Annotated in this window: 58 protein-coding genes, 3 tRNA genes, 1 other RNA gene and 1 pseudogene (2 of these 63 cut by a window edge); 36 read left to right on the plus strand and 27 right to left on the minus strand. The window is 64.2% G+C overall.

Annotated elements, in window-relative coordinates; translation table 11 throughout:
• Positions 1–755, plus strand: partial view of a nicotinate phosphoribosyltransferase gene (locus GRS80_RS18265; RefSeq protein ID WP_160048785.1) — the 3' portion only. The gene continues 478 nt to the left of window position 1, outside the view; the window shows 755 of its 1,233 coding nt (coding positions 479–1,233); its start codon lies off the left edge, out of view; the stop codon is at positions 753–755.
• Between the two features lie 19 nt (positions 756–774).
• Here the strand turns inward: GRS80_RS18265 and GRS80_RS18270 are convergent, their stop codons facing one another.
• Positions 775–1,422 carry a sensor domain-containing protein gene (locus tag GRS80_RS18270; RefSeq protein WP_235019782.1) on the minus strand — a complete coding sequence of 216 codons (648 nt, stop codon included), beginning with the start codon at positions 1,420–1,422 and terminating at the stop codon, positions 775–777.
• A gap of 361 nt (positions 1,423–1,783) precedes the next feature.
• Between GRS80_RS18270 and GRS80_RS18275 the strand changes: the two genes are divergently transcribed.
• Genes GRS80_RS18275 through GRS80_RS18285 form a run of 3 tightly spaced genes read left to right on the plus strand, consistent with a single transcriptional unit; the run spans position 1,784 to position 2,858 of the window.
• On the plus strand, positions 1,784–2,140 hold the full coding sequence (locus GRS80_RS18275) for a helix-turn-helix domain-containing protein (protein ID WP_160048786.1): 357 nt from the start codon (positions 1,784–1,786) through the stop codon (positions 2,138–2,140).
• A complete protein-coding gene (locus GRS80_RS18280; protein ID WP_160048787.1) occupies positions 2,137–2,583 on the plus strand; it encodes a hypothetical protein in 447 nt (148 codons plus the stop codon). The genes GRS80_RS18275 and GRS80_RS18280 overlap by 4 nt, the downstream gene beginning before the upstream one ends.
• A 2-nt stretch (positions 2,584–2,585) precedes the next feature.
• Positions 2,586–2,858 carry a hypothetical protein gene (locus GRS80_RS18285; protein ID WP_160048788.1) on the plus strand — a complete coding sequence of 91 codons (273 nt, stop codon included), beginning with the start codon at positions 2,586–2,588 and terminating at the stop codon, positions 2,856–2,858.
• Between the two features lie 2 nt (positions 2,859–2,860).
• Here the strand turns inward: GRS80_RS18285 and GRS80_RS18290 are convergent, their stop codons facing one another.
• The gene (locus tag GRS80_RS18290; protein WP_160048789.1) at positions 2,861–3,007 is read right to left on the minus strand and encodes a hypothetical protein; all 147 of its coding nucleotides are present in this window, start codon (positions 3,005–3,007) and stop codon (positions 2,861–2,863) included.
• Between the two features lie 86 nt (positions 3,008–3,093).
• Here GRS80_RS18290 and GRS80_RS18295 point away from each other — a divergent pair, with 86 nt between their 5' ends.
• Entirely contained in the window at positions 3,094–3,948 is an 855-nt protein-coding gene (locus GRS80_RS18295; RefSeq protein ID WP_160048790.1) for a sensor domain-containing protein, read from the plus strand.
• 85 nt (positions 3,949–4,033) lie between these two features.
• On the opposite strand, the gene GRS80_RS18300 is transcribed toward GRS80_RS18295, so the two are convergent.
• Positions 4,034–4,633 carry a TIGR00296 family protein gene (locus tag GRS80_RS18300; RefSeq protein WP_160048791.1) on the minus strand — a complete coding sequence of 200 codons (600 nt, stop codon included), beginning with the start codon at positions 4,631–4,633 and terminating at the stop codon, positions 4,034–4,036.
• A gap of 106 nt (positions 4,634–4,739) precedes the next feature.
• Here GRS80_RS18300 and rnpB point away from each other — a divergent pair.
• Together rnpB and GRS80_RS18310 are read left to right on the plus strand one after the other, a co-directional pair.
• Positions 4,740–5,303, plus strand: an RNA gene (gene rnpB / locus GRS80_RS18305) — RNase P RNA component.
• Positions 5,304–5,469: 166 nt separating this feature from the next.
• The gene (locus GRS80_RS18310) at positions 5,470–6,228 is read left to right on the plus strand and encodes a hypothetical protein (RefSeq protein WP_160048792.1); all 759 of its coding nucleotides are present in this window, start codon (positions 5,470–5,472) and stop codon (positions 6,226–6,228) included.
• A 306-nt stretch (positions 6,229–6,534) separates the two neighbouring features.
• Here the strand turns inward: GRS80_RS18310 and GRS80_RS18315 are convergent.
• A tRNA-Arg gene (locus GRS80_RS18315) sits at positions 6,535–6,607 on the minus strand.
• A gap of 267 nt (positions 6,608–6,874) precedes the next feature.
• Here GRS80_RS18315 and GRS80_RS18320 point away from each other — a divergent pair.
• From GRS80_RS18320 to GRS80_RS18335, 4 genes and pseudogenes are all read left to right on the plus strand, one after another.
• Positions 6,875–8,323: a single-stranded DNA binding protein gene (locus GRS80_RS18320; protein ID WP_160048793.1), complete on the plus strand. Its 1,449-nt coding sequence runs from the start codon at positions 6,875–6,877 to the stop codon at positions 8,321–8,323.
• A gap of 65 nt (positions 8,324–8,388) precedes the next feature.
• The gene (locus GRS80_RS18325) at positions 8,389–8,820 is read left to right on the plus strand and encodes a histone (RefSeq protein WP_149079703.1); all 432 of its coding nucleotides are present in this window, start codon (positions 8,389–8,391) and stop codon (positions 8,818–8,820) included.
• 1 nt (position 8,821) lies between these two features.
• Entirely contained in the window at positions 8,822–9,835 is a 1,014-nt protein-coding gene (locus tag GRS80_RS18330; RefSeq protein ID WP_160048794.1) for a histone deacetylase, read from the plus strand.
• Between the two features lie 73 nt (positions 9,836–9,908).
• Positions 9,909–10,235 (plus strand): annotated as a pseudogene (locus GRS80_RS18335) (arsenic resistance protein); the annotation flags it as partial.
• A gap of 118 nt (positions 10,236–10,353) precedes the next feature.
• Here the strand turns inward: GRS80_RS18335 and cca are convergent.
• Complete coding sequence (gene cca, locus GRS80_RS18340; protein WP_160048795.1) at positions 10,354–11,775, minus strand: CCA tRNA nucleotidyltransferase; 1,422 nt, start codon at positions 11,773–11,775, stop codon at positions 10,354–10,356.
• Between the two features lie 95 nt (positions 11,776–11,870).
• On the opposite strand from cca, the gene GRS80_RS18345 reads away from it, so the two are divergent.
• Positions 11,871–11,943: transfer RNA gene (locus GRS80_RS18345), tRNA-Asn, on the plus strand.
• A gap of 75 nt (positions 11,944–12,018) precedes the next feature.
• Here the strand turns inward: GRS80_RS18345 and GRS80_RS18350 are convergent.
• The gene (locus GRS80_RS18350) at positions 12,019–13,467 is read right to left on the minus strand and encodes a PAS domain-containing sensor histidine kinase (RefSeq protein ID WP_160048796.1); all 1,449 of its coding nucleotides are present in this window, start codon (positions 13,465–13,467) and stop codon (positions 12,019–12,021) included.
• Positions 13,468–13,816: 349 nt separating this feature from the next.
• Entirely contained in the window at positions 13,817–14,239 is a 423-nt protein-coding gene (locus tag GRS80_RS18355) for a CopG family ribbon-helix-helix protein (RefSeq protein ID WP_160048797.1), read from the minus strand.
• A gap of 104 nt (positions 14,240–14,343) precedes the next feature.
• On the opposite strand from GRS80_RS18355, the gene GRS80_RS18360 reads away from it, so the two are divergent.
• From GRS80_RS18360 to GRS80_RS18390, 7 genes are all read left to right on the plus strand, one after another.
• Positions 14,344–15,549 carry a GTP-binding protein gene (locus GRS80_RS18360; protein WP_160048798.1) on the plus strand — a complete coding sequence of 402 codons (1,206 nt, stop codon included), beginning with the start codon at positions 14,344–14,346 and terminating at the stop codon, positions 15,547–15,549.
• Complete coding sequence (locus GRS80_RS18365) at positions 15,550–16,872, plus strand: GTP-binding protein (RefSeq protein ID WP_160048799.1); 1,323 nt, start codon at positions 15,550–15,552, stop codon at positions 16,870–16,872.
• 35 nt (positions 16,873–16,907) lie between these two features.
• Complete coding sequence (locus GRS80_RS18370) at positions 16,908–17,501, plus strand: MogA/MoaB family molybdenum cofactor biosynthesis protein (RefSeq protein WP_160048800.1); 594 nt, start codon at positions 16,908–16,910, stop codon at positions 17,499–17,501.
• Positions 17,502–17,567: 66 nt separating this feature from the next.
• Entirely contained in the window at positions 17,568–17,804 is a 237-nt protein-coding gene (locus GRS80_RS18375; protein WP_160048801.1) for a hypothetical protein, read from the plus strand.
• A 130-nt stretch (positions 17,805–17,934) separates the two neighbouring features.
• Positions 17,935–18,864, plus strand: a complete 930-nt coding sequence (locus GRS80_RS18380; RefSeq protein WP_160048802.1) for a replication factor A — start codon at positions 17,935–17,937, stop codon at positions 18,862–18,864.
• Between the two features lies 1 nt (position 18,865).
• The gene (locus GRS80_RS18385; RefSeq protein ID WP_160048803.1) at positions 18,866–19,501 is read left to right on the plus strand and encodes a DNA-binding protein; all 636 of its coding nucleotides are present in this window, start codon (positions 18,866–18,868) and stop codon (positions 19,499–19,501) included.
• 214 nt (positions 19,502–19,715) lie between these two features.
• A complete protein-coding gene (locus GRS80_RS18390; RefSeq protein WP_160048804.1) occupies positions 19,716–20,201 on the plus strand; it encodes a VOC family protein in 486 nt (161 codons plus the stop codon).
• 32 nt (positions 20,202–20,233) lie between these two features.
• On the opposite strand, the gene GRS80_RS18395 is transcribed toward GRS80_RS18390, so the two are convergent.
• Positions 20,234–20,941: a phospholipase gene (locus tag GRS80_RS18395; RefSeq protein ID WP_343161649.1), complete on the minus strand. Its 708-nt coding sequence runs from the start codon at positions 20,939–20,941 to the stop codon at positions 20,234–20,236.
• Positions 20,938–22,044: a VOC family protein gene (locus tag GRS80_RS18400; RefSeq protein WP_160048805.1), complete on the minus strand. Its 1,107-nt coding sequence runs from the start codon at positions 22,042–22,044 to the stop codon at positions 20,938–20,940. Before GRS80_RS18400 ends, GRS80_RS18395 begins: the two co-directional genes overlap by 4 nt.
• A gap of 128 nt (positions 22,045–22,172) precedes the next feature.
• On the opposite strand from GRS80_RS18400, the gene GRS80_RS18405 reads away from it, so the two are divergent.
• On the plus strand, positions 22,173–22,586 hold the full coding sequence (locus GRS80_RS18405; protein WP_160048806.1) for a ribbon-helix-helix protein, CopG family: 414 nt from the start codon (positions 22,173–22,175) through the stop codon (positions 22,584–22,586).
• Positions 22,587–22,642: 56 nt separating this feature from the next.
• Here the strand turns inward: GRS80_RS18405 and GRS80_RS18410 are convergent, their stop codons facing one another.
• Entirely contained in the window at positions 22,643–23,098 is a 456-nt protein-coding gene (locus GRS80_RS18410; protein ID WP_343161650.1) for a DUF5814 domain-containing protein, read from the minus strand.
• Between the two features lie 176 nt (positions 23,099–23,274).
• On the opposite strand from GRS80_RS18410, the gene GRS80_RS18415 reads away from it, so the two are divergent.
• Positions 23,275–23,346 (plus strand) — tRNA-His (locus GRS80_RS18415).
• Positions 23,347–23,518: 172 nt separating this feature from the next.
• Here the strand turns inward: GRS80_RS18415 and GRS80_RS18420 are convergent.
• The 3 genes from GRS80_RS18420 to GRS80_RS18430 form a co-directional block, all read right to left on the minus strand.
• A complete protein-coding gene (locus tag GRS80_RS18420) occupies positions 23,519–25,030 on the minus strand; it encodes a phosphoenolpyruvate carboxykinase (ATP) (RefSeq protein ID WP_160048807.1) in 1,512 nt (503 codons plus the stop codon).
• Between the two features lie 406 nt (positions 25,031–25,436).
• A complete protein-coding gene (locus GRS80_RS18425; RefSeq protein WP_343161651.1) occupies positions 25,437–26,285 on the minus strand; it encodes an aldo/keto reductase in 849 nt (282 codons plus the stop codon).
• A gap of 39 nt (positions 26,286–26,324) precedes the next feature.
• On the minus strand, positions 26,325–27,497 hold the full coding sequence (locus GRS80_RS18430; protein WP_160048808.1) for an AI-2E family transporter: 1,173 nt from the start codon (positions 27,495–27,497) through the stop codon (positions 26,325–26,327).
• A 202-nt stretch (positions 27,498–27,699) separates the two neighbouring features.
• Here GRS80_RS18430 and GRS80_RS18435 point away from each other — a divergent pair, with 202 nt between their 5' ends.
• Positions 27,700–29,025, plus strand: a complete 1,326-nt coding sequence (locus GRS80_RS18435; RefSeq protein ID WP_160048809.1) for an ABC transporter substrate-binding protein — start codon at positions 27,700–27,702, stop codon at positions 29,023–29,025.
• A gap of 1 nt (position 29,026) precedes the next feature.
• Entirely contained in the window at positions 29,027–29,323 is a 297-nt protein-coding gene (locus GRS80_RS18440) for a hypothetical protein (protein WP_343161652.1), read from the plus strand.
• 192 nt (positions 29,324–29,515) lie between these two features.
• Here the strand turns inward: GRS80_RS18440 and GRS80_RS18445 are convergent, their stop codons facing one another.
• The 3 genes from GRS80_RS18445 to GRS80_RS18455 are packed head-to-tail and all read right to left on the minus strand — an operon-like array spanning position 29,516 to position 32,511.
• Complete coding sequence (locus GRS80_RS18445) at positions 29,516–30,481, minus strand: carbohydrate ABC transporter permease (RefSeq protein ID WP_160048810.1); 966 nt, start codon at positions 30,479–30,481, stop codon at positions 29,516–29,518.
• Position 30,482: 1 nt separating this feature from the next.
• Positions 30,483–31,436, minus strand: coding sequence for a sugar ABC transporter permease (locus tag GRS80_RS18450; RefSeq protein WP_160048811.1), 954 nt, complete (start codon positions 31,434–31,436; stop codon positions 30,483–30,485).
• A gap of 4 nt (positions 31,437–31,440) precedes the next feature.
• Entirely contained in the window at positions 31,441–32,511 is a 1,071-nt protein-coding gene (locus tag GRS80_RS18455; protein WP_160049087.1) for an ABC transporter ATP-binding protein, read from the minus strand.
• Positions 32,512–32,774: 263 nt separating this feature from the next.
• Between GRS80_RS18455 and GRS80_RS18460 the strand changes: the two genes are divergently transcribed.
• Positions 32,775–33,119 (plus strand): cupin domain-containing protein, encoded by a 345-nt coding sequence (locus GRS80_RS18460; protein WP_160048812.1) that lies wholly within the window; start codon positions 32,775–32,777, stop codon positions 33,117–33,119.
• Positions 33,120–33,161: 42 nt separating this feature from the next.
• Here the strand turns inward: GRS80_RS18460 and GRS80_RS18465 are convergent, their stop codons facing one another.
• The 3 genes from GRS80_RS18465 to GRS80_RS18475 all read right to left on the minus strand — a co-directional run bounded on the left by GRS80_RS18465 (position 33,162) and on the right by GRS80_RS18475 (position 35,932).
• Positions 33,162–33,446, minus strand: a complete 285-nt coding sequence (locus GRS80_RS18465) for a hypothetical protein (RefSeq protein WP_160049088.1) — start codon at positions 33,444–33,446, stop codon at positions 33,162–33,164.
• 156 nt (positions 33,447–33,602) lie between these two features.
• A complete protein-coding gene (locus tag GRS80_RS18470; RefSeq protein ID WP_160048813.1) occupies positions 33,603–34,628 on the minus strand; it encodes a hypothetical protein in 1,026 nt (341 codons plus the stop codon).
• 227 nt (positions 34,629–34,855) lie between these two features.
• Entirely contained in the window at positions 34,856–35,932 is a 1,077-nt protein-coding gene (locus GRS80_RS18475; protein ID WP_160048814.1) for a hypothetical protein, read from the minus strand.
• A gap of 171 nt (positions 35,933–36,103) precedes the next feature.
• Between GRS80_RS18475 and GRS80_RS18480 the strand changes: the two genes are divergently transcribed.
• The 3 genes from GRS80_RS18480 (at position 36,104) to GRS80_RS18490 (ending at position 38,950) form a co-directional block, all read left to right on the plus strand.
• The gene (locus GRS80_RS18480; RefSeq protein ID WP_160048815.1) at positions 36,104–36,601 is read left to right on the plus strand and encodes an FxLYD domain-containing protein; all 498 of its coding nucleotides are present in this window, start codon (positions 36,104–36,106) and stop codon (positions 36,599–36,601) included.
• A gap of 342 nt (positions 36,602–36,943) precedes the next feature.
• Complete coding sequence (locus tag GRS80_RS18485; protein WP_160048816.1) at positions 36,944–38,167, plus strand: RNA-guided endonuclease TnpB family protein; 1,224 nt, start codon at positions 36,944–36,946, stop codon at positions 38,165–38,167.
• 210 nt (positions 38,168–38,377) lie between these two features.
• Entirely contained in the window at positions 38,378–38,950 is a 573-nt protein-coding gene (locus GRS80_RS18490) for an HPP family protein (protein WP_160048817.1), read from the plus strand.
• 42 nt (positions 38,951–38,992) lie between these two features.
• Here GRS80_RS18490 and GRS80_RS18495 read toward each other — a convergent pair whose 3' ends face one another.
• The 4 genes from GRS80_RS18495 to upp form a co-directional block, all read right to left on the minus strand.
• Positions 38,993–39,331: a hypothetical protein gene (locus GRS80_RS18495; RefSeq protein WP_160048818.1), complete on the minus strand. Its 339-nt coding sequence runs from the start codon at positions 39,329–39,331 to the stop codon at positions 38,993–38,995.
• Between the two features lie 146 nt (positions 39,332–39,477).
• Positions 39,478–40,323 (minus strand): PspA/IM30 family protein, encoded by an 846-nt coding sequence (locus GRS80_RS18500; RefSeq protein WP_160048819.1) that lies wholly within the window; start codon positions 40,321–40,323, stop codon positions 39,478–39,480.
• 65 nt (positions 40,324–40,388) lie between these two features.
• Entirely contained in the window at positions 40,389–40,775 is a 387-nt protein-coding gene (locus tag GRS80_RS18505; RefSeq protein WP_160048820.1) for a cupin domain-containing protein, read from the minus strand.
• A 71-nt stretch (positions 40,776–40,846) separates the two neighbouring features.
• A complete protein-coding gene (gene upp, locus GRS80_RS18510; protein ID WP_160048821.1) occupies positions 40,847–41,524 on the minus strand; it encodes a uracil phosphoribosyltransferase in 678 nt (225 codons plus the stop codon).
• Between the two features lie 97 nt (positions 41,525–41,621).
• On the opposite strand from upp, the gene GRS80_RS18515 reads away from it, so the two are divergent.
• From GRS80_RS18515 to GRS80_RS18540, 6 genes are all read left to right on the plus strand, one after another.
• The gene (locus tag GRS80_RS18515) at positions 41,622–42,344 is read left to right on the plus strand and encodes a DUF5828 family protein (RefSeq protein WP_160048822.1); all 723 of its coding nucleotides are present in this window, start codon (positions 41,622–41,624) and stop codon (positions 42,342–42,344) included.
• A gap of 87 nt (positions 42,345–42,431) precedes the next feature.
• Complete coding sequence (locus tag GRS80_RS18520) at positions 42,432–43,619, plus strand: inorganic phosphate transporter (RefSeq protein WP_160048823.1); 1,188 nt, start codon at positions 42,432–42,434, stop codon at positions 43,617–43,619.
• 64 nt (positions 43,620–43,683) lie between these two features.
• Complete coding sequence (locus GRS80_RS18525; RefSeq protein ID WP_160048824.1) at positions 43,684–43,884, plus strand: hypothetical protein; 201 nt, start codon at positions 43,684–43,686, stop codon at positions 43,882–43,884.
• An 82-nt stretch (positions 43,885–43,966) separates the two neighbouring features.
• Entirely contained in the window at positions 43,967–44,644 is a 678-nt protein-coding gene (locus GRS80_RS18530) for a hypothetical protein (protein WP_160048825.1), read from the plus strand.
• Between the two features lie 60 nt (positions 44,645–44,704).
• Positions 44,705–45,076 (plus strand): phosphoribosyl-AMP cyclohydrolase, encoded by a 372-nt coding sequence (hisI, locus tag GRS80_RS18535; protein WP_160048826.1) that lies wholly within the window; start codon positions 44,705–44,707, stop codon positions 45,074–45,076.
• Between the two features lie 3 nt (positions 45,077–45,079).
• Positions 45,080–46,273, plus strand: a complete 1,194-nt coding sequence (locus GRS80_RS18540) for a hypothetical protein (RefSeq protein WP_160048827.1) — start codon at positions 45,080–45,082, stop codon at positions 46,271–46,273.
• A 204-nt stretch (positions 46,274–46,477) separates the two neighbouring features.
• Here GRS80_RS18540 and glmM read toward each other — a convergent pair whose 3' ends face one another.
• Positions 46,478–47,833 carry a phosphoglucosamine mutase gene (gene glmM / locus GRS80_RS18545; RefSeq protein ID WP_160048828.1) on the minus strand — a complete coding sequence of 452 codons (1,356 nt, stop codon included), beginning with the start codon at positions 47,831–47,833 and terminating at the stop codon, positions 46,478–46,480.
• Between the two features lie 95 nt (positions 47,834–47,928).
• On the opposite strand from glmM, the gene GRS80_RS18550 reads away from it, so the two are divergent.
• From GRS80_RS18550 to GRS80_RS18560, 3 genes are all read left to right on the plus strand, one after another.
• Positions 47,929–48,798 (plus strand): hypothetical protein, encoded by an 870-nt coding sequence (locus GRS80_RS18550; protein WP_160048829.1) that lies wholly within the window; start codon positions 47,929–47,931, stop codon positions 48,796–48,798.
• A gap of 86 nt (positions 48,799–48,884) precedes the next feature.
• Positions 48,885–49,736 carry a ribose-phosphate diphosphokinase gene (locus GRS80_RS18555; protein ID WP_160048830.1) on the plus strand — a complete coding sequence of 284 codons (852 nt, stop codon included), beginning with the start codon at positions 48,885–48,887 and terminating at the stop codon, positions 49,734–49,736.
• 147 nt (positions 49,737–49,883) lie between these two features.
• Entirely contained in the window at positions 49,884–50,414 is a 531-nt protein-coding gene (locus GRS80_RS18560) for a heme NO-binding domain-containing protein (RefSeq protein WP_160048831.1), read from the plus strand.
• Positions 50,415–50,436: 22 nt separating this feature from the next.
• Here the strand turns inward: GRS80_RS18560 and GRS80_RS18565 are convergent, their stop codons facing one another.
• From GRS80_RS18565 to ileS, 3 genes are all read right to left on the minus strand, one after another.
• Positions 50,437–52,506 carry a CARDB domain-containing protein gene (locus tag GRS80_RS18565; protein WP_160048832.1) on the minus strand — a complete coding sequence of 690 codons (2,070 nt, stop codon included), beginning with the start codon at positions 52,504–52,506 and terminating at the stop codon, positions 50,437–50,439.
• Positions 52,507–52,787: 281 nt separating this feature from the next.
• Positions 52,788–54,365: a tryptophan 7-halogenase gene (locus tag GRS80_RS18570; RefSeq protein ID WP_160048833.1), complete on the minus strand. Its 1,578-nt coding sequence runs from the start codon at positions 54,363–54,365 to the stop codon at positions 52,788–52,790.
• A gap of 344 nt (positions 54,366–54,709) precedes the next feature.
• Positions 54,710–55,319 carry the 3' end of an isoleucine--tRNA ligase gene (ileS, locus tag GRS80_RS18575; RefSeq protein ID WP_160048834.1) on the minus strand. It continues 2,642 nt past the right edge of the window, so the window shows 610 of its 3,252 coding nt (coding positions 2,643–3,252); its start codon lies beyond the right edge, outside the window; it ends in the stop codon at positions 54,710–54,712.

The raw sequence follows: 55,319 nt of genomic DNA on the forward strand, positions 1-55,319 counted from the left end.
ACGTCGCGGCGGGCGAAATTCTCGGCAGGGAGCCGGGTGGGACGATGCCCCACGCGCTCATGTTCTGTTTCGGCGAAGGGAATCAGGCAGAGGCGTGGACGGCCTTCGACGAGGCCGTCCCCGAGGACGTCCCGCGGATCGCGCTGGTCGACACCTTCTGGGACGAGAAAAGCGAGAGCCTGCTCGCCGCCGAGACGCTTGGCGAGGACCTGGACGGCGTTCGGATCGACACCACGGGTTCCCGGCGCGGCAACTTCCGACACATCGTCCGGGAGGTGCGCTGGGAACTCGACGCTCGAGATCGCGAGGACGTCGATATTTTCTGTAGTGGCGGCCTCGAGCCCGCGAGCATTCGAAACCTGCGGGACGTCGCCGACGGCTTCGGCGTCGGCAGCCACATCACCGGGGCCGACTCGGTCGACTTCAGCCTCGACATCGTCGAAATCAGCGAGGGATCGTCCGATCCCTCGAGCAGCCGGACGCAGTCCGGCGACGACGGCGAACCGATCTCCAAACGCGGCAAGCTCTCCGGCGAAAAGCAGGTGTACCGGACGCCCGACGGCGGCCACCGAATTGCCCTCGCCGACGCGGAACCACCGGACGGCGGCGAGCCGTTGCTCGAGCCCCTGATCCGCGACGGTGAGATCGTCCAGGAGTTCGACCTCGAAGAAGCGAGCGAGCGGTGTCTGGCCGACGCCGAGACGGTCGGATTCGGCGACCGGGCCGATCCGGAAAGCGACGTCACGAACGGCTGAGACGGACCGCTGTACCGGGTTACTGGAGTGACCGCTCGCTCAGGACTAGGCGGGCGTACTGGCCGAGGAGCCAGGCGGCCGCGTTGCAGATCGCAAGCGAGACGACGAGCGCGACGATGCCGGCCACCGAGAAGACGAGCGCGTCGGCGAGTGAGTCCACTTCCCAGCTCACGATCGAGAAGGCGACCTCGAGGCCGACGAGCAACTCGTCCCACGGGAGCTGGATCGAGGACGTGAGCTGGACGGGCTCGTCGAGCACGAGGCCGACCTGTGCGTTCGACTGGTCGTAGTACAGCGGCGTCGCCAGGAGTGCCATCGCGATCGAAAACAGAAGCGTCACGAGGACGAACGCACCGATACCGACGACGAACTTGCTCGTGAGGTAGACGACTGCCTCGTACGTTTCCCGACCGAGAACGAGCGCACGTACTCTCGCAGTGGTATCGCGATCCTCCAGAAACGCGTAGCCGGGCGAGTCGATATCGTCGCCCAGGAGTCGGCGGGCGAGTTCCCGCTCGAACGCTGCAAACCCGTGGCTCGCGAGGAGCGTTCCGAACAGAATCGGGATGCCGACCAGCGTGATCGAGAGTCCGACGCCGAGCGAGAGGCCGGCGACGAGAAAGACGACGTAGACCGTCCCGAGCGGGAACGAAAGCAGCAGGTACAACAGGTTGCGATAGGTCTAGGGGCGAAACGGACTCGAGGCGATCGATCGGAGAACGGTTCCGACCTGATCGACCGACGGGGACGACGTCCGGAGTCTCACGTCAGTCGGTAGCTCGCTCGGCCGACATAAATGTTCGATAAACGAACTGTGGCCGGCCGCGCTCGAGGACTCGTCGAATCGATCGGGTGGCCGAAACCCGAACGATTATCCCGTTCGCAACGTGATTTTCGTGCGACGTGTCGACACGGCAACTATCATCGCCGGAGAAGGGTTCGGCCAGGTTCGTCGACGACGATCAGTACCACCACACTCCGGGACGGCTTCCAGCGACGAGCATTCGTCCTCGACACCCTCTCCAGCGATGAGCAGCCGCGTCGACCCCGACACCGAGGAGTTACTCGCCTTACTCGACGACGAGTACGCCCGAACCATTATCCTCGAGACCTACGACGAAGCCCAGTCCGCGGAGTCGTTAAGTGCGGCCTGTGACGCCGACCCGTCGACGATCTACCGGCGCATCGACCGGCTCCAGGAGCGCGGGCTCCTGGTCGACCAACAACGACTCGATCCGAACGGCCACCACTACAAGGTGTACGTCGCCCGACTCGAGGGCGTCGCGATCGACGTCACCGACGACGGCTTCGACGTCGACGTCGACTACGCCGAGGAGGAACCGGCTGACACGTTCACCCGACTGTACGAGGAGTTCACGGGATGATCGGAACACCCACACCACTGACCGGACCGCCCGCGGCGCTCGCTCGAGCGACGGGTTCGGTGCCCGATGCGGTCGGTTCGATCACGTCGACCAGGACGCTCGAGGCCATCGCACGCCTCGGGAGTATCCCGGTCGCTCCCCTCCAGATCGAAGTCGAAGGCGGCTCGACGCTCGTCGTTCTCGCCGCGATCGCGACCTTTTTCCTCGCGTTGGTCCTCTCGGTGCTCGTCACCTACCGGTTCGTCGAGGGCTACCGGCGGACGAAGGCCCGGCCGATCCTGTTGCTCGCCGTCGGGATGTTCTTGCTCGCGCCGGCGCCGATGTTCATTCGGCTGCTCGTCGGGAACGTCGCGGCGATTCCGCTGTCCGCACAGCTGTTGACCACGACGCTCTCGGAACTGTCCGGGTTGGTCGTCATCCTGTACGTCGTCTACTCGAGATAACCATGCCACTTGAAACCATCACCGCGCTCGCGTCCGGGCTCACAGCAGTCCTCGGGCTGTTCGTCGCCCTCCTCGCCTACCGCGGGTTCCGACGGAACGACAGCCCCACAATGGGCGCGCTCTCGATCGGGATCGTCTGCATCGCGGTCGTTCCCTACCTCGTCCTCTACCTCGTCGGCCCGACAATAGATCTCACCGACGCCGAGGCCCTCCTCGCGATCACGCTCGCTCACACCCTCGGCCTGGTGGCGATCTATCGGACGTTTCACTACTGACCTCACTCGTCAGGGTTCGAACCCATCTCGGTATCGAGGAGGGACTCTCGAGTCGCCGATTCGCCGCTTTCGAGTTCCGTCTCCGGTTCTGGATCGCTTCTGGAGCCGATGGCTCCGGCCCGCTCCTTCCTCGAGACGAGGAAGTACACTCCTATATTATTCTTTCGCAGGGTTGGCGACCGGCCAACTCGATGGCTCGTTATAGGCGGATTCGGCCCGTCCGACCGAGTGTCGCATGAACTCGATCCGATCCACCTCCACAGTCGTCCAGAACGGTTCCGACGGGCCAGGCGATCGACCGATTCGCTGGTTCTTCGGCGTTCCGTTCCGCCCCCAGACGTACGCCAACCTGCTGTACGTCGCCCTCGCGTTTCCGCTGGGACTGCTCTACTTCGTCACCGTCGTCACCGGCCTCTCCCTCGGGGTCGGGCTCTCGGTCACGCTGGTCGGGATTCCGATCCTGTTTCTGACGGTGCTCGCCGTCGTCGTGCTCGCAGCCGTCGAGGCGCTGCTCGCGACGCATCTGGTCGGTATCGAGACCCCGCTGCCTGCGGCCTTCCGTGCGGACAATCCCCGAAGCCTGCATCGCGCCGAAGACGGCTACGCCGACGCGCTCGCGGCGCTGGTAACCGCGCCGACCACCTGGACCAGTTTCGTGCTGGTTTTCCTCAAGTTCGTCTACGGTGTGCTGGCGTTTACCGTACTCGTCGTCTCCGTCTCGATCGTGACCGCCATGCTCGCCGCGCCGCTGGTCTATTCGGACCCTCACGTCTCCTACGTGTTCGGCCAGTACCAGATCGAGACGCTCCCGGCCGCACTCGCCGTCGCCGCGCTGGGCGTCGTCGTCGCGTTCGTCTCGTTTCACCTCTGGAACGTCCTGGCGATGCTCGGTGGCGTCCTGAACGCGGTATTGCTCGGCGCGTTCCACGACGAACCTGGCGTCGATGGGGGCGATGTCGACGAGACTGACGCCGATAACATTGGCGTCGATAGGGAAAACGCCGACGAGACCGACATCGACGAAGCTGATGTTGACGAGGCCGACGTCGATACGAACGCCATCGACGACGAACGCGAACCGCTCGAGTGAACTCCTCGAAGAGAGATTCGTCTTCAGAATCGACTGTCGGGCCCACTCGCCCATGTACCGATTCGGTCGTCGTCACCGAGTGTCGCTACAGTTCCTCGATGCTCCCGTCGGCCTCCCGCTCGCGAAAGACCTGTCCTTCGAAGAGGGTGACGACGACGTCGTCGTCCTGCCACGCCGTCGGGGCGAGTTTCGCCTTCCGGCAGATCCGGTCGAGGTACTCGCGCTCGCTCCAGCCGTTCTCGACGGGAACGGTAGGGTAGAGCCAGCTGCCCTCGCCGCCGTCGATCGCGACCCCGTGGGTGCCGAGTTCCATGTCGGCGAGTGGATCGTCCGTGAGCACGACGTTTCTGACGGCACAGACCGAGACGGTCAGGTTCGGAAGCTCGGAGGGGCTGACCTCCGAGCCACAGGAGTCCTCGCTCGCGGCTTCGATCGCCGCGTCGACGATGACGTGGCCAAGCTGGTCATCCGAGCGGTAGCCGCCCGCACAGCCCCGCAGGCTCCCGCGACCCCGCGTGGACTCGAGACGAACGAATGCGCCCGTTCGCTCGTAGAAAGCCTCTCGCATGCTCCCCGGTTGTTCTCGTTGGCCGTGTTCGACGTAGGATTCGACGGCTTCGCGCGCGAGTTTGACGGCACGCGCCCCGTCTTCGTAGGAAAGGTCGACGCCCTGTCGCTGGGACATACACCAGTACATGGGAGTTATCGTCCTAAAACGCTTCCATTCGTTTCGGGAGCCAAACTGGGGCGACGACCGGGGGACTTATTCGGCCGAAGGCCCTACCCATCGTGGGAGAGAGAGCCCAGCTGCCGCGGCGAGTTCGCCGGCAACGGCGGAGTCGTCCACCGTGACCCATCCGTCGGGATGTATCACGCTCGCGAGGAAAGTCCCCCCACCCGTTCGGGCGGGTGACCGGACGCAAGTCCGGAGCGGGAGACCGCTGGCTCTGGAACAGAAACGACACGTCTCGGCCCGACCGATGATGCGCGCGAACCCGACCGCAAGGAAGGGGAGTTAACCCGCAGAGGGAGGGCGACTCGGAGCGCCGTTGGCGCGAGAGTCGCCAATAAGTGAACGGCGTTAGCCGTGAACCGCGTGGTCGCGAAGCGACCACGTTATGTGAGGCGGTATAAACCGCCGAGCGGGATCGTAGTCGACGATCACGGTTCGAAACCGTGGGCCGTGTTCGACACGGTCGACTGCGACCGGACGGCCGAGGATCGATGGAACGGCGAACCCTCACCGGTGCAAGTTCGCGCCGTGGTAGCCCGAACGCCCCGCGGCATCCCCGCGGACGGCGCGAACGCTCAGCCGAATGCCGGGACGAACAGAAGGGGGCTTACTCCTCTCACCCAGTTTCCGACCCTCGAGCGGCCGCTCTTTCGAACGATCAAAGCATAACGTGTTTACAGAACGTTCGTTGACCCAAGATGTATAACCAACGAAAATTAGTTGGGGAACGTGGTGAATTCCGTCGATGTGCGCCCGACTTACCCGCACATCGATCGAGAAACACACTCATGGCCCCATCACGCCGAACCATCCTTCGATCGACGACAGGCATCGCACTCACCACGACCGGACTGAGCGTCTCTGCGCTCGCGTCCGACGACGATCACGCGAGCGAGCCGGACGAATCTCACACGAGGGGCGACGCCGAAGCGAGCTGGCGATGTGACGACGTCCACGCCTCCCTCGAGTTGTTCGACGGGCGAGCGATCGCCGCGGGCCGGGTGACGACGCCGACGCCGTGTCACGAACCCGTTCTCGCGGACGTCGAAGGCAGCGACGACTCGCTATCGGTGACGATCGACTCCGAACGAGCCGACGGGAGGGGCTGTCCGGACGTCATCTCCTGTGCGGACTACGAGGAGCCATTCGCCCTCCCCGACTCGGGTCGCTACACCGGCCTCTCCGTCGTTCACGCCAGCGTTGGCGACGACGTCTCCGTACTCGAGGCCACGGTTTCGTCCCGCAAAACCGACTGCGATCCGAGATACGAGCGCACCGAGGACGAACGCACTACCGTCGAAATCGACGGAAACGCGGTCCGATTCGCCGGACGAATCGTCGCACCGACGCCGTGTCACGAGGTCGTCTTTCGCGCGGTCGACTACGACGGCGACGACGTCACCGTCGACATCGGTCTCGCCTCCACGCTCGAGGACGGACAGCTCTGCCCGCAAGCCATCACCTGTTTCGCCTACCGCGGCGTCGTTCGGCTCCTCGAGGGCGCGTCGATCGACGATGCGGCGGTCGCTCACGCGGACGCCGAGTGAGACGGATTGCTGTCCCGAACACCCGGCACACCCGCCCGACGGGTCACAGCTGGGCCGGCACTGACGGACAGGAACCCGTACGAGACGGTCCGGGCATGCGGCGCTTCCGCCGTTCCGGGCTGCGACTCGTCTGCTCAAATCTCCGTATTGGAGTTTCACCGACACCAGCCGCTCGCTTCGCTCGCGGTTTGATGTCGGCAGAAACGTCCTGACGGAGTTCCACGCGAGTGAACACGAGCGTGGAGCACGTCAGGACCGAACGCAAGAGCGAGTGCTGAACAACGTGAAGCACTCGCGATAAGTGAGCGTCCTGACGGAGATTTGAACTCCGGTCCCTGGCTCCGCAAGCCAAGAGGATAGTCCACTACCCTATCAGGACTCATCTACCCGTAGCCGGGTCAGTATTAAAGCCCTTTCGAACCCGACCCGAACGTCGATGACAGACAACACGAGAGTTTATATACGAATCCGCGGCCAGCAGGGGTATGGCCGTGGACCCGACCGTTGGCCCCTCGAGTCACCCCTGCTTGCCCCTCTCGTCTCGAGAGCCAGCCGACGAACGCGACACCGGACCCCGAGAGAGAGCTCCTCGAGCGGGACGAATGGACAACGCTTATGCGCGGGCTACGCATGCACGAGCATAAGAATGAGCGACATCGAGGGCGTCTACGAGGATCTCGAGGCCGACGTTTCTCTCGAGGAGTTTCGCGAGGCCGTCGAGGCGAAAGTCGAGCAGATGGGTGGACTCGCGGACGAGGAGACGGCGGCGATGCTCGTCGCTCACGAAGTCGGCGAAAGCGAGGTCGGCGGCATCGCCGACATCGAGCCCGGCATGGAAGAGGCGAAGTTCGTCGCCAAGGTGGTGAGTATCGGCGAAGTCCGAACGTTCGAACGGGACGGCGAGGACGAGGACGGCCGGGTGGTCAACGTCGAGGTCGCAGACGAGACCGGCTCCGTCCGGGCGGCGTTCTGGGACGACCACGCCGAAGCAGCCACCGACGAACTCGAGGAGGGACAGGTGCTCCGAATCAAGGGCCGACCCAAGGAGGGCTTTTCGGGCGTCGAAGTGAGCGTCGACGACGTCGAACCGGACGACGATACCGAGATCGAGGTGCAGGTCTCCGATACGCACACGGTCGAGAGCCTCTCGCTCGGCCTCTCGAACGTCAACCTCGTCGGGCTCGTCCTCGATACCGACAGCGTCCGAACGTTCGACCGTGACGACGGCTCCGAGGGGAAAGTCTCGAACCTCGTCGTCGGCGACTCGACTGGCCGCGTGCGCGTCACTCTCTGGGACGAGCGGGCCGATCTCGCCGAGGAGATCGACCCTGGGACGACGATCGAGGTGATCGACGGCTACGTTCGCGAACGAGATGGAAGCCTCGAGCTTCACGTCGGCAACCGGGGCGCGATCGAGGAGGTCGACGAGGACGTCGAGTACGTCCCTGAGAGTACGCCGATCGAGGACGTCGAGATCGGTCAGACGGTCGACCTCGCGGGAGTCGTCCGTTCCGCGGATCCGAAACGCACCTTCGATCGGGACGACGGCTCCGAGGGGCAGGTTCGCAACATTCGCGTTCAGGACGCGACCGACGACATCCGCGTCGCACTCTGGGGCGAGAAAGCGGACATCGATATCGGCCCCGGCGACGAGGTCGCACTCGGCGACGTCGAGATCCAGGACGGTTGGCAGGACGACCTCGAGGCGTCGGCCGGCTGGCAGTCGACGATTACGGTGCTCGACACCGATTCCGACACCGGGGCGGACACAGACGATCGAGAGAGCTCCACAAGCGAGGGGCTGTCAGCGTTTGCAGACGATGGGAGCGAGACCGGCCCCGACGACGGTGGGGAAACCCGCGTCTCGGACGACGTCGCGGAAACGCCTTCCGAGCAAGCGCAGACAGACGGAGCGGCGGACGGCGAAGAAGTCGAATTTACCGGCGTCGTCGTCCAGGCCGGGGACCCGGTCGTCCTCGACGACGGCGAGACGACGATGAGCGTCGAGACGGATACCGACGTGGGCCTCGGCGAAGAGATCACGGTACGAGGTGTCGTCTCAGACGGACGCCTCGAGGCCAGTGACGTCTTCTGAGCGGTCGAGGATCCTCATCGAACGCTAGGAAAAGCGTTAAGGGAGTTAGATTCACCTATCAAGGTATGAACGTCGAACTCCCGTTCGCGCCGGTGGATACGATCATCAGGCGGAACGCGGACGACCTCCGGGTGAGCGCCGACGCCTCCAGGGAACTCGCAACGCGGATACAGGAGCACGGAAGCGCGCTCGCAATCGACGCCGCCGAACGGGCGACTGCGGACGGACGGAAGACGCTGATGGCCTCGGACTTCGAGGTCGATACGGTCGTCGACAAGGACGACCTCGAGTTGCCGGTCGCGCCGGTCGACCGCATCGCCAGACTGGAGATCGACGACCGGTACCGGGTCTCGATGGACGCACGGATCGCACTCGCCGACATTCTCGAGGATTACGCCGACAACGTCGCCCGGGCGGCGGCGATCCTCGCGCGACACGCCGATCGGCGAACGATCATCGACGACGACATCGAGACGTACTTCTCGCTGTTCGAGTGAGATGCAATTTGGCTACAGCGACGTCTGTCTCGGGCACGATCCTGGTCCACGCCACCCCGAGACGGCCGACCGGCTGCGGGCCATCCGGGAACGACTGAAACGAAAACACGGCGTCGAGTACGTCGATGCCGAACCCTGCGATATCGACGAACTCGCAGCAGTTCACGACCGGGCGTACGTCGAGTCCGTCGAGGAGTTCTGTGCCGACGGCGGCGGCAACTGGGATCCCGACACGACGGCAAGCGAAGGGACGTGGGACGCGATCCGTCACAGTTCGGGGCTGGCCTGCTGGGCGGTCGAGGCGGCACTCGAGGGTGACGACGGCCGGAAGATGCCGTTCTCGCTGGGCCGTCCGCCGGGTCACCACGCCGTCGCCGACGACGCGATGGGGTTTTGCTTTGCGAACAACGCCGCAGTCGCCGCACAGCACGCACTCGATCACGATGTCCACGACGTCGATCGAGTTGCAATTATCGACTGGGACGTCCACCACGGCAACGGCACCCAGGACATCTTCTACGACCGCGACGACGTCTACTTCGTGTCACTTCACGAACAGGGGCTGTACCCCGGTACCGGCGATGTCGACGAGATCGGCGAGGGCGACGGACAGGGAACGACCATGAATCTCCCGATGCCCGCCGGGACGGGCGATCCCGGCTATCTCGCGGCGATCGAGGGACCGGTCTCCGCGGCGCTCGAGGCGTTCGATCCCGATCTGGTGATCGTAAGCGCGGGCTTCGACGCGCACCGGCACGATCCGATCTCGCGGATCCGGCTGTCGACGGAGGCGTACGCGTTGATGACCGATCGGTTGCGAACGCTCGCCGAGGAGCTCGACGCCGCACTGTCGTTCGTCCTCGAGGGCGGGTACGGTCTCGACGTTCTCGCAGACAGCGTCGCGATCGTCCACGAGACGTTCGACGGTCGAGAGCCGATCGAACCGGACGGAGATCCGAACGACGCCGTCGAATCGATGCTCGAAGACGTCGCAGACGCACACGAGCGAGAGTAGCCACTGCAATTTGTTCGCCGGCGAACTCGTTGCACTGCCGTTCGAAACCTTGCTCGAGAGCGTCGTTCTCGCCAACCCCGGTGTGCTAGCGCTGCTCGCCGTCCCCGTTGTCGTCTTCTACGCCGTCAACTTCGTTCTCGGGCTGGCGATCGGACGCCTTGGCGCGTTCAGTTACGAGGAAGTCGTCTGTTTCAACTGTACGATTCTGTCGCGCAACTCGCCGACGACGCTCGCGGTCGCAGTCGTTGCCTTCCCGCACGAACCGCTCGTTCCGCTGGCGCTGGTGATCGGTCCGTTGCTCGAATTGCCGTTACTGAGTGTCGTTTCGCAGCTTCTCCTGGGGCTTCGAAAACGGTGCGTGTGGGAACGAACGGCGTCGCCCACGAGCGGGTTCGAGTGATCTCGCCGTTCGAGTCGAAGACGGCAGACGAGTGCCGGCCGACGACACCGGACAGGCTGCCGGCGAAGAGACGTCTGCCGACTGACGTCGGTCGCCTCGGCGTTCGCCCCGGCCGTGGTCACGGCGTCGGTTCGAAGTACGTACGGAGTTCGGCTCCGAACTCAGGGAGCAACGCGAGTACGTCCTCGCCGACGAGGATCCCGTACCCCTCCTCGAGAGCCGTCGCGACGTGTGCGCCGAGGGCGACGTCGAACAGCTGATCGCTCTCGAGAAACCCACGAGCGGTCGTAAACTCCCGACCGCGCTCGGTGACGTACCGATCGCCATCGAGGAACGGACCGTACACGTCGGGGTCGTCGACGTACGCGTCGTAGAACTCTCGTGAGTGATTTTTGACGTGAACTGGCGGCCCCTCGTGACGTTCGACGGCCGGTCGTCGGTCGACCGCGAGTTCGGCGAAGACGACGCAGGTGCTGTTAGCGAACGCCGTCGCGCGCAGGACGTCGAAACCCCGGCCGTCGAGTTCCTGGACGATCCCGTCGAGTGACTTGCGAAGTTGGGGATAGAGCTGGTCCTCGACAAGATCGGGTGCGTCGAACCGAACGGCGACCGGCGTCGTGTCGCGTCGCTCGAGGTGACGCCGGAGTTTGGATTCGGCCAGCGGCTCCGGTTCGTCGGTCTCGAAGAACTCGGGGTCGGGATCGTCGAGGAACGCACGCGCGTAGTGTTGGAGGCGGGCGACGTTCTCGGCCGAACAGACAGCCGCGACGTTGCGCTCGGGATCGGTGGGATCGATGACGACGAGCGGGTCGTCGAAGGTGGTCCGGCCGTGGTCTTCTGGATCGAGTCGAACCGGTGGGTGCCAGTCACGAGCGGCCTCGAGAAACGGCCGAAAGCCGCCGTATTCGCAGACGAGAAGCTCCGTGAGGTAGCCACTGAACCCTCGCGTTCGGAGGTCGCTTCCGTAGACGCCGATCCCTTTCAGAAACCCCTTCGTCATCCGGGTGTCGGCTGCGAGTTCGTCGTCGAGCTGTTCTCGAAGATACTGCGTATGAAAGGGGGTTCTGTCGACCGCCGATCGGATCTCGGTCGCGGAGTCGAGTCGGAAACAGGGGACGACGTCGACGTCGAACCCCTCGAGTTCGCCTTTGACGTAGGGGTGTTCGGCGTACTCCTCGTGGCCGTCCGGGAGGGTTTCGTGGCCGACCTCGAGCCCGTACGCCTCGAGGGTTTCCCGGTCGAGTTCCGGCGGGAACCGGACGAAAACGTCGATGTCGCGGTCGCCGCTGATCCACGTTCCGCGGGCGGACGAGCCCGCCTGTAAGACGTCGGCGTCGGGACAGCGCTCGGTCGCGGCGGCCGCCGCTCGCTCGACGAGGCGGTCCGCGACGGCCTCGAGACGCTCGCGTTCGCTCTCGTCGGGGTCGACGCGGTCGCGAACCCGACCGATGACGGCCTGGACTGAATCGTCCGGCGGGTCGTCGCGCCTGGCGATTTCTTCGCTCGTGGAATCGTCGCGGTCGGCATCCTCGTCACTCATTGAACGGTCGTACTCGAGCGATGCGTGAAAGCGTATCGAACCGGCGGAAGGCAAAACGAAAGCCCTATCAAATGCACCCGACTACGTGAAATCGAGCCGAAGTAGCTCAGATGGTAGAGCACCTCGCTGTTAACGAGGTTGTCCCAGGTTCGAGTCCTGGCTTCGGCGCTCGAAGATTTCTCCGGGATGTTCGCGGAGGCCGGAACGATCGAAGTCTAGCCTGTAGGTTTCGGCTGTTCGTGGTTATTCGGGGCCGGTTCCGACGATCTCGAATCGGAGTCCGCCGTCGCTTCCCTCGCAGACGTCGATCTCCCAGCCGTGTGCGTCGACGATCTCCTCGACGATCGTGAGCCCGAATCCCGTGCCGTCGTCGCTCGTCGTATAGCCGTGATCGAACAGTTGTTCCCGGTCGTCCGGTGGTACCCCTGGACCGTCGTCTTCGACGTAGAATCCGTCGGCGGTTCGTCCAACAGTCACCGTCACGCCCGCCCCGCCGTGTTCGATCGCGTCTGCAGAACCGTCAGGTTCTGTATGGCTCGTGGAGCCGTGCTCCACGGCGTCCTCGGGAGTTTGCGACCGAGGGCTCGTCGAACCGTGTTCGACGGCGTTCCGAAAGAGATTCTCGAAGACCTGTTTCAACCGCTCCGGGTCGGCCTCGAGCGTGCCGTCCGAATCGACGTGAAGCGACGCAGACGACGCTCGAACGGAGTCCCAGCAGTCGTCGGCGATCGACGCCAGGGAGACCGTCGTTCGCTCGTCGATCGACCGCCCTTGTCGAGCGAGTTCCAGCAGGTCCTCGATCAGTGCGTCCATGCGCTCGAGCGATCGCTTGACCTGCGGGAGGTGCTCGGAGTCGCAGTCGTTTGCGACCAACTCCAGATATCCCACCGCGGCGTTGAGCGGATTCCGAAGGTCGTGGGAGACGATGCTGGCGAAGTTATCGAGGCGTTCGTTCTGGCGCTCGATCGCCCGTTCGTACTCTTTCTTTTCGGTGATGAGTCTCGAGACGCCGATCAGCCCGTTTACCTCGCCGTCCTCGTCGTACCACGGCACTTTCGACGTGAGCGTCCACTCCTGGTCCGCCGGGTTGTACTCTTCTTTGTTGAGGATCGGTTCTCCCGTCCGGATAACCTGCATGTCGTCCGCGTACGTCTCCTCGGCTAACTCCCGGTCGTATATCTCGAGGTCGGTCCGCCCGATCGCGTCGCTAGGGGCGAGATCGTAGTCGCTCATCCGAACGTGGCGGGCGTCGGTATCCTTGACGTAGAGTGCCGTCGGAACGCGGTGAAAGAGCTGATCGATAAAGTGACGTTCCTGTCGGAGTTGGTCCTCGAGTTCTGTTCGCTCGGAGGCGTCGCGAGCGACCACCATTCCGGCTCGAGCGTCGGAGTCGTCCGCCAATCCAGTCACCGTGCAGTCGAACGGACGCCGTTCCCCGTCGGCCGTGACGAACGCTGACTCGAGACGAACGGGATCGGTGGCGTCGGAACACTGGTCGATCGTGTCCACGACGGCGGAGGTCTCCGCTCCACCGAGGATCCGATCGACCGGCATCGACTCGAGTTCGGTCTCGGAGTAGCCACTGGCCTCGAGTGCCGACCGATTCCACTCTCGAATGCGGCCGCGTTCGTCGAAGACGAAGACGGGGTCGTCGAAGCAGTCGATCGGTATCCGGGCGGATCTTCTACTCATCGATCGTATTACACACCACCGTTAGTCACGTCTTCGAAAGATATCGAGCAAAGACAATAACTGTACCGCCGTTGTGTCCCCGAGTTCGGCTCAAAGGACCCACATTTATTCACCCAGAGAGAGACAGGAGACTGATATTAATGGTGATGGTGCGCTAATTTATCATGTGGGTAACCAGTCACGCAATCACGTCACCGGACAGCGGACTTCGGCTCGAGGACTCGCGGCCGCAAACGAGCCGTGCCAGCCTCGACAACCGCTGACTCGAGTGGGCGCTGATCGACCGCGACGGGCGAACAGATCGACTCCGACTCGATCGGACCAGCGGTTTGGCGGGTGGCGTCCCCGCCTACACGTCCTGCAGACTCCCGACTGAATCGATCGGGATCAGCGAGTAATCGACCGTTCCGACGTCCTCGATCGTCCGCAAGGTCCCGACGAACGCGGAGATCGAGTCGAGGTTGCCCTCGAGGACGAAGAGGTCGAGACAGTAGTCGTCGACGTGACTGTGGTCGTTCGATACGATAACCGCCTCGTGTTCGTGGCGAATCTCGGTAACTCGGTGTTCGATGGACTGGGTGCCGAAGTCGTAGAGTACGCTCACGATACCGGCGAGTTCCCGATCCTCGAGCCGGTCGTCGTCGAACTCCGAAAGCAGAGTTCGAGCACCTTCCCGCACGACTTCACTCCGACCGGTGTAGTCGTGTTCGTCGGCGAGAGCGTCGATTCGATCGATCAGTTCAGCGGGCATCGAGACGCTGACGACGGGCATATATGAACTCTGTTTCACGATATAATAGAATTTGTTATTCAAGGCAGCACGCTTACGTAATAACTAACATTAACAAGGACCCAGACCTATTTCACAACCATCCGATGACCGACGATCACATTCCCGTTACCGTCCTGAGTGGAAGCCTCGGTGCGGGAAAGACGACAGTGCTCAACCACGTCCTGACCGCCGATCACGGCCTCGACGTCGCCGTCGTCGTCAACGACATGGGCGAGGTCAACGTCGACGCCGAACACGTCGCCCAGCAATCCGATCTGGCTGGCGACGAAGAGATCATCGAGATGTCGAACGGCTGTATCTGCTGTCGCCTGCGTGGCGACATGTTAGACGAGGTCGGCCGGCTCGCCGACCGCCGCGAGTTCGACTACTTGCTCGTCGAATCCTCGGGCATCTCGGAACCGATTCCCGTCGCACAGACGTTCGCGATGGGATTCGAGGATGCGAGCTTCGATCCAACCGGAACCTACGAACTCGATACGATGGTAACCGTCGTCAACGCTCACAGCTTCTGGGAGTCGTTCGACTCGGGGTCCGCGCTGACGAACCAGCAACTCGAGGACGAATCCGGACGCGTCCCCGAGGAGGTGTTGCTCGATCAGATCGAGTTCTGTGACGTCCTCTTGTGCAACAAGTGCGATCTCGTCCCGGACGACGCACTCGAGGAGATCGAGGCAGTTCTCGAGCGGCTTCAGCCGCGTGCGAAGATCATCCGCACCGAGTTCGGGGCCGTCGCCCCCGGGGAGATCCTCGGCACCGAACGGTTCGACTTCCAGCGAGCGCAAAACTCCGCGGGCTGGAAACACGAACTCCAGCACGACCACCACCACGATCCCCAGGAGGAACACGGGGTCACGTCGTTCGTCTACCAGCGCGATCGGCCGTTCCATCCAGAGCGGATCGCCGCGTTGCTCTCGGACCTGCCGGACGAACTCATCCGTGCGAAAGGGTTTTTCTGGAGCGCCGGTCGCGAGGACGTCGCGATGGGCGTCGACAAGGCCGGGACCTCCGTCCGAGCGGGGCCGTCAGGGAAGTGGCTCGCGACGCTGCCCGAGCGCGAACGAAAGCAGTACTTCGCCGCCCGGCCGGGGCTGAAAGACGACTGGTCCGACGAGTGGGGTGACCGAATGACGCGACTCGTCTTCATCGGCCGCGAGTTCGAGGAAGACGCCCTGATCGAGCGACTCGACGACTGCCTGCTCACCGACGACGAGATGGACGACGACTGGAACGCCTACCCCGATCCGTTCGAACCGCAAGAGCGACGTGAACTCGCGCTTACGAACCAGTAGATGGCGATTCCGGTCACCATCCTCTGTGGCGAACTGGGCGCGGGGAAAACGACGCTGCTCTCCGGCCTACTCGAGTCGAGCGACCGCGAAATCGGGCTCGTCGTCAACGACGTCGGCGCGGTGAACGTCGACGCCGACCTCGTCGAAGCCCGAACCGATCTCTCGACCGGCGAGGAGGTTCTCGCCCTCGAGAACGGCTGTATCTGTTGTAGCCTGAGCGGCGACCTCTCTCGGTCGGTGATCCGGCTCCAGCGCGAACGGACGTTCGACCACCTCGTCGTCGAAGCCTCCGGCGTCGGCGAGCCGGAACCGATCGCCCGTCAGTTCGTTCGCGGTCCGGCCGCGGGCGTCTACGACCTCGAGTCGGTCGTCACGGTCGTCGACGCCCGTCGGTTCCACGATCGGTTCGTGACCTCGGAAACCGACGAGATACCCGCGATCGAAGGCCCGGACGAGACCGGTACGCGACCGCTCGCGGACCTCGTCCTCGAACAGGTGGAGTTCTGTGATCTGCTCGTCGTCAACAAGTGCGATCTAGTAAGCGAGGCCGAACGCGACCGCGTCGTCGCGTTGCTCGAAACCCTCCAGCCCGGCGCGGAGATCGTGACGACCGAGTACGGGGACGTCGATCCGGACGACCTCCTCGAGGCCGAGCGATTCGACCTCGAGGTGGCCGCCGAATCGGCGGGCTGGAAACGTGCACTCGAGGACGAATCCGTCGCTCACACCCACGACGACGGGAACGATCACGCCCACGACGAAGACCACGACCGCGGCGAGGGCCGCGATCACGACCACGATCATGATGACGGGCACGATCATCACGACCACGATCACGCGCATCCGCACGAGGAGTACGGCATCGAAGTCGACACCTACCGGCGTCGACGGCCGTTTCACCCCGAGCGGTTCGCCGCCCTCCTCGCCGACCTCCCGGACGGACTCGTCCGCGCGAAGGGTCTGTGCTGGATCGCCGGCCGCGAACGCCAGGCAATCACGATGAGTTTTGCCGGTTCGGAGACGAGCCTCGAGGTTACGGGCCGCTGGATCGCCAGCCTCTCGGCGGAGCGCCAGGAGCGCCACCGGGCGGGACAGCCGGACCTCGAGTGGGACGAGCAGTGGGGCGACCGCGAGACACGGCTGGCGCTCATCGGCCGCGATCTCGAGATAGGAGCACTGACCGACCGCCTCGACGACTGCCTGCTCACCGACGACGAGATGGACGCCGACTGGACCGCGTTCGAAAACGACGCGCCGGCGGCGATGAGCGAGACAGCCACCGTGTCCGCGGACGCGCGGGAGCAAACGGCCGAGAACCGCTAGCAGTTATCGCCCTCGAGCGTGGAGTTGAACACGACATGACGACCGAGAGAGACGATCGGCGGAGCACCGACGAGCACGGCCACGACGTCATCGACCCGCTGTACGTCGGAATCGTGACTGTCTCGAGTTCACGCGCGGGGTCGGACGAAGCGGACCCCGACGACCCGGGTGGCGACACCATCCAGGAGTGTTTCGAGGCCGAAGGCCACGAGATTCGAGAGCGACTGCTCGTACGCGACGATTACTCGGCGATCCGGACGGCGGTCCGCGGACTGGTCGCGCGTCGCGATATCGACGTCGTCCTGACGACCGGCGGTACCGGCGTCACCGTAGACGATGTCTCGCCCGAGGCGACGTCGTCGCTGTTCGAACGCGAACTGCCGGGATTCGGTGAACTGTTCCGCTCGCTCTCGTGGGACGAAGTGGGAACTCGAGCGATGGCCTCGCGCGCGACAGCGGGTATCGCCGTCGACACGCCAGTGTTCTGTCTGCCCGGGAGTACCAACGCCTGTCGAACGGCCTGCGAACAGCTTATCGTCCCCGAAGCGCCCCACCTCGCCGGTCTGGCGACGAGCCACCGTGCGGACGTGACCGAGGGGTCGCTGTCGGACTACGGTGACGGGGAGTGAATAACCGGGGAATGGATCGACGAACGAACCGACACCGTTGAGTCCGTGCGCTCACGAGAACAGACGATGCCCGACTGCGACTACTGTGCGGCGTCGTTCGACGACGAGGATGCGTATCTCGAGCACCTCGCCATCGAGCACGCCGGCGAACTCGGGCGGATCGATCGGCGTCGGGTCGTCGACCGCGGCGCACACGAAACCGTAACCGACGGCGACTCGTTCGTGCGGTACGGCCTCGCGATCTCGATCGTGTTCATCGTCGTCGGCGCGGTCGGCTACGCGGTCACGTCCGGGCTAGTCTAACCGTCGACCGACCCGAAGGCGTCTTCTCGAGGCGATCAGTTCACTTTCGCTCCGGTGGCGGCAGTTTAAATACTATTGGGCGCGAACGTCGGTATGCCTCCCGTTGAAACCAAAGAGGAGGCGTGACACAATGAGCGACGTACGACAGCACGCGGACGACATACACGACCAGTTTTCGGACCACATCGACGTCAGCGTCGACGACGTCGAGGACCGCCTGAGCACGCTCGTCGACGAGTACAAGGTACCGATGGACGAGGCACGGCGAAGCGTCACCAACCACTACTTAGAGGAGGCGGGTCTCGAACGCGAGGACATCTCCAGTGGCTCGAGCGAGCACGTCAACGTCGAGGACGTCGACGAGCCCGAACAGTGGATCGACCTCACTGCCAAAGTCATCGAACTCTGGGACCCCCGGAGCGATTCGGTCGCCCAGGTCGGCTTGCTCGGCGATCCGACGGGAACGATCAAGTTCACCAAGTGGGCGAAATCCGACCTGCCGAGCCTAGAGGAAGGCGGCGTCTACGAACTTCGGAACGTGGTCACTGACGAGTACCAGGGCCGGTACTCGGTGAAACTCAACTCGACGACCGTCATCGAGGAACTCGAGGAGGACATCGAGGTCGGCGACGACACGAGCGAGGTCGAGGGCGCACTCGTCGACATGCAAAGCGGCAGCGGTCTCATCAAGCGCTGTCCCGTCGAGGGCTGTACCCGCGTCCTCCAGAACGGCCGATGTAGCGAACACGGCGAGGTCGAAGGCGAGTTCGACCTCCGGATCAAGGCAGTCGTCGACGACGGTATCGACGCCCACGAGGTCATCTTCGATAAGGAAGCCACCGAGGAACTGACTGGACTCAGCCTCGAGGAGGCCAAGGAGATGGCGATGGACGCACTCGATACGACGATCGTCGCCGACGAGATCGCAGACGACATCGTCGGCACCTACTACCGCATCGAGGGGCCGACGTTCGGCCGATACGTTCTTGCCGACGATGTCTCCGAACTCGATGGGCCGGCGGATGCAGAACAACTGCTGATCAAAGCGAGGTCGATGTAACATGAGCGGCGCAGAACTCACGCGCGAAGTCGCCCGGCGCGTCTTCGCCTCCGAATTCAACGACTCGACGTACGCCTTCAAAGAAAGCGACGACGAGCGCGCACCCAACTACGCGCTCCTCCCGACCGGCGACCGCGCGAACCGCGTGTTCGTCGTCGGCACCTTAACCGAGACCGAGGACGTCGGCGAGGAAAGCGAGTACTGGCGTGGCCGCGTCGTCGATCCGACGGGGACGTTCTTCGTCTACGCCGGTCAGTATCAGCCCGAAGCGGCCGCCGCGCTCCGCGACACGGAGCCGCCGGCGTACGCCGCGGTCGTGGGTAAACCCCGGACGTACGAGACCGACGACGGGACGGTCAACGTCTCGCTTCGACCCGAATCCATCGCGATCGTCGACGAGGCGACCCGCGACCGCTGGGTCGTCGAAACCGCCGAACGCACGTTAGAACGCGTCGAAGCGTTCGGGGAGTGGGAAGCCGAACAGGAGCCTCCCGAGAGCGGATCGACCGCACCCACGAACGAGTACGCCCAGATGGCTCGCGAGCGCTACGACTCGCCGGTCGAGAACTATCGGCGCGACGTGATCCAGGCGCTCGAGTCGATCGAAGGCACACAGAATCCAGAACCGACCACGTAGTGGCGGTCTACGTCCGAACGACAGGGTTGAATCAGACCCCACCACCGAATTCGACCCGCATCGACGCTGGAACGGTAGTGGACCGCCGAACGGACCCCAACTCAAGACCACCACGACACACCACCGATTCCGTTCGGCGGGTAGGCGGCAGTCGGTCAATCGGCACGGATCGGCCGGCAGATATCTTTTCAGGACCGATACCGACGGCATTCGTATGACCGAACGGTCGACCGACCGCGATCACCACCGAGACGCCGACGACCGACCACAGCTCGTCGGCATCAACCACGTCGCACTCGAGGTTGCCGACCTCGAGGCAGCACTCGAGTTCTACGAGTCGATCTTCGCGTTCGAGGAACGCGGGCGCTCCGAGACGAAAGCGTTCGTCGATATGGGCGATCAGTTTATTGCCCTCGCGGAGACCGAGGGTGACGGGATCGACGACGCCCGTCACTTCGGTCTCGTCGTCGACGACACAGACCGCGTCGAACGCCGACTCGAGCAGTTGGGAATCGATCGACTCGACGCACCCGGTCTCGAGTTTCGCGATCCCTGGGGCAACCGAGTCCAGATCGTCGACTACGCGGAGATCCAGTTCACCAAAGCCGACCACGTTCTCCGCGGAATGGGTCTCGAGGAGTGTGAGAAGACGGCTGCAGCGATCGATGAACTCGAGGAGAAGGGAATGGGGGCGGACTGACGCCGATCGGCGGCTGGTGCGGTGAGAACCGGTTACGGGTCCGGGACCATCGCGCGAATCGCCTCGAACTCGTCGTCGGTTACCTCGTGGCCGACGTCGGGATAGATTCGTTCGTCGACGTCGCCACCCGCTCGCTCGAACGCCTCGACAGTTTCGGCGGCGCGTCCACGGTCGATCCGCGGGTCGTTCTCGCCCCATCCGACGAGGATCGGCGTTCCCTCGAGGGCCGCGGTTCGGTCGTCCGAGCCGTCTCCATCGATCGCGTCGGCGGGATCGGTTACGCCGGGAGCTCTGACGGCGTCACCAGGGAGCACCCCAGAGAGGAGGAAGACGCCGCCGTACCGACTCGGGTTTCGGTGAACGAACTCCGCGACCACGCTCGCGCCCTGTGAGAACCCCCCGAGAAGCGTGCGCTCCGGCGGGACGCCGATCGATCGGGTCGCCTCGAGCGCGGCGTCGACGCACTCGACGCTCGAAGTGAGCCACGGTGCGTTCTCGGTCCGTGGGGCGGTCGTCGGACGTGGGTACCACCGACTCCGTTCGGCCTGCGGGGCGAGCAAGGCAACCCCGTGGCGGGAGATCGGATCGAACAGATTGACGACACCCTGGGCGGTCGCGCCACGGCCGTGACAGAGGACGACGGCCGCGTCTGCTGCCATCGCGGGCGCACCCGCAGTGAGCAGTTCCTGTCCCTCGTGGGGCCCCGACACGGCGGTCAGTTGGCGGCTCGAGTCCGTCACGCTCCGCCCTCGTCTTCGGTATCACCGCCTCCCGCGTCGCTCGGTTTCCGACTGTCTTCGTCGATCGGTATCGACAGCGAGGGAAGCTGGCTCTCGATCAACTCGCGATCGCTTTCGAACCAGTCCGGGAGAGAAAGCGGCAGGTCGGTCGTTCCCCTCGAGTCCGTCGACTCGGTGGTATCCGTCGCCAGCGTGCGCTCGACGGCGACGCCGTCGGTCTCGGTCGCGAGTTCGAAGAGGATGCCACCGGGTTCGCGGACGTACAGCGAGTGAAAGACGTGACGGTCTTTGACTCGCGAGACGTCGTATCCGCGGTCGTCGAACAGTTCGCGCCACTCGGACAGCGCCGCCTCGCTCTCGGCTCGGACGGCGACGTGGTGGATCGTCCCCGGACCCTCCCGGCCGAACGATGCCGCTCGCTCGGCCACCGACTCGCCCTCGAATCCGTCCGAGCCCGTTCCGGAGTCGGCCGTGGTTTCTTCCGCCGCAACTCCCACGTCGACGATCGTCGCCCGATCGCCTGTCGTGCGGTACCGGACCCGTTCGTCACCTTCCTCGTCGTACGCGAAGCCGAGAGTCTCGAGCGTACTCGCGGTGGCGTAGGGGTTCAGCGAACGCGTCGAGACGCCGTACAGATCACAGATTGCAGCGTCTGGCGGAACGTCACTTCCCGGCCACGGCTCGGCGTCAGAGTCATCAGCGTCGGAGTCGGCGACGAGTTCGAGTCTCGTCCCGACGGGATCTTCGAGTCGAAGGAACCGTTCGTCGAATCGCTCGAGCGGGCCGTCGACGTCGACGTCGTAGGCCTCGAGGCGCTCGCGCCAGTACGGGAGCGAGCCGTCGGGGACGCGGAAGGCGACGGCATCGACCTGGGGTTTTCCGACGCGTCCTGGATCGGCGTGGGGGTCGGGAAAGCAGGTAAAGACCGTCCCCGGCGAGCCCGTCGCGTCGCCGAAGTAGAGGTGGTGCTGGAGGGGGTCCTCGACGTTCACGGTCCGGGTTACGGGGTAAAGCCCCAGTACGCCGGCGTAGACGTCGACGGCCTCCTGTGCGTCACCGACGATTCCCGTCACGTGGTGGAGCCCAGGTGTGTCCGCGAGCATGGGGTCACGTTGGGGCTCGAGCGGATTAGCCTGTCCGACTCCATCTCTCTGTTCGTACTATTTTGATCGGAAGGAAAGACCGTCGTCTGACGAATCGTTAAGTGATCGGAGTACGCACTAGCGGGCGAATGGGCAACAAGAACAAGACGATCTCGTTTCGCGTCAACGAGGACGCCTTCGAGGCGCTCCAGGATATCGCCGAAGAACGGGATATCTCGCTTTCGGCCGTCTTCCGGGATTACGTCGACCAGCTCGTCGACCACGACGGCCAGGTCGAGGTCGTTCCCAGGCGGGAACTCGAGTCGCGTTCGGCACCGGCTGAGGGTGAGGACGGCGATCTCTCGTTCCCGCCGACGGTCGAGGTTCCCAAGAGTTTCATTCGCGAGCACGAACGGCTCGAACTCGAGGCCGACCACCTCCGGGAGCAACTCGACGAGTACAAGGCGTACGTCAACGACCTCCAGGACCGACTCGAGGGCGAAGACGAGGTGCTCTTACTCGACGACCTGGATGGCGAGGGCGAATCCTACCAGCTCCGGTGATCCCCTCCGGTCGACGCAGTTCGCTTCGAGCGCCGATTGCAGGCCTCGATCGCGTCTTATCTGGCGAGGTTCCGTTTCTCGCGTCTGATCTCGTCGGCTTTCGCGTCGGCGCCGTCGACGCGAGCGAGTCCTTCGGCGGCCTCGAGTGTCCGGACGGCGTCGTCGAGAAACGAAAGAACGTCGCCGGGATAGGCATAGAGCATGTAATCGTCGCTCATCACGTCGACGATGGCGTCCGGACCGAGTCCCTGCGCGCGCAACTCGAGGAGGTATCGCTGGAACTTCCGCTCGGGACAGCCACAGTAGGGGTTGTTGTCACAGTCACAGTCGAGGAAGTCCTGTGCGAACTCGAGGACGCGATCGCGGGTGGCGTCGTCGAGTTTCTCGAGGCCCTCCCCCTGGAAGAGTACGTCGAGCGTCGCCCCCTTGAACGCGCCTTTCGGGATGTTCGTCTCGAGCTGGGAGCTGAGCTGGCGGTGGTTCTTGACGTAGATCTTGTCGGTGATGGCCACGCGTTGGCGAGGCTACGGTCGGCGCGGAAAAAAGGCTCCCGGTCGCGACTGCGGCGAGAACCGACGAGCCGACGTTCCCGAGAGTGGGAAAATCCGCGTCACGAACTCGCATACGGACCGTACTCGAGTCGTAACGTATTTCAGGTGGACCAGTCCTAAATAAGCCTGCAAGCGTGTCCGGGTTGGGGTAGTGGTTATCCTTCAGCCTTGTGGAGGCTGAGACGCGGGTTCGATTCTCGCACCCGGACTTTTTCACGACGAACGATGTGAGGAGTGGAAAAGCCGGAAGGCGAGAATCGAATCAGGGAGTGAAGCGAACGACGTGAGCGAAACGACCGTGGTTCGATTCTCGCACCCGGACCTCGAGACGACGCCTGCTGGACACGGCATCCAAAAACGGACTCGAGTGAAACCGGTCGATCAGTACGTCGCTTCTTTGATCTCCTCGTCTAAGTCCTCGAACCCCTCGAGGTACTCGAGGCGCTCCTCGCGGAGTTCAGCGGCGGCGGTCTCGTACTCGTCGACGTGGTCGGGGACGGAGAACGCCTCGATGTCCAGGCCAGGGACCGCTTCGGGGAGCGTGAGGCCGGTCGCCTCGTCGTCGGTCCACTCGATCGTCCCACGGGCGAGTTCGGTGAGGATCGTCACCGACTCGGTGACGCCGATATCTTTGGACTCGTCGCCGAGATAGCCGGTGTTGATGACGAAACAGTCGACGTCCAGTTCGGCGATGAGATCGCGGAACTGGTTCCCTTCTTCGCCCTCCGAGCCGATGATAAATGGATTCGTTCCGACGACGCGGATCGATTCGCCCGCACGCGAGGGGTCGCCCGCGCTGGTCTCGATCGACTCGCCGAGCATGAACGCGACGGCCGCCTCCTCCTCGTCGAGTTTCGCGACCGGGGGCATAAGCGGGTTGCGCGTGATGAAAAAGACCTGGTCGACGCCGTCTAAGTCGATCTCCTCGTCGGCGCTCTCGAGTTCCGAGCGCTGGACGATCGCCCGGGAGTTTTTCGTGTATCGGGGCTCGTCGAAGTCGACGGTTCCGTCGTCGTCGACGGCGACGTTCTCGAGCACCGCCGATTCGTGGGTCGCAGCCGTATAGAGGGCGGGCTGTTCCTCTCGCTCGAGGCCGATCGTCTTGATGAACAGCCCCTGTCCTTCGCTTCCGGCGACGGAGCCGTCCGGGAGCAACGCACAGACGTCGTCCTGGAGCATGACGGCGTCTTCGGGCTCTTCGAGCCAGAGGCCGTGGGAGGTCAGCGTCGACTTGCCGGTCGCCGAGAGGCCGAGGAAGACCTGGCCGACAGTGTGCATGTCGCCGTCACCGTCGCGGACCCGTACACGCTTGCTGCCCGCGTGCAGACCGAGACCGCCACGCTGTTTCGTACGGTACATGAAGAGGCGGAGGAACGACTTCTTCGCCTCGCCGGTGTAATCGCTGCCGAGTACCGCGGTGAACCCGTCCTCGGGGAGCACGCGGATCGCCGTCCGCTCGTGGTCGGGGTTCTGGACGGTCACGAGGTCGGGGTCGCGGCCGTCGGCCGGCTCGAACAGCTTCGCCCACGCCAGGGCGATACGGGCGTGTGCTACCGGCACGTAGAGACGGCAACAGAAGGTCGCGTCGGGGTGGCGTCCCATGAGCCGGTCGACACAGATCATCTCACGCGCTTCGACGGCGTCGACGGCGTTCTCGAGCAGTTCGTAGTCCTCGGTCGAAAACTCGTCGTCGACTGCGTTTTTGGTCTTGTCCGCACTCCGCGAGCGGTACTCGCTGACGTACGACGAGGAGCCGAACTCGGTGGTGATCTCGTCGTCTTCGGCGAGTTCACGTAGCTCCTCGAGTGTGGGGTTGTATCGCACGTTCGACGCCTCAGTCGGATCCGGAAGCTCTCGTCTGGGAGACCGACGCTTGGTCCCGGTTTCGGACATACTAGGGATGTAATCACGCTGGTACATAAACGCCAAGGGTCCTATCCTGCGTGTGATACAAATTATCTAATCTCACGTTGCCATATGGCAGTCCATAACGGCCGACAGTAGCCGAATAGCTATAGAGTATACTCAAAGATGAGTAAACTTGACATTGGCGAGTCACCCGTTCTGGGGTCGGGCCAGACCCATCGTCGCGCGATGATTGGTCGGCCTACCGACATTACCGGCTGGGTACGCTGAATCGGATATATCTCTATTGATTAAATGAGTTAATAAGCCTGTGGATGGAGCCCTCCGCATCGTTGAACTCCAGTACGTCCCGAGCAAGAGAATGTTACCGCTGATGGACAGTAGACCGTCTCAGGCGTGGAACGCCGAAAGGTGGTGTCGGTTAGACGATGTCTTATCGACCCGCGTCGGTCAATCGCTGTACAGCCTCGTCGGGAAGCGAGAGCTCTCGAGCCTCGAGATTCGACTCGAGGTGGTCGGGACTCGACGTACCGGGGATCGGCAACACCACCGGCGACCGCTCGAGCAGCCACGCCAGCGCGACCTGTCGTCTGGTCGCGTCGTGTTCGTCGGCGATCTCGTCGAGGAGGTCGCCGTGAGTTGCGAGGTCGTCGGCGTCGATGGGTGCCCAGGGGATGAAGCCGATGTCGTTGTCTGTACAGACCTCGAGGACGTCCCTCGACGATCGATCGTCGACGTTGTATCGGTTCTGGACGGTCGCGATCTCGACGTGTTCGCGTGCAGTCTCGAGTTGGTCCACGGAGACGTTACTGAGGCCGACCTGGTCGACGAGGCCCTCGTCTTTCAGTTCGGCGAACGTCGAGACGGAGTCCTCGAAGGGGGTGTCGGGGTCGGGACGGTGGAACTGATAGAGATCGATGGTTTCGGTTCGGAGCCGGTCGCGGGAGGCGAGCACCTGATTGCGGATGTAATCGGGGTCGCCGTGGGCGAGCCACTCGCCCTCGCGGTTGCGCAGGAGGCCGGCTTTCGTCGCCACGACGACGTCCTCGGGGTCGCCGATCGCTTCGCCGATGAGTCGTTCGCTCACACCGGGGCCGTAGGAGTCGGCGGTATCGATGAAGGTGACGCCGGAATCGACGGCCGTCTGCACGACCTCGCGTGCGGTTTCCTCGTTGTCCGGCGGGCCGATGATTTCCTCGCCACAGAGGCGCATCCCGCCGAAGCCGAGTCGGTCGACCGTCGTCTCGCCGATGTCAAACGTCGCTGTCGTATCGTTGCTCACGAGCGTGCTAACGGATTCCGTCCTGATAATCGTTGACTGTCACTGGCTGGCTTCCCCCGACGGTTCGCTCGAGGGAGATTGCGTCGAGACCGACACGCCCTCGGTTTGGCCCGAGACCGAGACGCCCTCGGTTCGTTCGGGTGGGCCGGAGCGCCGACCGGCGTTGGCACCGAGGAGTCGCGGAAGCGCAGTGTCGGCGAACGTCAGTCCGAGGACGAGGATGATCGGGGCCAGAAAGAGCCCGTAGAAACCGAAGACGATCGGGCCGAAGATGTACGCGAGCATCAGCAAGCCGACGTGGGTGCGCTCGCCACTCAGGTACGGACGGAGGACGAGATCGGGGATCGTATCGACGACGACGATCGTGAGCACCAGAAAGCCCACCAGATAGACGATCAGCGAGGTGGTGCCGTCGAGGACGAGCGGGACGGCCGCCGCGATGGCGACGGGAACGTAGACGATTTTCATCCCGACGACCGGAATCAGACTCGCGATGCCGGTGAGCGCGCCGGCGAGTGCGGGGTAGGGAATCTCGACGGCCGACGGGACCGCTAGGTTGTACCCCATGAACGTGACGATGGCGATCAGCGAGATGAGGATCACGTTCAGCAGGTTTCCGAACAGTACGGCCTCGAGTTCCTTGTCGGCGGTCTCCAGGTACTCGCGGACGATCGCGTCGTCGTCGAACCGGAGGAGCCACTCGTGGAACTTCGAGCCGTCGATCAGGAGGTAGTAGGTGACGACGACGACGATCAACAGATTCAACAGCACGTTCGAGACGACGCTCGTCAGCAGGCTAGCGTGGTCGACCGCGAAGTCGATAAACGGGTCGAAAGTGCCGGCCTGGTAGGCGACGGCCAGCCCCTGGATCGTGAGCTCCGGCGGGTTCTCGAGGCTCTGTACCCAGACGACGTCCTGTGGAAGCATCTCGGTGACCGGATACTCGGCAGCGAAGTTGCGGATCTCGACCACGATGAGGGCGACCGTATACGTGATGAGAACGAGCAACGGGACGGCGAGAAACGAGATGACGAGTCCGGCACGTGCCTTATCGGGGAGGTGAAGCCGCTCGAGGGACTTATAGAAGCGCCGCGTCGAGTAGTAGAGAAAGACGGCAATGGTAAGCGCCGCGATGAATCGGTAGGCGATGTACGCCGTCACGACCGCGACGCCGACCCCGAACAGGGTAACTACCGTACGTTTCTCGTTCATTTTGTCAAACGTGTATCGTGAGGGATTTCAAATAAATCATACGGTAGGTGACCGTCACTGCCGTTCAGGTCGGTTCTCGCTTCGATCCGTACCGCGTCGTTCTGGCTGTGGAGAGTCTCACGGAGAGCGGTAACTCACTCTCGTCTTAATTACAGTCTTGCGAGTGAAGCTATTAAGTTCGAGATCGTCGTCGGAAACCAGTATGGGTGACAGTAACATACCTGTACGTCGGCGGACCGTCATCGGAGGAGTCGGGGCTGGCGTCGTCGGCCTGACTGGCTGTCTCGGAGAGGAGGGGGGAGACGTCGAGGAGAGTATCGACGAGGCCGACGACGCCGGCGATGTCGGCGACGAGGCCGGAGAAGCACAAGAGGGATCGATTTCCGTCACCGGCGTCTGGACCGAAGACGAGGAAGAAGACTTCCTCGCGGTCGTCGATCACGCCGAGGAGGAGACCGGAATCGACATTACGTACGAACCGCGGGACACCGAGGCGATTCTGACCGGGACGCTGATCGATTACGAGGCGGCCGTGGCAACCGCCGACGTCGTCGTGATGCCGTCACCGGCCCGTGTCCAGTCGGACGCCGAGTCGGGTCATCTGGCGTCGTTGACCGACACCTGGGATCCCGAGGAGTTCGCGCCCGATCCGGAGTTCGTAAGCGTCGACGGCGAGGCCTACGCCGCGCCGTTCAAGATGGATCTCAAACCCGGATTCTGGTATCGGCCGTCGTTTTTCGACGAGCACGGCCTTGAGGAGCCCGACGACTACGACCAGTTCCTCGATCTGCTCGCGGAGATCGACGGGGTCGAGGGCGTCGAAGCGCCGCTGGCGTCCGGAAACGGTGACGGCTGGCCGCTGAGCGACGTCACCGAGGCGTTCATCCTCCGGCAAGACGACGGCGCACAGCTCCAGCGCGATCTCATCGATGGCGACGCGGCGTTCACCGACGAGCGCGTCATCACCGCTTTCGAGGAGATCCAGGGGCTCCTCCAGCAGGGGTACTTCAGCGAGGTCCGGGACTTCGGCATCCAGTACGAGTTCTTCTGGGAGAACGAGATTCCGCTGTACTTCATGGGGTCGTGGACGCCGACGTTCGGAGCGATCGAGGATCCCGACGATCTGGACGTCTTCATGCTCCCCGGCACGGAGGCGATGGTCGCCGCCGAGAACTGGTTTACTGTCCCGGAGTACGGCGACGACGTCGAGGCGGCGCGGACGGCCGTCGCGGAGATGGTGTCGGCCGACGGCCAGGCTGTCTGGGCCGAACGCGGCGGTTTCATCGCCTCGAACCTCGGGGTGCCCGACGACGCCTACGACGTCGAGATCATGCTCGAGCTCTCTGAGATGGCCGACGAGGTCGAACTCGTCCCCGACCTCGACGACACGCTCGGCGACCCGTTCCAGTCCGAGTTCTGGTCGGTGCTCACGGGCTTTTGGGCCGAACCCGACCAGGACGTCGAGTCGCTCACCGAATCGCTGAACACGGTCTTACAGGAGACGGTCGAGGAGCAAGACGAGGGCTAACGTGGTCGACGGCGATCGAACACGCGGCGGCGGCCCCGCCGAGACGGTGTACGTCCTGGGACAGGAGATGCGTCGGCGCAACGCCAGCACCCTCGCGATGGACGTCCTCTACCTGTTTACGACCGCCTTTCTCGCGACGCTGGCGGTCCAGGGCGTCCGTCCGGCGGTCGTCGCCGCCCTCCCCCTCCTGACCTTCCTCTATTTCGCCTGGCGATCGACGACCGCATTCCTCGTCGCGAACCTGCTCGCGATCGCTCTCGCGGTGATCGCTACGGAGACTGGGATCGGGCCGTTATAGGGCGACGACTGGCGTTTTGACGGCCCGAGACGCCGTTTCACGGCGGTACTGCATCTTCGGATAGGGGTGTGCAATCCTCGAGCCGGCACGCACGATTCTCGAGTCTCGAGTCGATACGTACAACCGCGAGTCAGCGACGACGAGTAGCGGTTTGACGACGAACCACCGGGCGAAAACCGGATCGGCGCGTGGTCAGTCCGTGACCGCCGCAACCATCCCCTGTTTGTAGTAGCGCTCGAGTACCAGAAAGAGGAAGACGGGGACGGCCATCGTCATCACCGAGCCGGCGGCGACGAGCCCCCACTCGACCTGGATGCGGCCGGTCATCAGCGGGAGGACCTGCGGGGCGAGGTAGAGTTCCGGCGAGCGCATGAAGACGAGCGGGAAGAAGAAGGCGTTCCAGACCCAGGTGAACTGGATAACCGCCACGGAGACGAGCGCGGGCGTCGACAGCGGCAGGATGATCGTCCGAAAGATCTGGTAGCGCGAAGCGCCGTCGATGCGTGCGGCCTCCTCTAGCTCGACGGGAATGCCAAGCAGGTAGTTACGAAGGAAGAGGACGACCCAGCCTAGCCCCCAGCCGATGTGGACCAGGATCAACCCCATGTAGCTGTCGAACAGCCCGATCTCGCGGAGGGTGTTGTAGTTGCCCATCGCGACCAGCTCCGGCGGAGCAGCCATCACGAGCAAGATCAGGAAAAACAGCGTCGTCTTCAGCAGGAACTCGAAACGTGCAAACGGGTACGCCGCCATCGCGCCGAGCAACATGACGACGAGCACTGCCGGCACAGTGACGACCAGGGTGTTGAACAGCGCCCGCCCCATCGGGGCCGTCTGATACGACCACGCCCGCGTGTAGTTCTCGAGGGTGATCGTCATTCCCTCGACGTGCCACCAGCCGGCGAGGATCTCGCCGAGCGGCCGGAACGACGCCATGAACAGCCCCAGAAACGGGACGATCCAGAGCACCGCAACCGTGATCGCGATCGCGTACTTCAGGAGCCGTGGCATCGACGGAACGGCGGAGGCGAGTCGCGTCGCCACGTCGTCCTCTCTCCGGGGTGCGGTTTCGGGTATCGCGTCCGGGGGGAGATACTGGTCGGTCTCGCGACTCGAGGCCGGGGTCGGTTCGCCTGGGGAGTGAGTATCGTCTGCCATGTTAGTTCATTCGGGCGATGTACAGCGCGAGCGGGGCGACGATGACCAGTTGGACGAGCGCGACGACCATCGCCTTCCCGTAGTCGATCGGCGGTTCGAACGCGGCGCGGTAGACCTCGATCCCGAGCACTGAGTAGGCGTGATTTGGGCCGCCGGCGGAGCCGCCGGCCGCGTAGACGATGTCGAACACCCGCATGACCCAGATGATCCCCATGATGACGACCACCGCGGTGACGGGTCTGACCAGCGGCCAGGTGATATCCCAGAACCGACGCCAGCGCCCGGCGCCGTCGACTTTCGCGGACTCGATCAGCGACGGATCGATCGCGGCCAGCGCCGAACTGTAGAGCAACATGTTGAATCCCGTCTGGACCCAGATGCCGCCGGCGATGAGCGCGTAGATCGCCAGCTGGGGCGACTGCGTCCAGTTGCGGACCTGTCCGCCGAGGCCGATTACGCGAAGCAACTCGTTGAAGATCCCCGCCTGGGGGTCGTAGATGAACATGAGGACGAGCCCGATGATGATCGTCGGCGTCGTGAATCCGAGAAAGACCATCGATCGGAGGATCCGTCGTCCCTTGAGATCGACGAACAGAAGCGCCATTCCAAGCCCCAGTAAGGTACTGATCGGGACGTGAAGAACGACCCAGAGGAGGTTCTGCGTGAGCGCGCCCATCGGGAACCGCCAGCGCAGAATGTTGTCCCAGTTGACGATGAGGGGGTCGGCGAACGTCCGAATCCAGTTGTCCAGCCCGGTAAAACTCTCCATGGAGAACCCGTCCCACGAGAAGAAACTCCCGACCGCCGAGTAGACGATGGGCCCGACCGAGAAGATCCCGAACAGCGTCAGCCCGGGGACGAGAAACACCACGATCGCCGTTGCCTTCCGCCGATCGACGTCCGGCCACGCAACCCAATCGGCCTCGAGCGCGTCGATGTGATCTCGCAAGCTCATCGTCTCAAGAGAGTAGTTCGCCGTTCTCGTCGTAGAGGTAGGCGTCGTCGTCGTCGAACGTGAGGTAGACGCGATCCTCGCGGTCGACGGACGTCGACGACACCTTCGCGTTGACGATCTGATCGGCGACGGCGACGTTGACGATGGTGTACTCGCCGAGCGGTTCGACGGTATCGACCGTCCCCTCGATCGCAGCCGTTCCGGATGGCGGATCGGTCTCGACGGTAATGTCCTCCGGTCGAACGCCGAGTGAGACGGTTCCACGGGGAACCGTCTCGAGGCCGCCGGGGCTCGTTCGACGGAGATCCACTGACCCCGCCTCGCCGAATTCGATCGAGCCGTTCTGGCGGGTTCCCCGGAGCAGGTTCATCGGCGGCGAGCCGATAAAGCGGGCGACCCACGCCGTTCGCGGGCGCGAGTAGAGTTCTCCGGGCGGGGCGACCTGACGGATCGTCCCCTGGTTCATGACGACGACCCGGTGGGCCATGCTCATCGCCTCCTCCTGGTTGTGGGTGACGTAGATCGTCGTAATCCCGAGTTCGTCCTGGAGGCGTTTCAGTTCGCTTCGCATCTCCTGGCGGAGCTTGGCGTCGAGATTCGACAGCGGTTCGTCGAGGAGGAAGACCGACGGCTCCCGAACGATGGCGCGGGCCAGCGCTACGCGCTGGCGTTGGCCGCCGCTCAACTCGGCGGGAGGTTTGTCGGCCTGGTCTTCGATGTGCAGGAAACTCATCGCCTCCTCGACCTTCCGGTCGCGTTCGTCGGGCGGGACCCCCTGTATCTTGAGCGGGTAGGCGACGTTCTCCGCGACAGTCATGTGCGGATACAGCGCGTAGTTCTGGAACACCATCGCGACGTTCCGGTCGCTCGGTGACCGACCGTCGACTCGCTGGCCGTCGAAGTAGATCGCTCCCTCGGAGGGATCCTCGAGCCCAGCGACGAGTCGGAGCGCCGTCGTCTTCCCACAGCCCGACGGTCCGAGGAAGACGATGAACTCACCGTCTTCTACCTCGAGGTTGAGCCGGTAGTTCGCGACGGTCTCACCGTCGTCGAAGTACTTGCTCACGTCCTCCATGGTGATCTGTGTCATACAGTATCGACGTACACGGATCGACCCATTAAACCTCCCCAACATCCCAGATATAATTTATGTGAAAACCAGCCTACTGTAGCGTATTTCCTCAGATTTAATCATATCTCATATAATAATTCGACCTGAAGAGACTGTGCCGAAAACCGGTCGTTCGTCGCACCCTGCTGGTTCGGAACCGTCCGGGTGCGGACGAGCGGATCGCCGATACTCGAAGAGTTTATGCGATGGCAGTAGACCGACTATCCATGGGATACGATACCGCAGCGAAGACCGACGCCGAATCGGTCGTCCCGGAAGAACACGGCGGAATGTGGTTCCTGCGCGAGGAACTCGAGACGTCGTCGCTCGGGTTCACCGTCCTCGAACTCGAGTCGGAGGCGAGTGGCAAGGAACACGACGAAACCGAGACGGGCCAGGAGGAGATCTACTACGTGGTCTCGGGATCGATCGACGTCGAGTTGACCGACGCCGGGGAGACGGTCTCGCTCGAGGCGGAAGACGCGATCCGGATCGATCCCGACGAGAGCCGGCAGATCCACAACCGCGGCGACGAACGGGCGGAACTCGTCCTCGTCGGCGTGCCGCAGTGACCACGCCGGCGCTCGAGCGCGAGTGCGGTCTCGAGGTGCACGTCAGATAACGTCGTCGGGGTCGTGGACGGACGCCATCCGTCGAGCCTCGTCGGCGTACTGGGTCCGACGGTCGTGGTCGTCGACGCTGCCGAGGTTCTCTGGAGCCGCGTCGACGGCGGCGGTCGTCTCGCGGGCGTCGGTAAACGACGTAAGCGCACGCTCCTTGCGGAAGTACCGGTCGCCGTCCGTCGTGGCGTACGTGAGGATGATCAGGTTCTGTTCGTCGTCGGAGTAGGTCCGTTCGACCAACCAGACGCGGACGGTCTCGGTTTCCCCGTCGGACATGTGCGAGTGTTCGACGGCGACCGGAAAATAATAGGGGGACAGACAGTCGCGTCGACCGATCTCGAGGCCGGGGAGGCCGAAGCCGATCGTTCGTCCCGCCGTCCGTCGTCGCCGGTTCGTCTCTCGGGACATCGGCGGTCCGAACGGCGGTCAGTGTCAGCCGAGGTCCTCGTCGCGTTCGGACTCCCGGAGGATGAACGGACCCATCGCGAGCGTGCGCTTCGCGACCGTCGCGATGCGGAGGATGTAGACGATGAAGACGACGAACGGCGAAATGCCGACGACGAATCCGGCACTCGTCACCCAGACCAGGTTGTCGACGCCGAGGGTCGTTCCCGGGAGCGCACTCCCGTCGACGTACATGATTAGCAACGCCATCACCGTCAGTGCGGGCACTGAGATGTACAACAGCGCCCGCGAGAGGGTGATCAACTCCCACTGGAAGTACAGCGTCTTGAAGTGCTCGCGGGCCGGCCCGAACAGCTGGAGCGTGTCGATCACGTGATCGATCTTCTCGTTCGCCTCGTCGGAGAGTGAGTCGCTGTGATCGGCTCGAATCTTGCGGGCGTCGTAGATCTTCCGTGAGTAGTTGAAGTTGAGCGCGTTCCAGACCACGTCGAACGTCCCGAACTGGGCGTCTCGGAGATCCGATTTGACGCTCTCGGCGTTACCGGTCGTCTCCTCGACGTACTCCGTGACCTTCTCCCGAAGCTCCTCGTCGCGTTCGTCTTCCATCTCGGCTTCCAGTTCGTTCGCCCGTTCGTGGACTCCGTCGACGAGTTCGAAGAGAAAGGCGGCGGGTTCGGGCGGACTCGCGTCTTCCTCGATCGTACGCTCGACGTCCCGTCGAAACTCCATCGCTTCCTGCATCCGTCCGCGTTGCTGGCCGACCGCGCCGAGCTCCTGGGAGAGTACCAGCTGATTGATCGTGACGACGATCGCCGTGCCGGTGATGATCGCCCCGATAAAGGCCGAAAAGAGGAACTCGATGCCGTCCTGGCTCTCGACGATCTCCCGGAGAGGCGTCAACTCGAGTCCGCTTGCGGCAACGAGAACGACGAACACGGCGAGCAGGATAACACCCGTAAATGCCCAGCGGTTCAGCCGAAGTAACAGCCAGAGCCGGGGACCACCGAGTCTATCGTAGCCGTTCGATTCGCCGCTCGAGTCCGGGTCGGTCATCGACGTCCGGACACACGACGGTCGGTGGTAAAATAACAGGGCCGGGACTCGACGGGTGAGAGCGGTTTCGAACCGCCCCAGCGACCGCTCGAGTCCGGATTGGTGTCCGTCCCGACGCTCGGATCGAGTTCGAACGGCGATCGATTCGTACGGATTCCTGTAACGATTTCTCGGCGAAACCGCAGACGGGTCGCGGTTTCGGCGGTACCGACGTACAGTAACCCGTATCAGTCGGACCCCGTCGGGGACCCCGACTCCGACTCCTCGGCGTACGTGACGTCGAACGGCCCCTCGTCCGGTGCCTTCTGGGGGAGCATCGGGCCGACGGAGGCCGTCCGCCGGGTCACGGTCGCCGTCCGGAGGATGTAGGAGGTCAACAGCGCGAGCGGCGAGACGACGACGGCGACGAGCGCGGCGACGACGACCGGAAGGAAGTCGACGCTGATCGACGGCCCGCCGAGATCGGCGTACAGAAAGCCGATCAACATCGCAGAGAGGATCGCCGGCACGCCACAGTAGATCGTTAGCTGTGAGAAACGCGTCAACTCCCGCTGGAGATACGTCGTCTTGAAGTGCTCGCGAGCGACGCTAAACAACTCGAGCGTCTCGATTAACTCCTCGAGTGCCTCGCGTCCCTCCGCGGGGAGTTCGTCGCCGTACCGCCCCTTCACGTGGCGGGCGACGTACAGTTGCCAGGCGTCGTCGTAGCCGATCGCCGCCGAGACTGCTTGGAACGTCCCGAACTTCGTGTGCTCGAGGGTTTCGTCGAGTCGGTCGGCGCGCTCCTGGACGTCGGCGGCGTACCACCCGACCTGCGCCGCGAGTTCGTCGTCGTGATCGTCGATTGCGCTCTCGAGTTCTCCGCCGTGGTCGCGAACCGACGCCGTGAGCAGTTCGAGCAGTCTCGTCGGTGACGCGGGGACCGCAGGGACGGCCGCCGTCTCCGCGACGTCCTCCCGAAACGACACGACACCCTCGAGTTGACGCTCGGACTCGCCGGCCGCGGCGAACTCCTGCGAGAGGATGAGCTGGTTGATCGAGACGACGAGCGTCACGAGCGAGAACGTTCCGGCGATCATGCCGCCAGCCAGGCGAGTGATCGAATCGCCGTTGAGAACGGAGATGATACCCACTTCGTCGAGCACGAGAAACCCCAAAAACGCCGCGATCGAGACGAGCGCTGCGACGACCAGGCGGTCGCCTTCGACCAGTATCCACTCGCGAACCCGGGTCAGCCCACTCGTCCGCTCGCCGATGTCGGGCCCGTAGGACTCGAGCGTCTTTTCGGTGTCGGACGACCCCATATCGTCGGTTCACCGTCGACGAGCAAAAGGTCCCGCGTTGCATATCGCCTCTCCCGTTCGTTCCGATGACCCGGTTGCAGGGTCCAGACTCAACTATCTTCCCGCCGTCGGTTCTCGTATGATCGGAGACAGCGAACGAGTCAGCGACCCGCTCATGCGACCGTCGCGACGATGACGGACCGCCACCGTTCGACTCGACGCCGGCTCCTCACAGTTCTCGGATCGGGGGCCGCGGTCGCCGTCGCCGGGTGCAACGCGATCGGCGACGGTGCTAACCCGGCGTACGAAGACGGTGGCGTCGTCGACGTCGCCGGCGACGACCGATCGGCCGAGGAGACGACCACGGCGGAAGCGCTCGCCCGACAGGAGAGCCACGGGAGCGTCACGCCGCTCGAGTCGCTCTCGCTCGTCGACCACGAGTTCGTCCTCGAGGACGACTTCAGGGGGTCGACGGTGCAGGGAACGGTCGAAAACGTCGGCGACGACCGCGTCCAGGTCGTCGAGGTCCGCGTTCGCGTCTACGACGACGCTGGCGATCAACTCGGCTGGTACCTCGATACGACCGGCGACGTCGACGCCGGCGATCGGTGGGCGTTCGAAGTGATCTTGCTCGAGTCTCCAGCGGACGTCGGACGCTACGACGTCGCCGTGTTGGGGACGCCGACGTGAGACGCCACGTTGGAACGACATCACAAGGGCTGAGACGACCCTACGCGGACGGAACGGCCCCGTGGCGGCCGAACGGGCCCTGTGCCGGTTGGACGACCCGTGAACCACCTCGAGTACGTCGCCAATCCGTTCGTTGGTCGTTCGATGCCATCGGCGGTCGCGTCGGGATACGCCTCGGCCGGTGCCTCGAGTCCGGGTTCATCGGCGGTCGAGGCGGATACCCCGACCCTTGAGGTCGGGGAGGAAGCCGACATTCCAGTACACAAACCATGCTCGATGGCAAGGCCGACTCCCCACACCTCAATAAATACTATTAAATACTTCTAAGAATACTTATGAAGTATGGAGGTTGTTCGGAACATCCAAGTCAAACTCAACGTTTCCTCCGAGGACGCTGAAGTCCTCGATGAGACGTTCAAGCAGTTCCGACAAGCAGCGCAACACGTCGCTGACCACGGATGGGACGACAACCCCTACGAAATCACGGACACGAAGAACACGCTCCACGACGAGACGTATTCCGACGTTCGTGAAGAACTCTCTCTGCAATCCAGCCTTGTTCAAAGTGCCCGCAACCTCGCGGCAACCGCACTTGGGAACTGCAAAGACCGCATCCTCGACGACGGCAAGAAAGCAAGCAAACCCGAGTTCCGAGGAAGCGTCGTCGTATACAACGGTCGAACCATCACGTACAACGACGACCACGTATCCCTCGCCACCACAGACAAGCGCGTGACCGCAGAATACGTCACGCCAGTCAACGAGGAGGGAACGCCGTTCGAGGACTACTGGACGGATGAATGGGAGAAAGCCGAAGCAACGCTCCACAAACGCGATGGAACGTACTACCTCCACATCGCCGTGAAGAAAGACGTAGACCCCTCTTGCGACGACGAATCCGAGAACGGAGTGGTTCTCGGTGTGGACTTGAACGTGGATGGGTACGTGGCCGTCACCAGTACCGGAGCGTTCTTCGGCAATGCAGATTACCTCAATCATCGCCGCGACGAATACGAACGTCGGCGCGGCAACCTCCAACAGACAGGTACTCGCTCGGCTCACCTCACGATACAGTCGATTGGCGACCGATTCGCCCGGTGGAGCGCCGACTACTTGCACCGCATCTCCAAAGCCATCGTTCGTGAGGCCGTGGAGAACGACTGTACCGCTATCGCGTTCGAGAACTTGAATCATATCCGCAAGCGCATCTCGAACGCTTCAAAGTTCCAGCAGTGGGCGTTCAAGGAACTTCAACGCCACGTTGAGTACAAAGCCGAAGAATACGGCATCGATGTGGACGACGTGAATCCGGCGTACACGAGTCAGCGGTGCAGTCACAGTGAGTGTGGGTTCACGCACGAGGACAACCGTGATGGTGACGAATTTGAGTGTCTGAAGTGCGGAAAGGAGTTGCATAGCGATTATAACGCCGCTCGGAACGTCGGGTGGCGTCTTATCCAGCACTGGCTCAAGTCTGGTGCTGGACGAGCCACGAGTCAACTGGCTCTGAAGTCAGGGACGTTGAACGCGAATGGTCGATTTCGACCTACTGCGCTACGCAGTTAGAGCGGGAGTCCACTGACAAGCCTCGGGGTCGTTCGGAAGATCTTGGATCTTCCGTGATGACGAGACGCCTGCGGCGTCTCGAACCACTTGACCCCGAGGCAGTTGACCCTCCCGCTCCGCCAGCGACGACGTGAACGGCAGTCGGGGCTTTCAGCCGAATCGAGACAGTACGAGCGTTTTTGCCGATTCGTCGCGTGTGTTTCGCTACGTTTGCTCGACGTCGAACTCCCGTTCGAGGACCCAGACCGGGACCTCGACATCAAAGACGAATACAGTGCGACCGTCAACGTATTCTTACACTTTACGGTCCTCGGCGCGATCACACTGGTGACCGGTCAGCCGTTTCTGTTCCCGAGTCTGGGGCCGTCGGCATATCTGATGGCAACTGGCGAGAAAACGCGTGCAGAGGGGCCATACCACGTCATCGGCGGCCACACAGTCGCCGTCGTCGCGGGGTTGATCGCCTACGCGCTGTTCGCCAGCGACGTCAGCGCGTACGTCGTCTTCGACCGGCCAGATCCCGCATTCTCGTGGGATCTGGTCTACCTCACCGCGAGTGCGACTGCGGCGATGATGCTCACGACGACGGCGATGCTGGTGACAAAGACGAACCACGCCGCCGCCTGTGCGACCACGTTGATCGTCGCACTCGGCCTGATGGGCGGCATCCAGGACGCGGCGATCATCGTCGTCGCCGTCGCTATCCTCTGGTATTTTCACGATCGGGTTATCTCGACGCTGGCCGAGCGATACGGGTTCAAACCACGGGATGCCCGATCGTGACCGGCGACCGTTTCCCCCTCCTCCGCTGTCGCTGGCGAGAGATTACCCGAACACCGAATCGACGATGTCGTCGTCGACCGTCTCGAGAACGGTTTCCGGCGGGTCCGCGACGGCGTACGCCGGTCGCCCTTTCCCAGTTGGAGACGTTCCCGTCATCTCGATCTCCTCGACGACCCCGTCGTCCTCGAGGCGGTACAGCGATCGCACCACATCGGCTTCCTTCGGAGAGCCGACGACGTCCGTGTCGACGCGCTCGAGACAGCGATCGCACTGTCGGCGAAGGTCGTGGGTCTGAATCGGTGCCTCGCCGTCGCGTTCGCTTCGCACGAGGGCGAGGAGAACGATCTGCTCGGTCAGCGACAGGCTCGAGTCAGAGACCATACTAGTCGTTCAACGTCACACCTAGTAACTGTTCGCCCACGACACACGCCGTGCAACCGAACGCCGCATCGACGGCATGGGCTCGAGTCGTCGGTCGGAAACCGGGTCGGCCGACGGCGGTCGGGAGATCGACCGAACGAGGTGTGTCAGGAACTCTCCTCGTCTTTGAGCTCTGCGAGTTCGGCCTCGACTTCGCTGTCGTCGACGTCTGCCTCGAGATCCTCGAGTTCGGACTCATCGACGTCCGCTTCGACGTCCGGCTCCGTCGCTGGTTCGGGCTCGGATTCGGACCCCTCCGAACCGACGTCGGATTTGAGCGTCTCGAGTTCGGCTTCGACGCCGCTGTCGGTCGAGAGCTCCTCGAGTTCGCGATCGATCGAGTCCTTATCGGAGAGGACGTTGTCGAACGCGCCGGACTCGTGGAGTTCGTCGAGCGCCGCGGAGCGGGCTTCCATGTCTTCGGTCTGTTCTTCGGCGCGTTCGATCGCACGGCCCACGTCCTCGAACTCCTCGCCCGTCGCCGTCATCGCTTCCGACACGGTCGAACTCGCCTCGGCGGCCTCGTAGCGGGCTTTCATCGTCTCCTTTTTCGTGCGGAACTCCTCGATACGGGCCTGGAGCTCGTCTTTTTGCTCGATCAGACTGTCCTGTTGGCTCTGAAGCTCCGAGATCTGTCGGTCCAGATCCTCGATCTGGTTCATCTTCGTCTTCTTTTTCTCCAGTGCGCGCCGCGCGAGGTCCTCTCGGTCCTGCTGGACGGCCGTGCGAGCCTGCTCGTTGTGTTTCTCGACGTTTTCCTCGAGGCGGCGTTTCTGCATCTCGAGGCGCTTTTTCTGCGTGGTGAGGTCGGCGATACCGCGTTTGACCTCCTGGAGCTGGTCGCGCATCTGCTCGTAGGAGTAGTCGAGCGTTTCGGTCGGGTCCTCGGCCCGGTTGAGGATGGAGTTGATTTTCGACCGGATGACGTAGGAGGTCCGAGAGAGGATGCCCATACTCGTACGTATCGCTCGTCACCCTTAAAAACATCACATCAACGACAGTCCACCTGCCTCGACGCTCAGCGACCGTCCTCGGTCGGGTCGTACTGAACGGCGTCGCCGTCGACCGCCGGCGCACCGAGTGCGATCACCTCGACCGCAGTCTCGGCGTCGTCGGGGTTGTACGCTCGGTGGGGCGCTCCCGGCTGCGCCGCGAACGTCGCCCCCGCTGGAACCGTAAACTCCCCCTCGGGTGTCTCTACGTGGAGAACGCCCGACTGGACGACGAACGCCTCCTCCTGGATCTCGTGGTAGTGGTAGGCGAGCGGGATCTGTTCGCCCGGCTCCGCACGAAAGAAGTTGACCGCGAGTTGCTCGAGACCCGCGGGTTCGCTCAGCTGCCGGCAGTCACACGGTCGGTCGTCTTCGGGCTCGAGGCCCTCCGGGTCGACGACGGCATAGTCCATGCATGGCATTCACTCTCGGTGTGCAAAAAACGGCGTGTCACCCGTCTCGAGTCGACCTGCACAGCGCCGGCTCAGGTCGTTCGGAACGCCCGGTCGCCGGCGTCGCCAAGTCCGGGGACGATAAACCCGTCCTCGTCGAGGTAGTCGTCGATCGAGACCGTAAGCAGGTCGGCCTCGGGAACCGACTCGGAGACCCGGAGCAGTCCGTCGGGTGCTGAGACCGCCGAGAGAACGATCAGGTTCTCCGGCTCGGCGGAGTTCTCGACGACGTGATCGAGCACCGTACACATCGTACTGCCCGTCGCGAGCATCGGATCGGCGACGATCACCGTGTCCTCCTCGTGGATCTCGGGGAGTTTGACGTAGTCGACGGTGATCGGGAACGAGCCGTCCTCCGCTCGGCCGGCTTCCTCGTCGCGGCTCGCGCTGATGACGCCCTGTCGTGCGCGAGGGAACGCCTTCAACAGCCCCTCGACGAACGGCGTCGCGGCGCGCAACACGTTGATGATGACGACGTCGTCGAGTCCGCGGACGCGCTCGCCCATCGTCGGCTCAAGGGGCGTCTCGATCTCGACGTACTCGGTTTCCATTCGACCATCGATGATCTCGTAGCCACAGATTCGCCCGAGTTTGACGAGCCCCTTTCGGAAGCTGACCTGTTCTGTTTCGACGTCTCGGATGCGTGAGAGCGTGTCTTTCGCCAGTCCGTGCGTAATGAGATACGCGTTCTCCCGGTTCTCGATCGGCATACTCGTACAGGCTGTCGCCGGATAGTTCACGTTATCGATCGGCATCCGTCAGCGAAGAAGTTTATACCGATCCACACCGTACGGATCGGCCAGCCGAATGGAAGAGAGCATCTCGGGATTCAAGATTCGCGGTGATTGGGGCGACGTCGTCGAACACGGCGAACGCATCACGCAGGCGCTCCGGGAACACAGCGTCGACGATCCCGGCTGCGGCGGCGAGGCTCATCTGGCCCGTGCGTTCGAGGAGTGGGACGAGTGGCGGCCGAAAGCCCACGAAACCCTGGAAGCAGACGTCAGCGAGAAGACAGCCGATCAGGCGAGCGTCGAGGAAGGAAAGGGCGAGAAAGCCGGCAAAGGGCCCGACGAGGACATCAAGACCGCCGGCGAGAAACTCTCGGAGTCCTACGAGCAACTCGAGGAGGACGACCCCGACGCGGCGGTCGACAACTGGAAGCAGTCGATCGACTACGTCGCGCGGGCGGCCGACTCCGCGGGCCGGAAGGCGCTGCGGCGAGTCGAGGACACCGTCTACCAGAACGTGATGACACAGCTCGCACCGTACTACTTCGACAACGAACTCGTCAGTGCGAACATCCAGCAGTCGACGCGAAACGGCGACGCCGGGGAACAGTTCGTCTTCGAAGTCAACGTCAACGACGACGAGCTCAAAGAGAAGGTCTCGGATCGCCTCGCCGAGTACGACGACGAGATCGACCGCTGGCACGTCGAAGTCGAGAAAGATACCGACGCCGCCGAAGCGATCGAGGGCGCCGAACCGCCGCCGGAACCGGAGGACAACTCGCGGTCGACGACGAACTGAGTTCGGTCCCGCCCGACGAGGTGCCGTTCGCTTCGGCGAGTACAGGTCGGCACACACTTGTAGGACCCGCCAGTAGGAACTCCGTAGATGGTCGAGATCGCGACGATCGCGACGTTTCTGGTCGCTGCGCTGGCCAGCCTGTTTATGGCGTGGGCGATCGGTGCTGGCTCGAGCGGCTCCACCCCGTTCGCGCCGGCGGTCGGGGCGAACGCGATCTCGGTGATGCGTGCGGGCTTTCTCGTTGGTATTCTCGGGTTCGCCGGTGCGGTGTTACAGGGTGCGAACGTCTCCGAAGCGGTGGGGACGGAGCTGATCGGCGGCGTGACGCTGTCGCCGATGGCGGCGACGATCGCGCTGGTGATCGCGGCCGTCCTCGTCGCGATCGGCGTCTTCGCGGGGTATCCGATAGCGACGGCGTTTACGGTGACTGGGGCGGTCGTCGGCGTCGGTCTCGCGATGGGAGGCGATCCGGCCTGGCCGAAGTACGCCGAGATCGCCACGCTGTGGATTCTGACGCCGTTCGTCGGCGGCGGACTCGCCTACGGTATCGCCAGAACGCTTCGGGCCGAACCGATCTCGGAGCAGTATCTCATCGTCGTTCTCGCTGCGCTCGTCGGCGTACTCGTCGCGAACATCGAGTTCGCCGTCCTCGGCCCAGCCGACGGCGGCGCATCGATCGCACAGGCAACCGGCGGCTGGCTTCCCGGACCGGCGTTCGTCGGGGTCGTCACCGCGACGACCGTGATGGCGGCGATCTGGGGGGGAGCGGTCGCGATCGATCTCGAGAACGGAGTCGAACGGGGCGAGCGACACTTCCTGTTGATACTGGGCGGGCTGGTCGCCTTCTCTGCAGGCGGCAGCCAGGTTGGGCTGGCGATCGGTCCGCTGATTCCGTTGTCGGGCGACGTCGGAGTCTCCCTGCTCGCCCTGTTGTTCGGCGGCGGCTTCGGGCTCTTACTGGGGTCGTGGACCGGTGCGCCCCGGATGATCAAGGCGATCTCGCAGGACTACTCCTCGCTCGGCCCCCGCCGGTCGATCGCGGCACTCATCCCCTCGTTTATTATCGCACAGACCGCCGTCCTCTTTGGCATCCCCGTTTCGTTTAACGAGATCATCGTCAGTTCGATCATCGGCAGCGGCTACGCCGCGGCGGGCGGCAGCGGCGTCAGCGCGCGCAAGATGGGGTATACGGTGCTCGCGTGGGTGCTCTCGCTGGCCGGCTCGATCGTCATCTCCTTCGTCGGCTATCTGGCGTTCGCGACGCTGCTGTTCTGATGCGCCGCTGATTTCCCTCACGAACCACCGCAACACACATCCGACGGCTGTCAGTACGCTCCGTATGGACTCGAGTGAGTTCCTGCGATTCCTCACGGCGACCATCGCGCTGTGTGCGGTGGCGCTCGTGATCACGACGGCCGTGACCCCTCCCGATCCGTTCTCGCTGATCGGCGTCGCAGTTCCGCTGGTGGTGTTCTCCCCAGTCGTCTCGTACGTACTCGTTTACCGGGTCGGTTTGGGCCGACTCGAGTCGGGTGCCTGATCGGTTCCTCGAGGACGTTCGCTCGAGCGGTCGGACGAGGGGACATCGAACGGTCTTTACCCGATCGAACCCGAGAACGGGTATGGGAGCGGACGCGACCGGAAATTCGAACGATCCGAACACGATCCAGTGGCGACGCGACGGCTCGACGTCGACGGCCGTTCGACTCTGCTGGTCGCTCGGCGTCGGCACGTTCTTCGCGGCAATCTCGATCGTCGCGCTCTGGCGAGTGTACGATTTCGCCGGACAGGCCTGGCCCCAACTCCAGCCGATCATCCTCGCTCTCCTCGGCGCACTCGCCGCCACGGTCCTCGCGATTGCGGTCGTCAAGGACTCGACGGGGCGTGCGGTGGACGCCGCCGTCGGGACGGTCGTCATGGCGGGGATCATCGTCGCGTTAATGCTGGCCGGCAGAGTCGCGGAAGGCAGCGCCGCGTTGGGACCACTCGGTGCCAGTCCGTTCACCGCTATGGCGACGCTGCTGATGCCGTTCGCGTTCGTCGCGCTCGTGCTCTCCTCGTTTCTTCGGTCGGCCGGTGCCGTCGACCGGGATGCGGAGACGCTGTATCTCTCCGACCCCGACCTGGCGATCGACCTCGAGACGATCGATCGCGTCTCCGTCTGGGAGGTCGGCGGCGTGACCGTCCTCAACCTGCGGTACGCACAGCCGGGTGGGGAGTACGTTCCGGGACCACGGCATCTCGTCGTACCGCCGACGATTGCCGCGGAGATCGAAGCGGCCGTCGACTCGAGTCGGTGATCCGCGGTCGGATTTATAAGCGGCAAAAGACCTATCGCCCCGACGGACATCCGTCCCGATATGGACGACGGAATTGCCATCGACTTCGGTGAGACCGGGCTCGTGCCTGCCGTCGCACAGGACGCCGAGACCGGCGAGGTGTTGATGCTCGCCTACGTCTCCCCCGAGGCGCTCGAGCGAACCCGCGAGACGGGGCGAGCGCACTACTACTCGCGGAGCCGCGAGGAGCTGTGGGAGAAAGGGAAGACGAGCGGTCACGTCCAGGCGATCCGCGAGGTCCGCGTGGACTGTGACGCCGATACCCTCCTCTACGTCGTCGACCAGGAAGGCGGCGCGTGTCACACCGGCCACCGCTCGTGTTTCTACCGGACGATCGAGGGAGAGAACGTCGGCGAGCAGGTGTTCGATCCGGACGCGGTGTACGAGAGCTAGCCCATGAGCGAACGCGCCCACTCACCCGGTTCGAACGCGAGCGACGGTGACCGGGACGGGTCGACGCCGCTTGCGGAACTCGAGGCGGCCCGCGAGCGGTTCGACCGGATCGAGCGCGAGATCGACGACCACGGCAGCCGGGGAGTCGAGGACGCGACCGACGCAGTCGAGGACGCAGCCGACGCCTACCGGACCGCGACGGATCTGCTCGAGACGTACGTGGATCGGGCGACCGGCACCGGGCGTGAGAACTTCAAAGCATACGTCCAACTCGAGGGCCAGTTTGCCACGCTCGTCGATAGGTTACCCGACGATCTCGAGGGACGCAGCGCCTTCGAGGACGCACTCGAGGCGATCGACAAGCGCCGGCTGAGCGAGTCGGACTTCGAGCGGGCACACGCCGCCCTCGAGCCCGCCTCCCGGTACGCCGAACTGGTCGACGATCGCGAGCACGCACGCGAGGCGCTGGACGAGGCCCGAACGGAAGCGAGCAAGCGACTCCGGGAGATCGACGACGAGATCGACGAGCACGAACGGTTACTCGAGCTATCGACGGCCGACCTCGACGCCCCGGTCGACCGTCTACGGGAGCCGATCGACCGCTACAACGAGGCGATTCGCGACGCCTTCGTCGAGTACCGCCTCGAGGCCTCCGCTCGCGAGGTGTTCGCCCTCCTCGAGCGAAGCCGGTGGTACCCGTTCGTCGGGTACGAGCGACCGCCCGCGGATCTACGGGAGTACGTCGCGGAGAGCCCCGACGGCGAGTACACGATTCCCGAGTTACTCGAGTACGCCGACTACTCGCGGTCGAAACTCTCTCACTACGTCGAGGACGCCGACGTCCTCAAACGACGGGTCGCGACCCAGCAGACCTACCTCGACGGGATCGACGCCGAGGCGCTGACTATCGAGTGGCCACCGGACGGGCCCGCGGTCTTGCGCCGGGCGACGCGAGAGATCCGTCCGTTCGCCGCCCGCGTCGCCGACGAGGAGACCGTCGCTGCGCTTCGATCCGTCCGACGACTCACCCACGACCCCGACTACGACCGGCTCCAGACCGCCGCCCAGGCGGTCGTCAGGCTCACCCCCGAGGAGCGCGAACGTCTCGCCGACGGTCGTATCGAGGACGAACTCGAGGCCTTGCGGACCGAACGGGAGAACCTCGAGGCGGCACTCGAGGTCGACGACCCCATCTAAGACGGGTTACTGTCCGTCAGCGCCGGCACACCCATCCGGGGGTCGCGGGTATGGCGCGACATCGCGATCGACCGAATCGACTCGAGTCGCTCGAGAACTCGGTCGTCGATCACCGAAACGCTGCGTACGGTTCCATCGAACGGACCACGAACGGACGGAAAGAACTACCGCCGGCAGAACGAACCGCGGCCGCGATCGGGCCGTCTATTTCGTGCTCTCGAGTGTCTCGTACATCCCATCGGCGAGTTCCGTCGCCCGGTCTTCCTCGCGGGCCTCGGCGTAGACCCGCACGAGCGGTTCGGTGCCGGAGGGACGGGCGAGCACCCACGCGTCGCCGTAGTCGAGTCGGTAGCCGTCGCGAGTGTTGAGTTCGGCGTCGGCACCCTTGGCGTGGTTCGCGGCGGCGTCCAGCATCGCGTCGCGTTCGGCGGTCGAACTGTAAGAGACGTTCCGACGGACGTTCGCGTAGCCGTCGTAGGGGGAGACGATTTCGCTGACCGGCCGCTCGGCGACGAGTTCGAGAAACCGCGCCGCCGTGAACGCGCCGTCCCGGGAGAGTCGGTACTCGGGGAAAAAGATGCCTCCGTTGCCCTCACCTGCGATCGGCACCCGCTCGCCCGTCGCCTCGAGTTCCCTGATTCGCGTGATGATGTTCGTCGAGCCGATCGGCGTCAACTCGAGTTCCGCGCCGACGTCGGTGACGACGTCGACGAGCCGCTGGGAGACGTTGACCGCCGAGACGGCCGTCTCGCCGGCCTCGAGTTCGGCCGCCGCCAGGGCGGCGAGAGTGGCATCACCCTGGACGTACTCGCCGTCTTCGTCGAAGAAGATCGCCCGGTCGGCGTCGCCGTCGTGAGCGATGCCGACGTCGGCGTCGGTCGCCCGGACGAGTCGCCCGAGGTCCTCGAGGTTGTCGACGACTGGCTCCGGATCGCGGCCGGGGAAGTGGCCGTCCGGCTGTCCGTTGACCGTGACGACCCGACAGCCCAGTTCGCGGAAGAACTCGGGGCTCGTCAGCGACCCCGCGCCGTGACCGGGGTCGAGTGCGACGGTCAACTCGGCGTCGGCGATCGACGCGCGGTCGACCGACGCGAGCAGTTCGTCGACGTAGTCGTCGGTGACGCCGTCGACGGTTCGGACGCGTCCCGTCTCGTCCCAAGGTGCGACTGCAAACCCCTCCGCCAGCAGCGTCTCTTCGATTCGCTCGAGGTCGGAAACGGCGAGTTCGACGCCGTCCGCGCCGACGAGTTTGATCCCGTTGTACTGCGGCGGGTTGTGCGAAGCAGTCACGACGATCACCGGCACGCTCTCTCGCTCGGCATAATACTGCGCGCCGGGCGTCGGGAGCGTCCCCAGTCGGTCGACGTCGGTTCCGGTGCTTGCGAGCCCGCTCGCGACCGCGTCGGCCAGCATCCGACCGGTGGAGCGCGTATCGCGCGCGATAGCCACCCGATCGACCCCCCAGGCCGTCCCCGCCGCTTTCGCGACGCGCAGGACGAACGCGGGCGTCAGCTCCTCGTTTGCGACACCCCGTGTCCCGCTCGAACCGAACACTTCCATCGATCCCTAGTCCGACGGGATCCCCCAAAGGGGTTCCGAAGCCGACAGGGGCGTACAGACGGAACGTTTTCGGCCCGCGACCGCGAGCATCCCGTATGGATTCGATCGAGGAGAAACGCGTCTTCGGCGACCGATCGGGCGCACTCGAGGTCTACGTCGCGAGTACGATCGGCGTCGTCCGCGTCCGCGTCGCCGGCGACACCGTCGGCGAGTTCGGTCTCTGTGAGCGCTGTGACACGCGAGACGTCGCCGCGACCGCCGACTCGGTCGCGATCGCGACCGACGAGGACGTCCGCGTCCTCGAGAGTGAAACCGACACGGACGACACCGGCGGCTCGGACGGGGGGTTCGTCGACACCGGGTTCGGTCCGGCGGTCGCCGTCGGCTCCGACGGGACGGCGCTGCTGGCCGCCGACGCCGAGGGAAGGGTCGCTCGCCGGAGCGTAGACGGCGCGTGGACGGATCTGACGGATGGACTCGACGCGACGGTCGAGGCGATCGACGGCGACTTCGTCGCGACCGCCGACGGCGTCTACCGCGCCCAGGACGGCAGACTCGCAGACGTCGGGTTGACCGACGCACGTGACGTCGACGCAGCCGGCACACCGCTCGTCGCGACCGGGACCGGCCTCTTTAGGCTCGGAAACGGCTGGATGACGGAGCTCGAGGGGGCGTTCGAAGCGGTCGCCGTGGCACCCGACGGTTCGCCGGCACACTCGAGGCGTGCGTACGCCGTCTCGACCGACGCCGTCTACGCGTTCGACGGCGAGGAGTGGGACGAAGTCGCTTCCCCCGATGGCCGGATCGTCGCCGTCGACTACGGCGAGACGGTCTACGCCGTCACCGAGGACGGAACGTTCCTCGCCGCGACGGACGACGCCGAAACGAACGGCTGGCGCGAGCACGTCCTCGGCGTTCGCGGCGTCGCAGGGCTCGCCGCCGTTTCGACTCGCTCGTCGGAGTGAGCGAACCGAAACCGCCCGATACGCTTCGGCCGAGCGAACGAGAGAGAACGGAAACCCGTTTTACCCCGCGCGCTGTGGATTCGAGTATGATCGTCAGTGGATCCGCGTCGCAGTCGCTTTCGGCGGCGCTCGCGCGGGAACTCGAGGAACCGCTCGCGCCCGTCGAGTACGACCGCTTTCCCGACGGCGAACTGTTCACGACCGTCCCCGGGATCGAGGAGCGGACGCGAGCGATCGTCGTCGCCTCGACCGTCTCGAGCGACGCCCACCTCGAGTTGTTGCTCTTACAGGACGCCGTTCGCGAGGCCGGCGTCGACGAGGTCGTCACGATCCTGCCGTACATGGGGTACGGCCGACAGGACGAGGCGTTCGAGTCGGGCGAGCCGGTCTCCGCCCGGGCGGTCGCTCGCGCGATCTCGACCGGTGCGGATCGCGTGCTGACCGTCAACCCCCACGAGCGAGCGATCTGTCAGTTCTTCGAGCCGACGGCAATCGCGGTCGACGCGGCCGGACGGCTCGCCGATCCGCTCCCGACCGATCTCGTCGATCCAGTTTTCCTCTCGCCCGACGCGGGAGCGATCTCCCTCGCGGAGACCGTCCGGGACGCCTACGGCGGCGGTGAGACGGACTACTTCGAGAAGACCCGACACTCCGGCACCGAGGTCGAAATTTCGCCGAGCGACGTCGACGTCACCGACCGGGACGTCGTGGTCGCCGACGACATCATCGCGACCGGAACGACAATGAGCGAGGCCGTCGCCGTCCTCCGCGAGCGCGGCGTCGGCCGCGTCTTCGTCACCTGCGTCCACCCCCTTTTGGCACAAAACGCGTACGCGAAGCTCTCTCGAGCGGGCGTCGAGGCGATATACGGGACGGATACCATCGAGCGAGAAGCCAGCGCGGTCTCGGTCGCACCGGAGCTGGCGACACGCCTGTAGCGTCAGATCTCCCACCCCCGTTTCACTGTCGTCGATCTCGCATGGAAAAATGTCACACTGTTAAGTGACATCGATACCCTGATCTACGTAGGATCGAGTCGACACCCCCGATCGACCGCGACGATCGAACGCAGCAGTCGCAGACAGATGCACGGAATCGTCCACAAGACGCTGAAGGAGTACGTCGTCGAACGGACGGACGAGGCCTCCTGGAACGCCATCGTCGAGCGTGCGGGCCTCGAGCCGTCGCTTTACCTGCCGGTCTCTCACTACGACGACGCCGAGTTCGAGGCGATCCTCGAGACGCTGTCGGCCGTCGCCGTCCAGGAGCGCGCGCAGATCGAACGTTCCTTCGGCCGGCTGCTCGCCCCCGCCCTCCTGTCGACGTTCAGCGCCCACGTTCGGTCCGGCTGGGCGCTTTCGGACCTGCTCGAACACCTCGAGTCGATCACGAACGCCGTCGACGACGCCGCCGAGGAGACGTCGGTTCCCGATCTCTCGATGCGACGCGACGGCGACGACCTCCTCGTGACGTATCGCTCCCCGCGCTGGTATCCCGACGTCGCTTACGGCGTTCTGGAGGGCGTCGTCGGCGAGTTCGACGGTGATGCAACGGTCGCACTCGAGGACCGGGACGGCGCGGAGGGTGTCTGTACGTTTCGGGTTCGACTCGAGTGACGGATCTGGTACCGAACCGGTGTTAGCGTGATCGACCGCACTCTCGGCCCGTGGCGGCCACGATCACGGCGACGACGAGCGCGACGAGCGCCGCGCTCACCCCGAAGCCGGGGATCGAATCGACCTCGAGGGCCGTCGACGATCCTTCGGAGACGGTCGCGGTCGTCGAGACGTCGCCGATCGCGATCTCGTAGCGGCCCTCGTCGTCGAAACTGAGTTCGGTCTCGAGGGTCTCGGTCTCGCCGGGTTCGACGCCGACCAGGTGGCGGTCGACGACGCCGTCGTACGTCCGAACCTCGAGGACCGCGGCCGCGGGCCGGTCGTCCCCGCTCTCGGCGGTCGCCGTCATCGTCACCGTCTCGCCGGGTTCGACCGTCTCGGGGTCGACCGAGAGATCCGAGACGACGACGCTCGAGGACGGACGCACGAGGGCGGTCAGCCGTTCGGAGCCGACCCGAAGGTCGTACGTGCCAGCCTCCGTCGGCGTCCAGGTGAGGCGCTCGGTCGTTTCCTCTCCCGCGGCGAGCGTCGACTGCCTGTAGTCTGCGACCTCGCCGTCGACCGCGAGGGTCGCATCGGACGTTCCGTCCCGGTCGCCGTCGTTTTCGACCGCGACGGGGACGACTACGGGTTCGTCTACCGGCACCGCGGTCGTGTCGCCGTCACCGTACTCGGTGGCCCACGGTTCGCCAGCCACCTCGATCGGTTCGTCGTCGAATCCGTAGGCGAACGTTGCCCCCTCGAGGCCGAAGGCGTCGCCGTGGTCGTCCTGGCTCCACATCGTCGGCGTCTCGGACGTCCGCGTATATTGCTCGGCGACCGACCGCGTCTCGGAACCACCCGCGTCCTCGAGCAACGCGAGGAACTCGGTCTCGGTCAGCGCCCCTTCGTGGGCGTTCATCAGCCGGAAGACGTCGACGAGCGTGCGGTCGCCGTCGGTCTCGAGGCGAAGCGTTCGATCGATCTCGCCGTAGACGAGTCGGCCCTTCACGTAGTCCGTTCGGTCGTCCGCCCAGGAGTCGGGATCGACGAGGACGCCGTCGGCGTACGGCGACCGTTCGCCGGCCTCGAGGTGGCGACTGAACTCGTCGAACTCGATCGATCCCCGTTCGAACGAGAGGAGACCGGCGTAGTACTCCGCCTGGGCCTCGACTAGCCACTCGGTTCCCGTGGGAACGTCCGAGTCGACCCCGTCGTAGCCCTGGCGAACGTGAACGTACTCGTGAAGCCAGACGTTCCCCGGGTCATCGAGTGAGGCGTCGGCGACGACCCAGGCGTCGCCCTCGCCGTACTGGAGGCCCTCGGGCCCCCAGTCGACGTCGGTCGGGACGGCGACGACGAACGTCTCCTCGCTTACAGCCCCGACGTCGAGTCGCTGGCTCGCGTACGCGAGCGTCTCGAGAACGTCGGCCGGATCCTCCTCGAGATCCGCCGCCTCGGGGACGATCACCCTGATCGTCTCTCCGCGGAACTCCGTCCGGTGTTCGACGACCTCGCCGAAAAAGGCGATATCGCCGCCGGTCGCACCCGGACCGTCGACAGTCACCGTCTCGTCGTGGCCGACGGACTCCGTCTGCCGAAGCGTGATGTCGATGCCGGGGACCTGGACGATCCCCCACTCGCCGGTGTCGACGAAGCTGTAGCCGTCCGCAGCTCCCGCCCGGTCGTGCATCCGTGGCTCGTCGGCTGCGTGGTGGCCGACGTCACCCGTCCGGTTCGCCGGCATCGTAAACCGCACGACCGGTTCGTCGGTCTCGCCCGTCCACCGAAGCGTGCCGTCGTCGGCTTCTTCGAAGCCGTCTGCCGTCTCGATCTCGGCCCGACTATCCAGGCCGATCTCGAGGTCGACGACGGGATCGGGTACCTGGAACCGTTTCTCGGTCTCGAACGTCCCCGGTTGCTCGGGGAGGTGTCGAAGGGTCGTCGTCCGATGGAGGACGTCCTCGGCGTCGCCACTCGAGGCGGCCGCGGCCTCGACGGTGTGCGATGGCGTGCTGTCCCCACCAGTGCCGAGGGCCACACCGGCGACACCGGCCGGGAGCGATCCCGCCAGCAACACGACGAACGCGAAGACGACGAACCGATGGGTCATCACAGACGCTAGGTCAGCCGATCGGCATGACTGTTGTGATATTCGAACACTCAGAATAATTGAACAGTCGTGGGCGTGAAACTGAGTCTCGAAACCGCCCGACACCAACCCCGATCGGACCGTCACGGACGGACTGCAACGCGTCTGTCCCGGTCGACCTCGAGGCGATCGACCGGCAATCGGTCATCGCAAACCGTCTCATACTGACTGCTGTAAGTCTGTACCGGGGCAACCGCGCCTCGCCTTGCGGTTGCTCCGGTGAATAGTTACAGCAATCCGTCTCAATCGTCGAACCCCGGATGGAACGCCTGGTAGAACTCCTCGTAACTGAGGAACTCGTCGACCCGGTCGTGAACCGAGTCGGTGTACTCCTCGACCTGTTCGACGACCGCTGGATCGGGGTCGTACTCGAGGTTCTCGTAGAACTCCGATTCGACTCCGAGCCCCTTCAAGACGAGATAGTACAGGTAGTAGTTGTTCAGGTCGGTTCCGGTCCGCGTCAGCGCCGCCCGCGTCTGGGGGGCACAGAATCCCGACGCCCGGTAGGTTTCGACCTGCTGGATCGGACCCGGGTTGACCTCGCGGGCGTCCTCCCAGAACGCCGTCGTCCCCGAATTGTACTTGTAGTAGAGGCTCACGAAGTCGTAAATCTCCTCCCAGGTCGCGAGCGTCGTCTCGTTGAACAGCTCCCGGAGCCCCTGGTGGTTGACCCGGCCGTGCATCCCGAGGAACGTCGCGAGCCGGTCGGCGAGCCTGGCCGACGTCGTCAGCGCCGTCGACTGGAGCGGTTCGACGAACCCGACCGCGTTCCCGACGGCGAGACAGTTCCCCTTCCAGGGCGACTCGAGGACGCCCGATTCGAAGCGATAGCGACGGATCTCGTCGGGGTCGATCTCTTCCGGTCGCGTCTCGAGGAACTCCACGACGGCGTCGTCGTCGGAGACGTGATCGGAGGAGTAGACGTATCCCAGGTCGCGAACGTCGACCGTATCGATCTGCCAGAACCAGCCCGCCTCGCCGCTGGTCACGATGGTCGCGGACTCGATGTCGGAAAGCGGGAGATCGGTGGTCACGACGACCGCCGAGTCGACCGGCAGATCGAACTCCCGCATCGGTACCTCGAGTTCGTCCATCAGCATCCGTCTGAACCCCGACGCGTCGATGTAGAGGTCGGCGTCGTAGCTCCCGTCGCTGCCTGCAACCCGTTCGATCCACCCGTCGGTAGCCGTCACCTCGTCGATCCGGTCGTTGATCAACTCGACGCCACGTTCCCCGCAGATCGTCCGGAGAAACCGGTTGAAGCTGTTCGAATTGAAGTGATAGGAGGCGTCTGGGAGTCCCTTCTGGATGTTGAAGACGTCCTGCTGATCGATGACCATCGGTGACTTCCCGACGGTCTCGGCGAGTTCGTTGTACACCGTCGTGTACTCGTCCTCCTGATACCGATAGTAGAACTCGTCGAACACCGGCTCGTTCTCGGCGCTCAGCCCTTCGTCCTGGACCGACGGATCGATCCAGTTGCCCGCCTCCTCCTGGCGGACCGTCGGAAGCGGTTTACCGAGCGGGCTGTGGAACTCCTGTCCACACCAGTCTTTCAGGTACACCGTCGTCTTGAACCCGAGTTTCACCTCCTCGACCAACCGGGTCGGCGTGATCTCGAGGCGGTCGTGGAGGAACGTCTGGAGGAACTGGAGGGTGCTCTTGCCGACCTCCGGGACGGTTTCGTCGAAGTCGTCGACGACGAAGATGTCGACTCCGTCGAGTCCCTTCTCGAGTGCGAGCGCCGTCATCAACCCGGCGTCCCCGCCTCCGACGACGCCGATCGACCCGATCTGCGTTCCGTCATAATCGTTTGCCATACTCTTGTGAGAGAATGAATGCCATGACGATCGTATAAACGCAACGAAAATTTCCCGGCGTCGTCGTGCTAACGAAACGTGACTGCTCTCTCCCGGCCCCACTCGAGTCGTGAGGGCTGCCTACCCGCACACGCACCGACGGGAAAACACAGCAGCAGAGAAAACGCCTCGCTGGATCAGTTCGACGCGTCGACAGCAGCCAGCGGCTCGACCGCGATCGCTGCATCCACCTTTTTCCGCTCGGGTCGCTCACAGAGCGACCACTCACGCAAAAATCTGGACCAAAAAACGGACCGGTCGGCGTCGCCTCCCGGTCCGTAAACCGGCTCGCTTCGCTCCCCGGATCAGTCCGACGCTTCGACAGCAGCCAGCGGCTCGACCGCGATCGTCATCGTCACGTCTTCAACGTCCCACTCCTTGCGGTGGCCGTCCTCGAGGTCGCGGATCTCGTCGGCGCGGACCTCCTCGCGAACGAGATCCTCGCGCTCGTCGACCAGATTCGCAACGCGATCGTCGCCGATCTCGAGGTCGAGTACGATCCGCTGTTCGACGTCGAGTTCGAGTTCCTTGCGCATCTCCTGGACTCGACGGATGACCTCGCGGGCGTAGCCCTCGCTTTCGATGTCCTCGGTCAGCGAGGCGTCGACGTAGACCACGCCGTGGTCGTCGCCGTCGAACCCGAACGGCGTCCCCGCGATCTCCTCGGGCGTCTCGGTGACGAACGAGACCATCTCCTCGGTCAGTTCGTCGTCTTCGAGGACGTCGGAAACCGCCGCCTCGAGGCCTTCGAGGGTCGGCTCGTCGATTCGGGCCTCGTTGAGCGCGTTCATCACCTCGCCGGCACGGCTGCCGAAGGCGGGGCCGAGTTCGCTCATGTCGGCCTCGGCGCTGTAGGCGAGTTCCTCCCAGCGGTCCTCGGCGGAGACGAGCTCGATCTCGCGGGCGTTGAGCCGC

The organism is Natrialba sp. INN-245, from assembly GCF_009807105.1.
In the GTDB taxonomy this organism is placed as follows: Archaea; Halobacteriota; Halobacteria; order Halobacteriales; family Natrialbaceae; genus Natrarchaeobius; species Natrarchaeobius swarupiae.

Bases quoted from the DNA above. Each gene is read 5' to 3' on its own strand.
- GRS80_RS18275 (WP_160048786.1), top strand. From the start codon at position 1,784: ATGAGCAGCCGCGTCGACCCCGACACCGAGGAGTTACTCGCCTTACTC.
- GRS80_RS18280 (WP_160048787.1), top strand. From the start codon at position 2,137: ATGATCGGAACACCCACACCACTGACCGGACCGCCCGCGGCGCTCGCT.
- GRS80_RS18285 (WP_160048788.1), top strand. From the start codon at position 2,586: ATGCCACTTGAAACCATCACCGCGCTCGCGTCCGGGCTCACAGCAGTC.
- GRS80_RS18295 (WP_160048790.1), top strand. From the start codon at position 3,094: ATGAACTCGATCCGATCCACCTCCACAGTCGTCCAGAACGGTTCCGAC.
- GRS80_RS18300 (WP_160048791.1), bottom strand. From the start codon at position 4,633: ATGTCCCAGCGACAGGGCGTCGACCTTTCCTACGAAGACGGGGCGCGT.
- GRS80_RS18310 (WP_160048792.1), top strand. From the start codon at position 5,470: ATGGCCCCATCACGCCGAACCATCCTTCGATCGACGACAGGCATCGCA.
- GRS80_RS18320 (WP_160048793.1), top strand. From the start codon at position 6,875: ATGAGCGACATCGAGGGCGTCTACGAGGATCTCGAGGCCGACGTTTCT.
- GRS80_RS18325 (WP_149079703.1), top strand. From the start codon at position 8,389: ATGAACGTCGAACTCCCGTTCGCGCCGGTGGATACGATCATCAGGCGG.
- GRS80_RS18330 (WP_160048794.1), top strand. From the start codon at position 8,822: ATGCAATTTGGCTACAGCGACGTCTGTCTCGGGCACGATCCTGGTCCA.
- cca (WP_160048795.1), bottom strand. From the start codon at position 11,775: ATGAGTGACGAGGATGCCGACCGCGACGATTCCACGAGCGAAGAAATC.
- GRS80_RS18350 (WP_160048796.1), bottom strand. From the start codon at position 13,467: ATGAGTAGAAGATCCGCCCGGATACCGATCGACTGCTTCGACGACCCC.
- GRS80_RS18355 (WP_160048797.1), bottom strand. From the start codon at position 14,239: ATGCCCGTCGTCAGCGTCTCGATGCCCGCTGAACTGATCGATCGAATC.
- GRS80_RS18360 (WP_160048798.1), top strand. From the start codon at position 14,344: ATGACCGACGATCACATTCCCGTTACCGTCCTGAGTGGAAGCCTCGGT.
- GRS80_RS18365 (WP_160048799.1), top strand. From the start codon at position 15,550: ATGGCGATTCCGGTCACCATCCTCTGTGGCGAACTGGGCGCGGGGAAA.
- GRS80_RS18370 (WP_160048800.1), top strand. From the start codon at position 16,908: ATGACGACCGAGAGAGACGATCGGCGGAGCACCGACGAGCACGGCCAC.
- GRS80_RS18375 (WP_160048801.1), top strand. From the start codon at position 17,568: ATGCCCGACTGCGACTACTGTGCGGCGTCGTTCGACGACGAGGATGCG.
- GRS80_RS18380 (WP_160048802.1), top strand. From the start codon at position 17,935: ATGAGCGACGTACGACAGCACGCGGACGACATACACGACCAGTTTTCG.
- GRS80_RS18385 (WP_160048803.1), top strand. From the start codon at position 18,866: ATGAGCGGCGCAGAACTCACGCGCGAAGTCGCCCGGCGCGTCTTCGCC.
- GRS80_RS18390 (WP_160048804.1), top strand. From the start codon at position 19,716: ATGACCGAACGGTCGACCGACCGCGATCACCACCGAGACGCCGACGAC.
- GRS80_RS18400 (WP_160048805.1), bottom strand. From the start codon at position 22,044: ATGCTCGCGGACACACCTGGGCTCCACCACGTGACGGGAATCGTCGGT.
- GRS80_RS18405 (WP_160048806.1), top strand. From the start codon at position 22,173: ATGGGCAACAAGAACAAGACGATCTCGTTTCGCGTCAACGAGGACGCC.
- GRS80_RS18420 (WP_160048807.1), bottom strand. From the start codon at position 25,030: ATGTCCGAAACCGGGACCAAGCGTCGGTCTCCCAGACGAGAGCTTCCG.
- GRS80_RS18430 (WP_160048808.1), bottom strand. From the start codon at position 27,497: ATGAACGAGAAACGTACGGTAGTTACCCTGTTCGGGGTCGGCGTCGCG.
- GRS80_RS18435 (WP_160048809.1), top strand. From the start codon at position 27,700: ATGGGTGACAGTAACATACCTGTACGTCGGCGGACCGTCATCGGAGGA.
- GRS80_RS18445 (WP_160048810.1), bottom strand. From the start codon at position 30,481: ATGGCAGACGATACTCACTCCCCAGGCGAACCGACCCCGGCCTCGAGT.
- GRS80_RS18450 (WP_160048811.1), bottom strand. From the start codon at position 31,436: ATGAGCTTGCGAGATCACATCGACGCGCTCGAGGCCGATTGGGTTGCG.
- GRS80_RS18455 (WP_160049087.1), bottom strand. From the start codon at position 32,511: ATGGAGGACGTGAGCAAGTACTTCGACGACGGTGAGACCGTCGCGAAC.
- GRS80_RS18460 (WP_160048812.1), top strand. From the start codon at position 32,775: ATGGGATACGATACCGCAGCGAAGACCGACGCCGAATCGGTCGTCCCG.
- GRS80_RS18465 (WP_160049088.1), bottom strand. From the start codon at position 33,446: ATGTCCGACGGGGAAACCGAGACCGTCCGCGTCTGGTTGGTCGAACGG.
- GRS80_RS18470 (WP_160048813.1), bottom strand. From the start codon at position 34,628: ATGACCGACCCGGACTCGAGCGGCGAATCGAACGGCTACGATAGACTC.
- GRS80_RS18475 (WP_160048814.1), bottom strand. From the start codon at position 35,932: ATGGGGTCGTCCGACACCGAAAAGACGCTCGAGTCCTACGGGCCCGAC.
- GRS80_RS18480 (WP_160048815.1), top strand. From the start codon at position 36,104: ATGACGGACCGCCACCGTTCGACTCGACGCCGGCTCCTCACAGTTCTC.
- GRS80_RS18485 (WP_160048816.1), top strand. From the start codon at position 36,944: ATGGAGGTTGTTCGGAACATCCAAGTCAAACTCAACGTTTCCTCCGAG.
- GRS80_RS18495 (WP_160048818.1), bottom strand. From the start codon at position 39,331: ATGGTCTCTGACTCGAGCCTGTCGCTGACCGAGCAGATCGTTCTCCTC.
- GRS80_RS18500 (WP_160048819.1), bottom strand. From the start codon at position 40,323: ATGGGCATCCTCTCTCGGACCTCCTACGTCATCCGGTCGAAAATCAAC.
- GRS80_RS18505 (WP_160048820.1), bottom strand. From the start codon at position 40,775: ATGGACTATGCCGTCGTCGACCCGGAGGGCCTCGAGCCCGAAGACGAC.
- upp (WP_160048821.1), bottom strand. From the start codon at position 41,524: ATGCCGATCGAGAACCGGGAGAACGCGTATCTCATTACGCACGGACTG.
- GRS80_RS18515 (WP_160048822.1), top strand. From the start codon at position 41,622: ATGGAAGAGAGCATCTCGGGATTCAAGATTCGCGGTGATTGGGGCGAC.
- GRS80_RS18520 (WP_160048823.1), top strand. From the start codon at position 42,432: ATGGTCGAGATCGCGACGATCGCGACGTTTCTGGTCGCTGCGCTGGCC.
- GRS80_RS18525 (WP_160048824.1), top strand. From the start codon at position 43,684: ATGGACTCGAGTGAGTTCCTGCGATTCCTCACGGCGACCATCGCGCTG.
- GRS80_RS18530 (WP_160048825.1), top strand. From the start codon at position 43,967: ATGGGAGCGGACGCGACCGGAAATTCGAACGATCCGAACACGATCCAG.
- hisI (WP_160048826.1), top strand. From the start codon at position 44,705: ATGGACGACGGAATTGCCATCGACTTCGGTGAGACCGGGCTCGTGCCT.
- GRS80_RS18540 (WP_160048827.1), top strand. From the start codon at position 45,080: ATGAGCGAACGCGCCCACTCACCCGGTTCGAACGCGAGCGACGGTGAC.
- glmM (WP_160048828.1), bottom strand. From the start codon at position 47,833: ATGGAAGTGTTCGGTTCGAGCGGGACACGGGGTGTCGCAAACGAGGAG.
- GRS80_RS18550 (WP_160048829.1), top strand. From the start codon at position 47,929: ATGGATTCGATCGAGGAGAAACGCGTCTTCGGCGACCGATCGGGCGCA.
- GRS80_RS18555 (WP_160048830.1), top strand. From the start codon at position 48,885: ATGATCGTCAGTGGATCCGCGTCGCAGTCGCTTTCGGCGGCGCTCGCG.
- GRS80_RS18560 (WP_160048831.1), top strand. From the start codon at position 49,884: ATGCACGGAATCGTCCACAAGACGCTGAAGGAGTACGTCGTCGAACGG.
- GRS80_RS18565 (WP_160048832.1), bottom strand. From the start codon at position 52,506: ATGACCCATCGGTTCGTCGTCTTCGCGTTCGTCGTGTTGCTGGCGGGA.
- GRS80_RS18570 (WP_160048833.1), bottom strand. From the start codon at position 54,365: ATGGCAAACGATTATGACGGAACGCAGATCGGGTCGATCGGCGTCGTC.